49 protein-coding genes and 1 other RNA gene (2 of these 50 running past the window's edge) are annotated in these 57,671 nt (G+C 43.4%); 17 read left to right on the forward strand and 33 right to left on the reverse strand.

Annotated elements, in window-relative coordinates; genetic code table 11:
* The 7 genes from AC58QG_RS11910 to AC58QG_RS11940 form a co-directional block, all read right to left on the reverse strand.
* A protein-coding gene (locus tag AC58QG_RS11910) for a glycosyltransferase (RefSeq protein WP_497362257.1) crosses the window boundary here: on the reverse strand, positions 1-1,399 show its 5' portion. The gene continues 41 nt to the left of window position 1, outside the view; the window shows 1,399 of its 1,440 coding nt (coding positions 1-1,399); it begins with the start codon at positions 1,397-1,399; its stop codon lies beyond the left edge, outside the window.
* Entirely contained in the window at positions 1,386-3,251 is a 1,866-nt protein-coding gene (locus AC58QG_RS11915) for a hypothetical protein (RefSeq protein WP_497362258.1), read from the reverse strand. Before AC58QG_RS11915 ends, AC58QG_RS11910 begins: the two co-directional genes overlap by 14 nt.
* Positions 3,252-3,363: 112 nt before the next feature.
* Positions 3,364-4,167: a Cof-type HAD-IIB family hydrolase gene (locus tag AC58QG_RS11920; protein ID WP_497362259.1), complete on the reverse strand. Its 804-nt coding sequence runs from the start codon at positions 4,165-4,167 to the stop codon at positions 3,364-3,366.
* 106 nt (positions 4,168-4,273) lie between these two features.
* A complete protein-coding gene (locus AC58QG_RS11925) occupies positions 4,274-10,426 on the reverse strand; it encodes a glycoside hydrolase family 78 protein (RefSeq protein ID WP_497362260.1) in 6,153 nt (2,050 codons plus the stop codon).
* A 365-nt stretch (positions 10,427-10,791) separates the two neighbouring features.
* Positions 10,792-11,868 carry an S-layer homology domain-containing protein gene (locus AC58QG_RS11930; protein WP_497362261.1) on the reverse strand — a complete coding sequence of 359 codons (1,077 nt, stop codon included), beginning with the start codon at positions 11,866-11,868 and terminating at the stop codon, positions 10,792-10,794.
* A gap of 209 nt (positions 11,869-12,077) precedes the next feature.
* On the reverse strand, positions 12,078-12,830 hold the full coding sequence (locus AC58QG_RS11935; RefSeq protein ID WP_497362262.1) for a pseudouridine synthase: 753 nt from the start codon (positions 12,828-12,830) through the stop codon (positions 12,078-12,080).
* A gap of 6 nt (positions 12,831-12,836) precedes the next feature.
* Complete coding sequence (locus AC58QG_RS11940; protein WP_497362263.1) at positions 12,837-14,432, reverse strand: RsmB/NOP family class I SAM-dependent RNA methyltransferase; 1,596 nt, start codon at positions 14,430-14,432, stop codon at positions 12,837-12,839.
* 184 nt (positions 14,433-14,616) lie between these two features.
* On the opposite strand from AC58QG_RS11940, the gene AC58QG_RS11945 reads away from it, so the two are divergent.
* Complete coding sequence (locus AC58QG_RS11945; protein ID WP_497362264.1) at positions 14,617-15,126, forward strand: thioredoxin family protein; 510 nt, start codon at positions 14,617-14,619, stop codon at positions 15,124-15,126.
* A gap of 67 nt (positions 15,127-15,193) precedes the next feature.
* Here AC58QG_RS11945 and AC58QG_RS11950 read toward each other — a convergent pair whose 3' ends face one another.
* The 8 genes from AC58QG_RS11950 to AC58QG_RS11985 all read right to left on the reverse strand — a co-directional run bounded on the left by AC58QG_RS11950 (position 15,194) and on the right by AC58QG_RS11985 (position 23,364).
* A complete protein-coding gene (locus tag AC58QG_RS11950; RefSeq protein ID WP_497362265.1) occupies positions 15,194-15,613 on the reverse strand; it encodes a DUF309 domain-containing protein in 420 nt (139 codons plus the stop codon).
* Positions 15,614-15,616: 3 nt separating this feature from the next.
* A complete protein-coding gene (gene yjbM, locus AC58QG_RS11955; protein WP_497362840.1) occupies positions 15,617-16,414 on the reverse strand; it encodes a GTP diphosphokinase in 798 nt (265 codons plus the stop codon).
* Between the two features lie 26 nt (positions 16,415-16,440).
* On the reverse strand, positions 16,441-17,538 hold the full coding sequence (locus AC58QG_RS11960) for a quinone-dependent dihydroorotate dehydrogenase (RefSeq protein ID WP_497362266.1): 1,098 nt from the start codon (positions 17,536-17,538) through the stop codon (positions 16,441-16,443).
* Positions 17,539-17,695: 157 nt separating this feature from the next.
* Positions 17,696-18,529 carry a PRD domain-containing protein gene (locus AC58QG_RS11965; RefSeq protein WP_497362267.1) on the reverse strand — a complete coding sequence of 278 codons (834 nt, stop codon included), beginning with the start codon at positions 18,527-18,529 and terminating at the stop codon, positions 17,696-17,698.
* 39 nt (positions 18,530-18,568) lie between these two features.
* Positions 18,569-19,987, reverse strand: a complete 1,419-nt coding sequence (locus AC58QG_RS11970) for a PTS transporter subunit EIIC (RefSeq protein WP_497362841.1) — start codon at positions 19,985-19,987, stop codon at positions 18,569-18,571.
* Positions 19,988-20,133: 146 nt separating this feature from the next.
* Positions 20,134-20,973 (reverse strand): carbohydrate ABC transporter permease, encoded by an 840-nt coding sequence (locus tag AC58QG_RS11975; RefSeq protein ID WP_236285801.1) that lies wholly within the window; start codon positions 20,971-20,973, stop codon positions 20,134-20,136.
* 41 nt (positions 20,974-21,014) lie between these two features.
* Positions 21,015-21,920 (reverse strand): carbohydrate ABC transporter permease, encoded by a 906-nt coding sequence (locus AC58QG_RS11980; RefSeq protein WP_057310671.1) that lies wholly within the window; start codon positions 21,918-21,920, stop codon positions 21,015-21,017.
* An 88-nt stretch (positions 21,921-22,008) separates the two neighbouring features.
* Complete coding sequence (locus tag AC58QG_RS11985) at positions 22,009-23,364, reverse strand: ABC transporter substrate-binding protein (protein ID WP_497362268.1); 1,356 nt, start codon at positions 23,362-23,364, stop codon at positions 22,009-22,011.
* A gap of 367 nt (positions 23,365-23,731) precedes the next feature.
* Between AC58QG_RS11985 and AC58QG_RS11990 the strand changes: the two genes are divergently transcribed.
* Complete coding sequence (locus AC58QG_RS11990; protein ID WP_497362269.1) at positions 23,732-23,866, forward strand: hypothetical protein; 135 nt, start codon at positions 23,732-23,734, stop codon at positions 23,864-23,866.
* 183 nt (positions 23,867-24,049) lie between these two features.
* On the opposite strand, the gene AC58QG_RS11995 is transcribed toward AC58QG_RS11990, so the two are convergent.
* The 7 genes from AC58QG_RS11995 to AC58QG_RS12025 all read right to left on the reverse strand — a co-directional run bounded on the left by AC58QG_RS11995 (position 24,050) and on the right by AC58QG_RS12025 (position 33,383).
* Complete coding sequence (locus AC58QG_RS11995) at positions 24,050-25,579, reverse strand: L,D-transpeptidase (RefSeq protein ID WP_497362270.1); 1,530 nt, start codon at positions 25,577-25,579, stop codon at positions 24,050-24,052.
* Between the two features lie 123 nt (positions 25,580-25,702).
* Positions 25,703-27,331: an NHL domain-containing protein gene (locus tag AC58QG_RS12000; RefSeq protein WP_497362271.1), complete on the reverse strand. Its 1,629-nt coding sequence runs from the start codon at positions 27,329-27,331 to the stop codon at positions 25,703-25,705.
* 29 nt (positions 27,332-27,360) lie between these two features.
* Positions 27,361-29,229: a FecR family protein gene (locus AC58QG_RS12005; RefSeq protein ID WP_497362842.1), complete on the reverse strand. Its 1,869-nt coding sequence runs from the start codon at positions 29,227-29,229 to the stop codon at positions 27,361-27,363.
* 27 nt (positions 29,230-29,256) lie between these two features.
* Entirely contained in the window at positions 29,257-31,104 is a 1,848-nt protein-coding gene (locus AC58QG_RS12010) for a CHASE2 domain-containing protein (protein ID WP_497362272.1), read from the reverse strand.
* Between the two features lie 167 nt (positions 31,105-31,271).
* Entirely contained in the window at positions 31,272-31,505 is a 234-nt protein-coding gene (locus tag AC58QG_RS12015) for a ferredoxin (protein WP_028556576.1), read from the reverse strand.
* 67 nt (positions 31,506-31,572) lie between these two features.
* Positions 31,573-32,076: a molybdopterin-guanine dinucleotide biosynthesis protein B gene (gene mobB / locus AC58QG_RS12020; RefSeq protein WP_497362273.1), complete on the reverse strand. Its 504-nt coding sequence runs from the start codon at positions 32,074-32,076 to the stop codon at positions 31,573-31,575.
* Between the two features lie 5 nt (positions 32,077-32,081).
* On the reverse strand, positions 32,082-33,383 hold the full coding sequence (locus AC58QG_RS12025) for a DNA polymerase IV (RefSeq protein ID WP_497362274.1): 1,302 nt from the start codon (positions 33,381-33,383) through the stop codon (positions 32,082-32,084).
* 238 nt (positions 33,384-33,621) lie between these two features.
* On the opposite strand from AC58QG_RS12025, the gene cimA reads away from it, so the two are divergent.
* A complete protein-coding gene (gene cimA / locus AC58QG_RS12030; protein WP_497362275.1) occupies positions 33,622-35,241 on the forward strand; it encodes a citramalate synthase in 1,620 nt (539 codons plus the stop codon).
* 57 nt (positions 35,242-35,298) lie between these two features.
* Here the strand turns inward: cimA and AC58QG_RS12035 are convergent, their stop codons facing one another.
* Positions 35,299-35,835: a TlpA disulfide reductase family protein gene (locus tag AC58QG_RS12035; RefSeq protein ID WP_497362276.1), complete on the reverse strand. Its 537-nt coding sequence runs from the start codon at positions 35,833-35,835 to the stop codon at positions 35,299-35,301.
* Positions 35,836-36,012: 177 nt separating this feature from the next.
* On the opposite strand from AC58QG_RS12035, the gene AC58QG_RS12040 reads away from it, so the two are divergent.
* Together AC58QG_RS12040 and AC58QG_RS12045 are read left to right on the forward strand one after the other, a co-directional pair.
* Positions 36,013-37,269 carry an MFS transporter gene (locus AC58QG_RS12040; protein WP_497362277.1) on the forward strand — a complete coding sequence of 419 codons (1,257 nt, stop codon included), beginning with the start codon at positions 36,013-36,015 and terminating at the stop codon, positions 37,267-37,269.
* Between the two features lie 42 nt (positions 37,270-37,311).
* Positions 37,312-37,740: a M67 family metallopeptidase gene (locus AC58QG_RS12045; RefSeq protein WP_497362278.1), complete on the forward strand. Its 429-nt coding sequence runs from the start codon at positions 37,312-37,314 to the stop codon at positions 37,738-37,740.
* Here AC58QG_RS12045 and AC58QG_RS12050 read toward each other — a convergent pair.
* The 3 genes from AC58QG_RS12050 to AC58QG_RS12060 are packed head-to-tail and all read right to left on the reverse strand — an operon-like array spanning position 37,734 to position 41,029.
* Positions 37,734-38,468 carry an exonuclease domain-containing protein gene (locus tag AC58QG_RS12050; RefSeq protein WP_497362843.1) on the reverse strand — a complete coding sequence of 245 codons (735 nt, stop codon included), beginning with the start codon at positions 38,466-38,468 and terminating at the stop codon, positions 37,734-37,736. The genes AC58QG_RS12045 and AC58QG_RS12050 overlap by 7 nt on opposite strands.
* Before the next feature lie 53 nt (positions 38,469-38,521).
* Positions 38,522-39,589 (reverse strand): DUF294 nucleotidyltransferase-like domain-containing protein, encoded by a 1,068-nt coding sequence (locus AC58QG_RS12055; protein ID WP_497362279.1) that lies wholly within the window; start codon positions 39,587-39,589, stop codon positions 38,522-38,524.
* 54 nt (positions 39,590-39,643) lie between these two features.
* Entirely contained in the window at positions 39,644-41,029 is a 1,386-nt protein-coding gene (locus tag AC58QG_RS12060; RefSeq protein ID WP_497362280.1) for an ammonium transporter, read from the reverse strand.
* A 304-nt stretch (positions 41,030-41,333) separates the two neighbouring features.
* Between AC58QG_RS12060 and AC58QG_RS12065 the strand changes: the two genes are divergently transcribed.
* Together AC58QG_RS12065 and AC58QG_RS12070 are read left to right on the forward strand one after the other, a co-directional pair.
* Complete coding sequence (locus AC58QG_RS12065) at positions 41,334-41,774, forward strand: MerR family transcriptional regulator (RefSeq protein WP_497362281.1); 441 nt, start codon at positions 41,334-41,336, stop codon at positions 41,772-41,774.
* 22 nt (positions 41,775-41,796) lie between these two features.
* A complete protein-coding gene (locus tag AC58QG_RS12070; protein ID WP_497362282.1) occupies positions 41,797-42,486 on the forward strand; it encodes a zinc metallopeptidase in 690 nt (229 codons plus the stop codon).
* A 52-nt stretch (positions 42,487-42,538) separates the two neighbouring features.
* Here the strand turns inward: AC58QG_RS12070 and gltC are convergent, their stop codons facing one another.
* Complete coding sequence (gene gltC / locus AC58QG_RS12075) at positions 42,539-43,423, reverse strand: glutamate biosynthesis transcriptional regulator GltC (RefSeq protein WP_497362283.1); 885 nt, start codon at positions 43,421-43,423, stop codon at positions 42,539-42,541.
* Positions 43,424-43,590: 167 nt separating this feature from the next.
* Here gltC and tpx point away from each other — a divergent pair, with 167 nt between their 5' ends.
* Positions 43,591-44,109, forward strand: a complete 519-nt coding sequence (gene tpx, locus AC58QG_RS12080) for a thiol peroxidase (RefSeq protein WP_497362284.1) — start codon at positions 43,591-43,593, stop codon at positions 44,107-44,109.
* 48 nt (positions 44,110-44,157) lie between these two features.
* Here tpx and AC58QG_RS12085 read toward each other — a convergent pair whose 3' ends face one another.
* Both AC58QG_RS12085 and AC58QG_RS12090 read right to left on the reverse strand, forming a co-directional pair.
* Entirely contained in the window at positions 44,158-44,547 is a 390-nt protein-coding gene (locus AC58QG_RS12085; protein WP_497362285.1) for a DUF1499 domain-containing protein, read from the reverse strand.
* Between the two features lie 147 nt (positions 44,548-44,694).
* On the reverse strand, positions 44,695-46,041 hold the full coding sequence (locus tag AC58QG_RS12090) for an Nramp family divalent metal transporter (protein ID WP_497362286.1): 1,347 nt from the start codon (positions 46,039-46,041) through the stop codon (positions 44,695-44,697).
* A gap of 302 nt (positions 46,042-46,343) precedes the next feature.
* Between AC58QG_RS12090 and xylB the strand changes: the two genes are divergently transcribed.
* Entirely contained in the window at positions 46,344-47,876 is a 1,533-nt protein-coding gene (xylB, locus tag AC58QG_RS12095; protein ID WP_497362287.1) for a xylulokinase, read from the forward strand.
* A gap of 90 nt (positions 47,877-47,966) precedes the next feature.
* Here the strand turns inward: xylB and ssrS are convergent.
* Together ssrS and AC58QG_RS12105 are read right to left on the reverse strand one after the other, a co-directional pair.
* Positions 47,967-48,148: non-coding RNA, 6S RNA (gene ssrS / locus AC58QG_RS12100), on the reverse strand.
* 49 nt (positions 48,149-48,197) lie between these two features.
* On the reverse strand, positions 48,198-49,034 hold the full coding sequence (locus AC58QG_RS12105; RefSeq protein WP_497362288.1) for a YesL family protein: 837 nt from the start codon (positions 49,032-49,034) through the stop codon (positions 48,198-48,200).
* Between the two features lie 208 nt (positions 49,035-49,242).
* Here AC58QG_RS12105 and AC58QG_RS12110 point away from each other — a divergent pair, with 208 nt between their 5' ends.
* Positions 49,243-49,329, forward strand: a complete 87-nt coding sequence (locus AC58QG_RS12110; RefSeq protein ID WP_246320394.1) for a YjcZ family sporulation protein — start codon at positions 49,243-49,245, stop codon at positions 49,327-49,329.
* A 61-nt stretch (positions 49,330-49,390) separates the two neighbouring features.
* Here AC58QG_RS12110 and cshA read toward each other — a convergent pair whose 3' ends face one another.
* Complete coding sequence (gene cshA, locus AC58QG_RS12115; RefSeq protein ID WP_497362289.1) at positions 49,391-51,013, reverse strand: degradosome RNA helicase CshA; 1,623 nt, start codon at positions 51,011-51,013, stop codon at positions 49,391-49,393.
* Between the two features lie 285 nt (positions 51,014-51,298).
* On the opposite strand from cshA, the gene AC58QG_RS12120 reads away from it, so the two are divergent.
* The 7 genes from AC58QG_RS12120 to AC58QG_RS12150 all read left to right on the forward strand — a co-directional run bounded on the left by AC58QG_RS12120 (position 51,299) and on the right by AC58QG_RS12150 (position 56,710).
* On the forward strand, positions 51,299-51,835 hold the full coding sequence (locus tag AC58QG_RS12120; RefSeq protein ID WP_497362290.1) for a DUF4178 domain-containing protein: 537 nt from the start codon (positions 51,299-51,301) through the stop codon (positions 51,833-51,835).
* 60 nt (positions 51,836-51,895) lie between these two features.
* On the forward strand, positions 51,896-52,573 hold the full coding sequence (locus AC58QG_RS12125) for a DUF4247 domain-containing protein (protein WP_497362291.1): 678 nt from the start codon (positions 51,896-51,898) through the stop codon (positions 52,571-52,573).
* Positions 52,574-52,724: 151 nt separating this feature from the next.
* Positions 52,725-53,546: a YitT family protein gene (locus AC58QG_RS12130; RefSeq protein WP_497362292.1), complete on the forward strand. Its 822-nt coding sequence runs from the start codon at positions 52,725-52,727 to the stop codon at positions 53,544-53,546.
* A 130-nt stretch (positions 53,547-53,676) separates the two neighbouring features.
* Complete coding sequence (locus AC58QG_RS12135) at positions 53,677-53,871, forward strand: hypothetical protein (protein ID WP_056616326.1); 195 nt, start codon at positions 53,677-53,679, stop codon at positions 53,869-53,871.
* A gap of 125 nt (positions 53,872-53,996) precedes the next feature.
* Complete coding sequence (locus AC58QG_RS12140) at positions 53,997-54,230, forward strand: Sec-independent protein translocase subunit TatA/TatB (protein ID WP_497362293.1); 234 nt, start codon at positions 53,997-53,999, stop codon at positions 54,228-54,230.
* 183 nt (positions 54,231-54,413) lie between these two features.
* Positions 54,414-55,607, forward strand: coding sequence for a putative glycoside hydrolase (locus AC58QG_RS12145; RefSeq protein WP_497362294.1), 1,194 nt, complete (start codon positions 54,414-54,416; stop codon positions 55,605-55,607).
* A gap of 146 nt (positions 55,608-55,753) precedes the next feature.
* On the forward strand, positions 55,754-56,710 hold the full coding sequence (locus tag AC58QG_RS12150; protein ID WP_497362295.1) for a D-2-hydroxyacid dehydrogenase: 957 nt from the start codon (positions 55,754-55,756) through the stop codon (positions 56,708-56,710).
* A 57-nt stretch (positions 56,711-56,767) separates the two neighbouring features.
* Here AC58QG_RS12150 and serS read toward each other — a convergent pair whose 3' ends face one another.
* On the reverse strand, positions 56,768-57,671 hold the 3' portion of the coding sequence (gene serS, locus AC58QG_RS12155; RefSeq protein ID WP_497362296.1) for a serine--tRNA ligase. Its footprint extends 380 nt past the window's final position; only the last 904 of its 1,284 coding nucleotides appear in the window; the start codon falls outside the window, past its right edge; the stop codon is at positions 56,768-56,770.

Here is a 57,671-nt window from a genome sequence, read left to right on the forward strand (position 1 = left end):
CTGTTTCAATGGAATTGAGCTTGGCTGTAAGTATCTCTGCAGCCCCTGGCTTCGTCTTATGACGCGAGAAGATTTCTCTAGCTCTAGACAACTTCCCAGATCGCATGGCTAATTCACCTAGCGACGTTGCCGCTTTCCACTCGCCAATGTGGTAATCTGCGCTCACGCCGCCGCGGTAATTGGGCAAGCTCGTCAGCGATTGCTTAATACTCACTTCCGCTAATTGCAGCAGCTCGTCCGCTTGCCTCATACGCACTTGCGCGAGTAAATAGTGCGCGTCAGGGAAATCCGGCGATTGCTCCAACGCTTTGTGGCAATAAGCTTCTGCTTCTGTATAACTTTTGCGCTGCAGCATGACCTGAATCAAGAGTCGGTAAATCTCAGGCATACGGCCAAATAAGGGAGTCTGGAGGCCTAAGCGTTCAGCTTCAAGTAAAGCAGTAACCGCTTGATCCTCAAGCCCGAGTCCGAGGGATTCACGGCCGTAGTACAACCAATGTCCTGGATCTTGAGGCTCTTCTTCAATCATAAGCTTCAGTAAACGGAGATTACGTTCCAACTTTCCTTTGCTTTGTAAAACTGACGGCTCATAGCCAATATGATCCAATCGAATTTTGACAGCTCTTCGGTACTTATCTAACTGATAAACACCTTTTTCCGTGGCGATTTGTTCATGTATACGCCCATAGTAACGAAGTCCTCGTTGCGCAGGAAACATCCGCACTTGAGAGAAATCATGCTGAATGGTTTCATTTATTCGATTCAAGTGCCAAATAATCAGTACTGGTATGATGTCCAAATGATTATAAATGCCTGCAACTTCCCTGATCGAATTAACATCATCTGGAATGAGAACTTCATCAGCATCGATCCATATGACCCAATCCGTTCGCACATGTTGTAGACCAATGTTACGAGCTGCGGCGAAGCTTTCCTCCCATTCAATTGGGACAACTTTTACCTTTGGATATTGTAAGGCGATCTGACGTGTATCATCTGTCGAAGAATCAACTAGTAAGATTTCGTCTACAGCCCCCTGTAATGCAACGATACATTTCACAATGTTCTCTGCTTCGTTTTGCGATAAAATTGCAGCAGTTACGGTCACCTTTGGGACAAATAAGAGTTCCTCGATGTCCTCCCGCGACTCACCTAGAGGGCTATTCTGCATAGACTTGTAAATGTTATTGACCCATTTAGCTTGCGGATCTAGATGCCACGCCCGGTCAAATACCCGTTTAGCAGCGCCCACCTGTTTTTGAAGGAGCAGCACTTCACCGAGCATCACCCAAAGCTGCCCGTCAAGGGGCGACTGTTTAATGGTTTGGAACAGCTCTGCCTCGGCTTCTTGAAGCTTGTTAGTTTGGATGAGCGAGATAATATGGTTATAATGGGACATTTTCTAGCCTAATGAATGGAATCTTGAAAATACGACTACCCCTCATCACTTCGCTTGAGTCTGGAATAATCGTTAATACAGTTCCATTGGGATTCACATTATCAAGAGTCAAAGCATACGCCCCACAGAAGTAAGGGCCATATGTTGCTGTTGCAACAGTTGTCATTGAAACATGATCCTCGAAATGATTCGTGAAATTATCCCAATTGTATTCGTAATCGGAGAAGAGGGAACTTAGGTTAATGGACTGAGACGAGCCCAAACGTTTAGGCTCAATCACGTCAACTACAATATCGTTTTGAAACCAGACTGTATTATTAATATCTTCATTAAGTACAGAATATAATTTCAATCTGGATTTGGTATTCGCTGTATTTCCAGCAGCAAATTTAATATATTCCCGTTCGTTTTCTTCATACTTGCTTGGTATTACAGCGTGAGTAATCTCTGATTGAGGTTGTTGAATATCTAATAAATACAGATCATCGTCAAACCAATCTTGTGTTTCGGTATCTACAGTGAAACTACTTTCACCAGCACTATTTGAAGCATAAAGCTCCATATTCTGCGGAATATTTTCATTAAATCCTTCGTATTCACTATAATGAAGATAAATAGTAGAAGGCAAAGATGGTGATAGCTGATTCAAATTGTCTTTTGCTTTCAAATGAGTTACATTGATGTCGCCGTTTACATCTGGAAAGATTGCATTAAGCCTAGATCTGACATTTTCGTATGACAAGATGTTCGTTGGTTGAGTAAAGGTAATTGGGTAGTTGTTTATTGTTTGACTATTACAACCAAACCCATTTTTAAAACTTACCTCAGCCGAATATTGAAGATTTTGAAAAGGTGCATCATAGAAAATTTCATTCAAATCAATTTCTGAATTTGATGCTAAGTTTAGTTCATTACCTTCCGTGGTTAAGTGTGATGCTAATGGATTATCTTTTATCGTGGGCACTAAGTTGTCTTTCACCTCAAGCGTGAAAGGTTGTGTTCCCATTACGCCACCACGACCATCAAGGGCAACAGCCGTGAACGTGCCTCTTCCTACACGAATACTCTCAACAATCCAACTATTATATTCTTGCTTGTAGACAAACTTAGCAACTGGTGGATTTTGTGGGTCATCACTATTTTCAAATACAATAACAGAGATAGCATCCCCATCTACATCTCTAAAAAATGAGCTTAATTCCAGCGTAGATAAATAAAAAAAGGAACCTAGTTCCAAACTACCATTCTGAAACGGAGTGTATAAATTTTGAGGATTCATGGTAGGCGAATGATTGCCTGCCACATTACCAGTGGAGTCTACTGGTCCAATTCCGCTAAGTAAACCTGCAGCTTCGCTTTCGGATGTACTATATTTAACATTTTTAACAACATCACTGATATCCAAATTTCTTTCTACTGTAGTCGTTGCATCATTAACAACCGTCACATTAAAGGTGTCGTGAAAAGTGTTATTATTCCATGAAACGGTGAAAGTCGCTGTTCCTACTCCATTTGGGTGAATTTTTAATAAGCCTTCCGCACTGTAACCTGGTTCGTTATAAGCAAATAAACCTGCATTAACATTACTATCAGAACTATTCACACTCGTTACTTTAAAGTCTTTGGCAATAGCACCATAAATAGCTTTCAAATCACGAATCGGAGTTGTTCCATTTAATGGGACGACTAGATCCCCAATTTTATCTATGGGGTAAGTTGTTGGTGGTGAAGAAGGATCGGCATAGGAAACACTTGGCACATTTAACAAAAATGGTGCAGTTATTAAAGCAGTACCAACCATAATCGCTGCAGTCTTCTCTTTTTTTGAATAAAGCTTCGCTTGCTTCGTCATAAATTCACATCCATCGCCTATTATTCTTTCTCTCATTCTACCATAGGCAAATTCTACTAAAAACCCCTTAAACGACAAAAAACCTCAAAAATCGAGGTATTTTGTCTAAATTCTATTGAAAACAATACTTTTGAATCGCTTCATGTACACCTTCATTATTATTGGAAGAAGTCACTGCATCCGCGGCCTCTTTCACATCGTTAGGTGAGTTCTCTACTGCGATCCCTAACCCTGCAAAATCCATCATTTCCAGATCATTATAGTAGTTACCAATGGCCATAATTTCTTGTGGTTCAACCTCTAAAGTAGCAGCCAATGCCTTTAATGCGTTCCCCTTATTGGCCAGTGGATTCATGACATCAATGAACAAATCACCACTGCGAATCATCCTCAAATTCCCATAGAGCTTCTGAGCCTCCCACTCTTGTTGAACACGATCCAACACTTTAGGTTGAGCAAAAAGTGTAAATTTAACGATCGGCACACCAAGCTCTGAGACCGAGGTAACAAGTTTAGGGTTGATGAGGAACTTTTTGTACATCATCTTCTCATATTCGCCGACTCGTTCGATATACATATTGAAAGCTGTACACACATCGAAATGAATCCCTTCGCGGCGAGCGTAAGCCAACATCGTTTCTATTTCACTAATGTCAAAAGAAAACTCATTCACCAACGACTGCCCTCGCTCATCGGCATGCACAGTTACCGCTCCATTGTGCGTGATCATCGTTCCTTCCAAGCCCAATTGCTCTAGTATTGGCAATGTACTTACTGGAGCTCGTCCCGTACATAACACAATATGACAACCTTGATCATGAACTTCTTGAATCGTTTCAATCGTTTGATCCGTTAATTCGTGATCATCATTTAGCAGTGTTCCATCTACATCCAGTGCGATTAATCGATAGTTCAAGGTATTCGCTCTCCCTCGCTTTTTATCGACTAATTGTACCATAGGTGCAAGTCCAGTTCACCGCTTTTACAAGAAATATACCCTTATGCGAAAATGACTACTCCACTTATTGCACCCGATGTACGCCAACTGATTGTTGAGCATTCCCTATGATTTCGATTGGAATATCTTCTTTTTTTACAGTACCATTCCCATATGTAATCTGAAAATGAACCATTTGTGCCCCCCGCGGCAGCCCTTCCGTGAAGGATTGGAACCGACTATCGAATAACTCGCCACTATACATCGTGTCATCACCTAACTGGGGTAATAGTTCCTGTGAAATATACAGGGACTGACCGTCCAAACCAATCGTGTCGATCCAAGCGATAACCTCCTCAACCGAGGTGGATGCGCTCTGACTTTTCACCACAAATATCTCCCCAGAATAAAATTGTTTCGGAATTACTTGTGTTTGGTGCCCTTTCTGATTATGCAAAATCAACCAATTATCCGTGTACGTCACATCAGAGTTTATGGTCAAGGGCAATGCTGTGATCATTTTGACTACCGTTGTGGCAAGGATCCCATCCGTAGCGGTGAGTGTCACTTTGTAATTACCTGGCTCAATGAACTTTTGTGTGAAATTCATCGTTGTAAAAGTCCTTATAACCCCCTCTGGCCCCTCAACGGTCCATAAATAAGATAGCTCATCGCCATCAGGATCGGTCGAAGTATTAGTGGTCCACACCTCATCACCTTCCCATACAGGCTTAGGACTCCAATCAAAATCAGCCACAGGAGGTCGATTAATATATAACCAAGTTTGCGGAGAATAGTCTGACCAGATCACGCCATCAAATGTTCTCACCCGCACTCTTAACTTTTGTCCAGCAGGCAAATTGGCATTCACTTGCCAACTCCCCGTTGTTGAAGTCGTCCCTTGCCAATATGGACCAGAATCCAAGATCATGACGTTATTTGCTTCATTTGTTATTTGAATTTGAAAATAATGAAATGTCGTACCTGGATCAGGGTCAATCTGACGCCATTGTATAGCCGGAGTCAGTGTGTTAAGTATCGTTGGAGAAGCTTGCGTACCGTTTGGATCCAACATAGTTGCTACCGGCGGGCGATTGGTAACCATCCACCCCGTATTGGACCATGCGGAAGATTTGCCTCCTTCATCCCATACTCTAACCTGTACTTGATACAGCTCACCTGGAGTTAACGATGTATCAAGCGTCCAAGACCATGTAGTATTGACGGTATTTATAGATTCAACAATACATTCCACACAATTTCCCCACTGATCTTTCACCGAAATTTCAAATTGTGTAAAAAAGCTGCCCACATCTGAATCCGTCTGGTTCCATGATAAGGTGGGACTTAGCGAAACATAAGAAGGTGCACTCGCTGTTCCTGTAGGAAACGTTAGTGTGGCAGTAGGAGGATTATTAGGCAATGGAACGGTAATATTTATCTTAGCTTCGACAAAATCGCTCCAGGCACCATACTCGTCTTTCACTGCCAAATAGGCATAATACCAACCTGATTCTATAGGCCTCGATGGGAGGGTGGCTGTTGACATGCCCGAAGGTGAAACAAAATACGATATTCTTTCATAAATCCCTTTGTTTGCTGTATATCCGCTCTGACAACTCAAATCTGCATAGCAACGATCCGGATCGTATGAATTGTCTGTATGTCCGATCGTACCATCTCCATTTAAATACAGTGACAATCTCGCAATTGGCTTTCGGTGAACCGTCATGTCTGCATAAAATATCGGACTCCATTTACGATAAGCATGAAAGATATTGGATGGGTACAGGTAGTCTTGCTGGGGATCATCTATAACTTTGTAACCTATGTGATACTTTCCTACCTTCGTAAACACAGGTTTGGCAGTCGAACTCGTGTAATTCACTTCCAAGCCGGACTTATCATCGCCTGCATCCAAAAACATCGTGCTATCCGTCTGCTGAGTATTCCATTCTGTCAATGGAACAGCAAGGGGATCGTTCTCAGTGTCGGACACAACGGTATCATACTCAGCCGACTCATCTACAAGAACAACACCTAGGGTGGCGTCATCAGAAGCACTATCTGGATACTTTTCCGTAATAAGTGACTTAAATTCTGTGAATGCCACTTCTGTAAAAAGTCCAACATCCCCCTCTGTTAAAAAAGTGTTGTCGTTTAAGATGATGTATGGAACACCATTGACATAGACTTTAATTTGATTACCAATCGCACGTATTTTCAAGCTAACCCATGATGTTCCGACCGGGGTAATAGACTTGGTATCCAAATACGTCTTGTTTCCATGGACTATTTTTAATAGGGATACACGATTTGCGTCCACTTCCACTCGGTACATATTTTGATTATCTTGGATTCGGAAGGAGAGGCCAGCGGGCACATTTTGATAGGAACCGTTATAAAATCTAAACGAAGTGCTTAATCCCACATTTTTCATTAGCTTGTTATTTTGGAGTTGACCAATATTTCTAGAGACACCGTTCCCCATAATTACTTCTTTATAGGTTCCTGAGCCAGCGCCCTTGATGAAGCCCACTTGCGTAATTTTCCCACCACTATACACTAAATTTCCAGGAAATAACCTAGTACCTGGATACAGTGTAGTGTTAAGGGGAGTGTCCGTTCCTGAAAGAGAAATGCTCGTAACAGCAACCGCGTCAGCGGGTAAGGAAGTACCTATACTTACGCAACTGACATTTGAACTACTATCAAAAGTAAGCTTTAACACTTCCGTAAACCAGTTATCCGATACCATCCAATAAGCGTTGCTGCTATTCCAAACTTGTTTACGATACGTTGTTGCGTAATACACAATATCTGCATTATGTGTGTCTATAAACGTTCGCTTATGATACCCAGCCCCTCTAGTAATAGCTGTAAATGGTGTGGATGGTGCTGGACAGGACAAGGCGGTTATCGCCCCATCTTTCAGCATTTCTAATTTTGGAAGTGTGCCGTACGGTATACTTATCCCATTTTGATTATCATATACGAAGGCACTGCCAAGAGATGCTATTGGTGTAGGAACCGTGTTAGGGGAGGTAGAGTAAAATCCAGATGAAGTAGTTAACATCTTAGACGAGTAGTCTTGAAAGTTTATCCCGACATCAAATGTATAAGAGCCACTCCAACCTGTCATCGTATAAAATGGCGTTGAAGCATCATAGGACAATGATTTTGATTGTCTCACCGAGGGGTCCACATAATCTAAAACAATCGGAAAAACGGCAACTGATCCATCATTGTTTCCGATAACTCCCCGCCTCAACGAATGACCGTCCATAGCAAAGGTTACGCAAGCAACAGTCTTGTTACAAGTATAACTACCCGTTTTGACATGAGAGCTGTTGTAGCTATCGTAAAAGGTAGACCAAGTGTGAATATCATCATCATTGTCATCGTATGTTGTTAACGTTTCTATCGTATAATTGCCTGTTAACGGGTTGACATATATCCAAGTAGTACCCGTGTCCGTACCGTAGTGCGCTCCGCTACCTTCGCTGTCATTATTGTCATAATACTGTGTGTAACCGCCAGCTACTCGGGTAGTGGGTGTGATTATCTCCCAGTATCGGTAGTTGCCCGTGTCCTCATCACTACCATCATCCCACATGGTAGGGGACACTTTCAGTAGTAGATCTTTTAATAGGGGAATATTAGCGTAAGAACCAACGGATGGGACCGAAATTGAGCTTAGCGTGGTATAAGTAGGAGAAACCTCTTCAATCGTCTGATACGAGTACTTGTAAGCATTGTTTACGTCACACTCATTCAGAAATCCAACCTGTGCGAAAGTACACCGATTTGCTGGGGTAGCCAATAAATTCCCAACTGAGTTTAATCGGTAAAAATTAGGTACACTCACTTGGTCCAGTGTTGAAGCTGCGCTACGTATGAGGTCTGATGGTTTTAGTACCGAAACCTGTGGGACTGCAGGAACCGTATTTGTCCCCTTAACAGTAAAGGAAGCATCAGGTGCGTCATTCATCACTTGCACAGTAAATAAGGAGATGGCATTTTTTCCATAATCCTCTTCCGCGTATACCTGAAAGCAATAGGTTCCCACTTTAGTTGGGGTGAAAGTGAAAACTTGATCATTATTGGACACTTGAGTAAACCCGGTACAGTTACTATTGTTCAATTCATCGTATCCTTGCAAAACGCTATACGTAACAACATGATCTCCGTCAGGAGAATAGGATGTGTTCTTCAAAGTGTAGTCGACATTTCGTACAGCTGCTAGGGGCTTGTCAATCGTTGGTACCGGAGGATAGTCAGGGGTTACGGTGAGATGGTGGTTAGCAGGTTGGAGTGATTTTAGACCTGTATTATCGAAAACATGGAGGGATAAATAGTATTCACCAGGAGTACTATAGCTGGCTTGCCAAATGCCTGTTTTTTCATCCTTACTATGATCGATCGTTCTCCCTTGAACCGGGGAATAGGAACTACCAACCTCCAAGGCAGGCGCTAAAGTTCTATTTTCTTTCACCGTGTGACCACCCGTTATAACAGGTATTGGATTGGGAGGTACTACCGTTAAGTCACGACAATAGGTTGCACTTCGTTGGCTGTTGCTCGCTTTAATGCAGACTGTGTGCTTCCCCACCTCGTCTGTCAATATGCCGCTTAGTTGGTTGAATCTTATTGGTGATACAAGACTCTTTCTACCAGGTATGCCTGCTATCCAAGGCGTATCTCCAGTAAAGTCCCACTCATAACTAAAGCTGTAGTTTTGAACATCCTCGGCTTTGGTTATCTTTAATGCAACATTATCGCCTACGATTGCCCTAGTGATCTCAGTGCTGTAGTCATTTTCGAACCAAGAAAACTCAATATAAGGTGGTTCAACCGGTGGTGGGTTACCAATTGTGAAGTTGGTATTACCAATAGAACTCCAATTGCCACAAGTGTCTAGGACAGCTGCAAAAACTGAGATATTCCCCGATCCAATACCACCAAGATAATCCGGTCCCACATAAAAGAACATGGTCGTACCTTGCAGTTTTCCACTGACAACGCCATCGAATGATAAGTCAGGAGTTTTGTAACGATTACTGCTGCTGTCTTCAAAAGATATATAAAATCTTGAAGCCTTACAGCTTGGATCAGTGTCATTAACTTTGACATATGCAAGGTTGTTTGACTTCCAAGGAATGTATGCTTGATCCATGGTAACTGTTCCTGTTAGTGTGCCACCTCCAGTAGGTACGCAGCTAGCGACAGGGGTGATTGTTTTGTTGCCGATGTTATTGGTTGTTGGGGGTTCAGAGATTGTGTCATTGGAGTCGACATGTAAAGTTATAGTTTTGCTTGAGTTGAAGGTGTAGGGCACAGTTTCGGTAATTGGGGAGTTTGTAGATAAACCGGATGAGTAGGTGAAAGTCTTGAATACTACGCCATCCGCTGACAGATTCACGTTAAAGGAGGTACCACTGGGGATGCTCACGCCAATGTTCTGGAACTTAATCGTGATGTTTGTGCTGACACCGGTTTGGACGCACGAGGCAGTATCGATGGACATGAAAGCTAGGTCTGGTTGAACTGGAGGGGTGTAGGTGACCGTTATGTAGGTTTGATATTTGTATGTGTCCCCTTTCCAGAGACCAATGGCGTACATTTGATAGTTGCGTAGAAGACCATAGGGGCCAGCGGACGCAATTTCTTTAATTTGCTCGTCTGGTACATTACCACCATTGGATTCGCTGTCACCGAGCTTCATCATGGTGCGTATCATTCCCTGACCGTCGCTATTTCCTTTACCAACAGAAAAAGGCTCTGCACCGTAGTTGGATTTGTACTTCTCATAGTTATATATTTCAATGGAGCTTTGATTGAGCTTATCACCATCTTTGATATTTGCGCCAGTTCCCAGGATATTTGCATCATTTGCAATGATAAACCAGCTATTTGGTCTATCCACCTCATAAGCAGTAGTTACTGCGTAACCATCTTTATTACAATCATAAACCATATCCCCACTAGCAAGATGACCTGGTTGATCATCTATTAAATATAGGGGTGAGTTACATGAATAACGTAAATCTGGTCCAAAATTATCTGGATCACTGTAATCATAGTCTGGACCTGCATATCGTTTCTTCCCCCAGAGTGGGATAATACCCGGATACTCGGAGGGTGAACCACTAACTCCGCTAAACTCCACTGGGAAAGGACTTTTCTCTCCGTTATGCTCCCATATATTTCCTAATGGTTGTCGATAGATTTGATGCATAGGTTTCGTTTCGGATTTACCGTAAACGGTCGTTTTTGCACCACTTAATGCAGTAACTTTGATCGTACTTCCAGAAAAAGTAGCAGTAGAAAAACGATCTACTCCATTATTGTTTAATTTTACATCCTTAATAGTTCCAGATACAAAAGTGCTTATATCCCTGTCAAAACTTTTTGTATCAGATGCTGAGTACTGTGCATCAACAGATGATTCAGAATAAGTTCCCAATTCAAAATTGTAATATAGTTTTTTTGTACTTGAAGCTTGTGCACCACTTTGATCAAAAAAAGGTAACAATAGCTCAAGAAATAGCAATGAGAGCATTGTACGACTGATAAGATATTTCATAAAAACAACAAGCCCCCTTATTTGGTCGCGAGCTTGATATGCTTACCAAGTATATCAAAACCGAATTCCTGTAATACTAGACTCTTCTTCCCGGTATAAGCCACAAACCCTGATTGAACTTGTGGTATATCAAAGAAAAACCATCTGTTAAGTTGATTCTCTTTTTTCAATAATAAGTAGTCGGTCGAATCAAGTAATGTTAATAATTGATCTGGCTGGAAATCTCTATTCTTATTAACCCCAGAGTCATCGACAGTAACTGTGAAGTTCGCCAATACAACAACATTTTTTGTTGCGTCCAATGTTTTATCAAAAGTTTTCATATCGACTAACAGCATATAAGGATCTTCTGGATCTGCTGGGTCGGCAATAATCAACTGATTCAACTTCACCGTCACGCCAGTTCCATAGGTCCACACAGTGCCAATTTCCTTCGGATTCAAACCCAACATCGTCCCAACATTACTACCCGTTTCACCGATCTCAGCAGCACTTACAGCATACTTATCAACAGGCAACTTCTCCCCACGTTTAGCAGCTAGAATACGCTCAATCACAGTCACCGCTTGCGCTCGTGTCGTCTTCCCTTCAGGTGCCAATTCACCGCCACTCAAACCGTGAATAAGTCCTAACTTGGTAGCATCCATAAAATTACCATTGGAGGTTTTGTCCACGGACTTCGTTGCAATGACAGCCATTTCTCCTCTTGCAATTGGGACCTTGATATCGTCCGAATAAAAAGCTGAGCTAAGCACACCTTGATCTTGCAGCTCTTTTATATATACTTTGTACCAATTATCACCTTCAACTGTAACAAGAGGCTTGCTTTTTGTTGCAGCAGCAACAAGCTTCACAAACTCCGCTCTCGTTATCTCATTGTCCGGTTTAAAACTTCCATCCTCGTACCCATCCACATATCCGCTCTTCACAGCGCCTTCTATTGAAGCTTTAGCCCAGTGAGTTGAAATGTCCTTTAAACTAGTCACAGCCACAATGTTTGAAGTGGTTATCGGTGAATCCGCAGCTGTTGTCATTGATTGAAAAACGGTAATTACTAAAGCAATTGAAACTAAAATTAAAGATTTTTTCAACATATTTCTCCCCTTTTTCTAAATCATCTCTGAAATTTCGACAAACCAATTATTGGTAGTATCTCATCTCATATTTGTAAATGTCTACCTTTTTTTACTTTAAAACAGCAAAAACCGCCCATACATCGCTCAAACGAGCAAGTTCTGGACGGTTCTTCCGCACAAATAAATTCATTAAAAAGAAAATACCATATTTTAGTATTTTTGTATAGTTAATTTTGATTCTCGTTAGCTTTTCGTAAGGCTGCAAGCTCTTCGGGGCTCAATTCTCTGACTTGACCCAAGGCCAAATTGGGATCCAGCGCCAGTGGGCCCATCGAAATTCTTTTCAGAAAAACAACTTGCTTGCCAACGGCTTGAAACATACGTTTCACCTGATGGAATTTGCCTTCCATAATTGTTAGTTCAATTTCAGAAGGGATTCCCGCAGCTTCATTGCCAGTCTGTAAAATTTTTAAATCACCTGGCAACGTTTCGTAGCCATCATCCAAGGTCACACCTTGACTAAATGCTTCACGATCAGCTTCGGTCACTGCCCACTCTACTTTGGCGAAGTAGGTTTTCGGAACGTGCTTACGCGGTGATAGCAGGTTGTGGGCTAATTTCCCATCATTTGTGAGCAAAAGAAACCCCTCTGTATCCTTATCTAATCGGCCCACAGGGAATACTTCGAACGGATCATATGCCTCGTCCAAAAGATCAACTACCGTGCGATCCCGATTATCTTCGGTTGCCGAAACAACCCCTTGCGGTTTGTTCATCATAAGATAAACGAACTCGCGGTAAGTGACGACTTCTCCATTCACGGTAATGTTGTCCTTATCTGGATTCACCTGCATACCGCTGTCTTTGACCTTCACACCATTGACATGAATGGCGCCTTCTTTGGCGAGCCGCTTAATCTCAGAGCGTGTGCCAACGCCCACATGGGCTAATATTTTATCTAGTCTTTGTGTTTGTTTCATGACCTTTTAGGTCCACCTCCAACCGGGCGGATATTCGTTCTTCAGCATCCCGTCGAGCCATTTGCCCCAGCCGACGGGATGGCCGTCAATGCAGACCAGGCAGTAGCCTTTGGCTGCCTTGGTCTCTTCCGGATCGCGGAGAATCTCGCTCTCCGCGACTTCGAGCGTCTCGCCCTTCAGGTACCGAAGGGCTCGCTCGTCGCTCGAAGCCAAGCTCAGCGCTCGCTTGGCTTCGCGCAAACGCAGTCCCATGGCTAGCGCATGGGACGGTTCAAATCGGCCGCGGTGCAGCGCGCCGATGTACCAGCCAGGCCGCACGACTTTCAGTCCGTGCAGCTCGGGCAAGCCCGCCGGCGACGCGTACGCGTGCTCGCCGTAACAGACAAGCCGCCTCAGGGCGAAAGGCTCGCTGCGCAGCAGCTCACCAGAGAACGCCTCCAGCGGCTCCAAGCTCACCCCCGTGCTAGGCGGCGCCTCAGCACGGCCCTTCCCGCGTAGCGCCTGACGGCCGCTACGCTTTCCTGCTGCCGCCACAAAGTCGGCAGCCCCCGCACTCGCTTCTGCACTTGCACTTTCACTTGCACTTGCACTCGCACTCACACTTGCACTTGCACCCGCACTTACACTCGAACTTTCCCCTACACCTTCCCCCGCACTTCCCCCAACACTCCCCAAAACCGCCAAAAAATGTCCCTCACCACGCAATTTATGCGGCCACAGCCTCGCCGTCCCAGCCACAGCAGCCTTTGCCCTTGAACTGTAGGCATCCGCCTCACACCACGGTTCTCTTAACCAATCTGGCCGTCCAGAACTGAATCCCTCAATCGGCACGACATCAAACGCAGGATGCTTGTCCAAAAACTCCGCAATCTGCGCCTCATTCTCCTCTGGTGAGAACGTACAGGTCGAATACACAATCCTGCCTCCAGGAGCCAACATCACCGCAGCTTGTGCCAACAATTCTCGCTGCATCGCAGCAAATTCCTGAACAGAATGACGTTCCCATTGTCCCATCATTTCTTCTTCCTTGCGGAACATCCCTTCACCTGAACAAGGCGCATCAATCAAAATTTTATCAAAATACCCTTGGAAAGCAGTCAACATCCGCTCCGGTTTTTCATTCAAAACAACAGCATTACGCACGCCGAGCAGCTCTAGATTTTTAACCAAAGATTTGACTCGATCTGAATGGATATCGTTGACAACTAGCACACCTTCGCCTTGCAGCTTCGCGGCTATCTGCGTCGATTTCCCGCCTGGTGCTGCGCACAAATCAAGAACCCGCTCCCCTGGTTTTATCCCAAGCAGCTCCACCGGTGCCATCGCACTCGGCTCTTGGATGTAATAAAGACCAGCATGGTAATACGGATGCTTACCTGGACGTTCTCCTTCTTCATAATAAAACCCCTCAGGAACCCAAGGTACAGCCATCAGATGAAATGGACTTATCTCCAAAAAATCCGCGCGCTCCACCTTCCCCGTGTTTACCCTTAATCCGAATACTCGTGGTTCATCATAGGAAGCAAGAAACTGCTCGAATTCCTCTTTCCCCAGTAAATCAATCATTTTCTCCCTAAAAAGGGGAGGTAGCTGCTTCGCCATTCATCATCTTCGCTTTCTATATAAAATCCCATATGATCAGACAGTTTGTTATTTCCATGTTACGGTGTAACGGTATTATAGCTGAGTTGTCACGAAACAGCCAATATTTTTACGAAATCCTACAGGATATGCTATACTTTTTATAGAAGATAGTAGAAAGTAGACATTATAAAGAGGTGCATACATGAAGAAGCTGCTTATTTATTTAGGCATTGTAGTTATTTTATTCGGTGGTTTATACTTCGTTAATCAGCAATCTACTAAATCCTCGGACAAAGCGAATGCTGGAAATCCTTACGGTGTTGCCGCATCTAAGTTAAATCCGGAGACCGTGAAGCAGCTGAATGATCCGAACTATCAGAACTTAATTTTACCAACTGATTTGGATGCAAGATTGAAGAACAAAGAGACTTTCTTCCAATACTATTATGCGTCAACTTGCCCACATTGCAAAGTGACCACACCCGTTCTAGTTCCTCTACAGAAAGAACTAGGTCTAGACGTGAAGCAGTTTAATTTAGAAGAGTTCAAAGATGGCTGGAATAAGTACAAGATTGAATCCACACCTACGATTGTCTATTACAAAAATGGTGTAGAAGTAGATCGCATTGTTGGCGGAGTACCAGAAGCTGGATCTACAGTCGGCAATACCCCTGAAATATTCAAAGCCTTTTTCCAAAAGTATAAAGGTTAATGCCATTAATTAATGTAACCTACAAAAGGACTTCTTCACCCAGTGGTGAGAAGCCCTTTTTTTCTTTTCAATCATGCTCTGTACTTGCCGGTGGGTCCAACCTCAAATCATCCAGAAGATCCAATAGTTCTTCGTCCATAATCACAATATCCAAATCATAAGGAAGAAATGGCTCCTCTTTCAATCTCAACAGCTTCCCCAGATAAACCTCACTATCCTTCACTAATAGACCAAGATCGATGCCTAACGTATGATCAGGATAGGGAGCCAGCTTGTCTAACCCCGCACTAAACAGTTTAATAGAACCGCTCGGATTGCCATTCAAATGATGATAAAGGCCTACTGCAATTTGCAGCAGACCTTGATATAACGGATTTCGGCCTTCCTCTAGCCAAAGCTCCTCCATCACTTCATGACATTCGAAATAATCCCGCTGATCGTTAAAATAATACAGAAAAGCGACATACAATCGGTCATATTCGCTCATGGGTTAGCTATTATCTCCTTTTTTAGCTCTCGATATAGCAGCCTCGACATCAGCAGATAAATCACTAAGTCCTTCTTCTGTTTCCCAAATCTCATTGAATCTCAATTGGAACTGCGCAGCTTCTCTTACGCGATGATAGAAATACAATTCTTGTATATTGCTCAGAACACGGTTGATTAGATTAGAATTATCTTCAAACATCCGTTGGGAGGCCATAATTTCGCCTCGAATACTAGACATTTCCTGATCCAATAGATAAGCTGCTTCAGCCGCTTTGCTCAATCGTGCCCGAACCTCAACAGGTAATTGCTCTTTATATTTATAATTCAAAGAATGTTCAATCGTCGCCCAGAAATTCATAGCTAGCGTCCGGATCTGAACTTCAGCCAGAATTTTCTTCATGCCTAATGCGGTTTGAACAGGATATTCAATGATTATATGAAAGCTTCGATAGCCGCTTGGCTTTTTATTCGTAATATAATCCTTCTCATAGACAACACTCATATCTTGTCTGCTGCGGATGAGTTCAGCAAGTGTTTCGGTATCTTCTACGAATTGGCACATAATACGAATACCGGCGATATCTTCAATGCCTGACTCTAATTGATCCATGGGTACGCTCAAACGCTTCGCTTTCTCTAGCACGCTTGATATTTTTTTGACACGTCCCGTTACAAATTCAATCGGTGCGTACTCTTCACGACTTTTGAGCTCGCCACGTAATGTTTTGAACTTTACTTTCAACTCTTCCACTGCTTGCTCATAAGGCAGTAGAAACTTCTTCCAGTCTCGTCCATCCATCCATGTATCCTCCATCCTGAATGAAGTTAGTGCGAATCTACCCCTATTGCCTGGGAAATATGTGTGAAGCCATCTTTCTTCAACAATTCTTGTAGCCCTTTATTTATGCTTCCTAACAGACCTGGTCCCTCGTAAATTAATGCCGTATATACTTCAACTAGGCTTGCTCCTGCGCGGATTTTATCATACGCATCCTGCGCGGTAAAAATCCCGCCAGCCCCAATAATCGGCAGCTTGCCATCCGTTAATTGATACACACGTCGAATGACATCTGTTGAGCGTTGTGTTAGTGGCAACCCACTCAGTCCGCCCGCTTGTTCACGATTAGCATGGCGTAAGCCTTCTCTACTTAGCGTGGTATTCGTTGCGATGATCCCAGATATTCCGCTTTCCTTAATGATCTGTACAGTAAGAACAAGCTCATCATCCGTTAGATCTGGTGCAATTTTGACAAGCACAGGCTTCGCGGCCCCACCATGCTTCTTATGCTGAACTTGCATTTCATCGCGCACAGTAGACAACAGGCGTTTCAAATCATCGCCATGTTGTAAATTACGCAAATCAGGTGTATTTGGTGAGCTAATGTTAACAACAAAGAAATCACCATATGTATATAACGCTCCAATACAAGCCCGATAATCTTCTTCGGCTTGTTCGTTTGGCGTTGATTTATTTTTACCTATGTTTACTGCTACTGGAATCGCTCGTTTACCTGTTTTCTCAAGATTATGTGCCATCTCAGCTGTACCTACATTGTTGAAACCCATGCGGTTAATGAGTGCTTTGTCTTCGGGAAGACGGAACAAACGAGGCAGCTCATTACCTGATTGTGGTTTAGGTGTAATCGTACCTACTTCCATAAATCCAAAACCCAATTGTGAAAAACCTTTAACTGCTTTCGCATTTTTATCAAGCCCTGCAGCAAGGCCGACTGGATTACCGAAGTGTAATCCCCATAATTCCTGAGTTAATTGCGGTGATTCTGGGACCCCATACATGGATTTAAGCAGTTGCTTGCCCCCTGGTAAATTCCCTACAACACTAAGGCCGTCAATCGTTAAATGATGCGCTTTTTCCGGATCCATTCGGAACAAAACGGGCTTGGCTAACTTCTTATACAGCATGTCCTATGCACTCCGTTCTCTAAGTACTCTAACAGTCAGTTTAGCTGACAATGTAGAAATATGCAATCCACTCGAGGCCTTAAACCTCGTATTCACACAAAAAATCCCTGCTCCGCGAAGGTTGCAAGGGAATGCGCTCTAGCTTATTAATTTCTTCTTACACTTCAGTACGCTGCAGCAAGCGCTCCAAATGCATCGTTAAGTATCCTGTCTCATCGTCAGGCACTTCTAATTGCAGAGAGTCACTTAGCATTAATGATAAAACCTTTGCCTTGACGTACGTGTCGCCGTATTCTTCTTTGATTTTGGAAAGGAGTGAGTTTTGAAGAGTTTTCTTTTGCTTAACACGTTCAATTACACCTTTTAAATGGCTGATAAAACGAAGTGTTGAGAACGAATCATCGAAATTAAAGCCTAGTTCCTTCGCAGATTCGATCGTTTGAGAGACCACTCTGACAACCGCTAGAGAATCCGATGCTTGCTCTTTCTTACGTGCACTGTTGAAATGCATCGTTAAGAAAGCAACCTCATCCTCAGGCAATTTCACGTCCAAATGTTCATTCAAGAATTCGACAGCTTTCTTTGCAACCTTATATTCCTCAGGGTACATGTAACCAATTTCATAGGCAAATGGATTCGTAATGAAGATCCCGCGTTTCTGCCGCTCCACCGCAAAGTTAATATGATCTACGAGCGAAGCATGGATCGTTTCTGAGAAATCGCCTTCCAGCATGCTTTGTGCGTAGGCAATGACTTCTTCAGTGATCCCGATAATTTTCACATCTACGGCATTTAGAATTTGTTCATAGTTCTTCAGAACTTCCGATGTATGTAAGAGAAATTCTTGTGTGATTTCACCCTCAGCAATCATCATTCCCGGTGTTTTCTTGAATCCGATTCCCTTGCCAAATGCAATAGAGTTTTTCCCTGAGCTTAAATGCGCCATCACCACGTTATGGGATAGAACATGTATGATCGTCCGATCAATCATAAGACACCTCCGCGTTCTTAGGCTTGTCCTGATTACTTCTCATTTTGTACCTAGCAAAGGTTTAATGCTTTCACGAATTTGTTCCGACTCTGTCCCAAATACAACATGAACGTTGCCTTTTCCTAGACGAATGACACCAATGGCACCCAATTCCTTAAGCTCGTTATCTTTCACAAGTACCTCATCTTTCACGAGAAGGCGCAGTCGTGTAATACAAGCATCAATGGATATAATATTAGAAGCTCCGCCAATATGGTTGAGAATACTTGTTGGGCGATCCTCCGTGGAAGGCTTCTCATCCGAAGTTTCTACTTCGACATTGTGCTCAACGTCATCCTTACTTGATACTTTCATCGGAAAGAAATGTAGATAGGCTCTAAAGGTTATAAAATATAGAATGAAGTACACGGCTCCAATGAGTAATATCCAATATGGATTCGTCGCTAAGTGCCAGTTCAGCACGAAATCAATAAAGCCTGCCGAGAAGCCAAAACCCATTTTCACTTGAAGCATATTCATGATCAGCATCGAGAAGCCCGTAAGTACCGCATGAATCACATAAAGACCAGGGGCTACGAACATAAAGGCAAATTCAATCGGTTCTGTAATTCCTGTTAGAAAGCTTGTTAGTGCTGCTGTTAGCATCACTGGTGCTACAAACTTCCTTGTGGTTGAAGAGGTGCTTCGCACAACAGCAAGGGCTGCTGCTGGCAGTCCGAACATGATGACCGGATAGAATCCTGTCATAAACATCCCTGCTGTGGGATCCCCCGCGAAGAAGCGTGAGATATCCCCATGTACCATTTTGCCTGCCGGCGTAACGAAATCACCTATTTGAAACCAAGCGATATTATTAATGACATGATGGAGACCCGTAGGAATAAGTAGTCGATTCATTAAACCGTAAATGAAAACCCCTACGTTTCCGTTATCTACAATCCATAATCCAATTTCGCTTATCCCTCGCTGCACGGGAGGCCAGATTAGCCCAACCAATACACCAAGAAAAACCATAACTAGAGATGTCACAAGTGGAACAAACCGTTTTCCGCCAAAAAAACCAAGCGATTTAGGTAATTGAATATGACTAAATCGATTGAAGAATGTGGCAGAAAGCATCCCCACCAGCATACCGCCAAGCACGCCTGTGTCCAGTGGCTCTGAGCTGCCTGAAACCATTTGAAAATGTTTAAGGACGTTATCAAAAACCAGATATCCAACGGCTGCCGCTAACGCAGCAATGCCATCTCCTGAAGTTAATCCAATCGCTATCCCTATTGCAAAAATAAGTGGCAAATTATCAAAAATTGCACTTCCACCTAGCTCGAAAATTTGAGCTACATGAACGAGGAATGGATCATTAAAAGACATTTTACCTATTCGAAGAAGAATGGATGCTGCCGGCAGCACCGCAATAGGGATCATAAGTGATCTCCCCATCTTCTGAAATGCATACATTACACTCATCAGATTCACCTTTAGCCCACAAGTTTGGCCGTTCCTTGTTTGCTTTTACCTATCCCCATTATAGTAGAAAGAACACCCTCCCGAAAGGATAAATTCCTCTTGGTTAAGGTGTTTTTTCTATGCATTGCCATATACAGTTATTTCACAGCTCCTGCCGTAATCCCACTTGCAATTTGGCGTTGATATATCATATACACGATCAAAGTCGGCAATGTTGTGATTAGCAATCCTGCGAATAATGGACCCCATTCAACACGGTATTGCATCTCAGCTTGCATAACAGCCAAACCAATTGGAAGCGTGTACTTGGTAGGCTCGTTCGTTAGAACAACCCCTAGGAAGTATTCATTCCAGTTATTCAGCATGTTAGTTATCATAACCGTGATAAGACCTGGCTGTGACAATGGTAACATAACCCGGAAGAACGTGCCATAGTGAGAAGTTCCATCAATAATCGCAGCTTCTTCAATTTCTTTCGGCAGCGATTTGTAGAACCCAACAAGCAAGAAGATCCCGAAAGGCAAGTTGAGTGCCGCGTAGACGAGGATTAACCCCAGCCAAGTATTAATGAGGTGCAAATCATTCAACAAGAAGAACAATGGAATCAAAGCAAGCGCGAACGGAATCATCATGGAAGAGATATAGATCGTTAGAAGAACTTTATTCCCTTTAAAATCGTACCTCGCCAAAATATAAGCCGTCATCGCTGCAAGGATCATACCCAGCAGCGTACTTCCTACCGTCACCACAATGGAGTTCAGGAAGTATGTACTGAAATTGTATTTGCTCCAAACATAAGAGAAATTGGACCAGAGTAACGGGAATTTAGGCAATGCCCACGGGGCATTTAAGAAAAATTGTTCATTATTTTTGAGCGCATCGAGCAATGTCCACACAAGTGGATAAAGAACGGCTACACTCCATATGATCAGAATGATCCAAACTAACATTTTCGCTAATGGATTTTTGATAGCCATACGATGGTTTCCCTCCCTCAGTATCTTTGTCTATGATGACTTTAGTGCATTTCGATTGTTTCTTGGCGCATGATACGTTGCAAGATCAGTGTTGTAATAAGTGACACGATCAGAATCATGACTCCAATGGCTGCACCATAACCGAAATGATACTGTTGAAAAGCCATCCGATACAGATAAGAACCCATAACTTGCGTCGTATTATCGGGTTGTCCGCCATTGGTCATTAACTGAACAATAACGAAGGAACCGTTGAGTGTAGTAATAACGATGTTAACGATGGAAACCTTAATCTGCTCCCAGATGAGCGGCATGGTGATATGGCGGAATTGCGACCATTGACCGGCTCCGTCTATATTAGCTGCCTCATAATAAGAAGCAGGAATATTCACGATTGCAGCAATCATTAGGATCATGTAGAAGCCGATACCTGCCCAAATTGTAGGGGGTAGAAGCATCCAGATCGTGTGCTGTGGAAATCCTAGCCAAGTAATATCAACTTTCTTTTCTGTGAAGAGAGACAAGAAAGCATTCAAGAAACCGATTTGCGGATTGTAAATGAAATTCCAAAGTACGCCGATAACAACGACTGAAATGACATTCGGGATAAAGAAGATAGCTCGGAAGAACCCTGAACCCTTCAAGTTAAATCTTGTTAACGCAACGGCGAAGAAAGTCGCCAGGATCATAATCCCAATAACTTTACCCACTACGAGGAAGTAGTCATTTCCAATTGCTCTAAGTACAATCGGATCTTTGAAAAGCTCAACGAAATTGTCAAACCCAATAAACTCGCTATTTTCAGACATTCCTGACCAATCATAAAACGACTTCTGTAACGCCTGTATAACGGGATATATCGTAAATACGCAGAAGAATAGAAAAGTCGGAATGATGAATGAAGCGATGAACAAATTCCGTTTCAGCTTTTTCGCGTTGGTCTTCATTCTATCGTCACCGTCCTATCATTAAAATGGCGGAGAACGCCATAGGCAGCTTTGCCTTTGAAGTTCTCCGCACTGCTTCATTCAGTTCCTATTTCTTTTGTTTTGCCACAACATCAGTTACACGAGTAACCCATTGCTCTGGTGTAATTGTTCCAATTGTCAAAGCAACTGTTGCATCTTGCATTGCTTTATCAACGTCAGCAGCGAAGGAAACTGTTGGTACTACCACAGTGTCAGGTGAGGACAAGAATTTCGCAGCATCCTTAACGAAGTTAGGCGCTTTGGAAGAAGAAATGTCACCTTTAACGTTGGAAGGAGCACCACTTAGCTCAGCCCATTGAGAAGCTTGTGTTTTGGAGAATACGAATTGCATAAATGCTTTTGCAGCATCTTTGTTTTTCGCTTTTTTCGCGATACCGAAAGTAGCTGTGGACGTGTTAGCTACAACTTTTCCACCTTTATCTTGTGTAATGGATGGAATGAAACCAAAGTCAAAGCCGCCAGGAACGTCTTTCGCCATTTCGTTTGGTAACCATAGACCGTTCGGGATGAATGCGTCTTTGTGTTGTAGGAACAAGGATTGGGAATCCGTGTGGTTGATTTGTACGGATGCTTTGTCGATGTAGCCTTTATCACGCATTTGAACGATTTTATTTAGACCTTTGATGATTGCAGGGTTTTTCCAAGCTTCAAGATTGTTTGTGGACATATCTTGCAGCAATTTGTAGTCATTGTTGTTCGCAGATACGATCGCTGGAAGCAATACGCCACCGTTGATGTAGTACGGATATTTACCAGTGTGGATGAATGGATTAATGCCAGCGCCTTTGATTTTCTCACTTACAGCCAAGAATTCTTCGAAGTCTTTTGGCTCAGCCCAACCTTTGTCTTTGAAAAGAGCTTTATCATAGAAAATACCCCATGAGCTCATTACGAAAGGAATGTTGTACGTTTTACCGTCAAACAATTGTGGCTTTTGAGCTAGCAAATCAATGATTTTCTCGCCATCAACGTTTTTAGCGTCTTTAATCCAGTCAGTCAAATCTTCCAGCTGTCCGTCTGTCACCATTTGACGGTCGAACAACTCAGGTCCATCGATGTATACGAAATCAGGTGGGTTACCAGCGATCCAACGGGGTTTCATTTGTTCGTTGATTTTTGGTCCCGCACTTTCTTTAATTTTCAAATCAGGGTTTTTCGCTTGGAAATCAGCAATAACTTTTTTCCACCATTTGTCGCCGTATCCGCCAACAAAGTATTGGATTTCAAAATCACCAGTAAGTTTAGTTGAAGCTGCTGCAGTAGGAGCTGCTGAAGCTGCCGTTGTTGGAGCCACAGATGCTGCTGGTTTTGTTGTTTCTGCTGGCGTGGATTTTCCGCAACCTGCAGCTACGAGTGCCATAGATGTTGCCAAACCAATTGTTGACCATTTTTTCATGTTCATGTGATCATCTTCTCCCTTTTTTAATCATCTAATTATTTATTGGTGAAACGTGTACCCGATAGTTAAACTTCGTCTTAGTTTGCGCTACCAACCCCTTTCATGATTCATATTTTGGGAAAAATAAAAAGGGCATAGTTATAGAAGAAGACTTGCATTTCTTCTAATAACTAATGCCCTTACGGTAACATGTTATTAAAACTGACATATTCAATTGTTATCGGTGTTTCGTGTGATTAAATCTTACAATAAAATGACATGAACGTCAATACTTCTTTTTCAAACCGCTCATTTTTCTTGTTCGATGAATCCGCTTACTTATGATATGATAGAATCATCTCGTTTAATCCTAATGGAAAAGGTGATTCTTATGGCCAAACGCAAACCAGTAGCCGCTTCACGCAGACAGAAAAATGAAGTTAATATGAAAGCCATTTACTGGACAGGATCGATTTTCTTAGTGGTTATCCTAATCATGGCTTTACTGCTCATTTTGAACAATTGATTTCGTTAAAGTGATTGAAAACTTCACATTTCGAATTGTAATCGCTTTCTGTTTTCTTGTCAAGAAGAAAACTTGCAGTATTTTAAATCGTACTGTAAACGCTCTTTTTCTGAACTTACATACAAATTGGTTTCGTGTAAACACAAATAAGGAGAGGCAAGCTTCTTTCTTGCCCCTCCTTTTCTAATCCAACCATCTGTATACTTTACCAGGATTATTATCCTTCGTCTCCAAAGGTAAGCTGATTGCTTGTTGAGGTTTACCACCCCCCGCGCCAATCCCTTCCCCCGTTTCTCCCAAAGGTAACACGCCTTTCCCAATCGTCACTTTCGTTTGTTGAGGGACCATGTTATATAATTCCTCTACATCCTGTTGCAGCATTCGAATGCATCCATGTGATTCATCTTTGCCTATGCTCGCCGGCTTATTCGTCCCATGAATCGCATAAAGCGTATTGGATAACGTCATTCCGCGGCTGCCAAACTCACCATTTGATCTGCCATTCGGGTTACGCACTTTTTCACTGATCACAAATTCACCCTGCGGCGTCTTAACGCCTCCAAGACCTACTGTATAACGCCTCAGAATAAATTCTCCACTCACAACAGCCAGTTGATGCTGATCGGTATCAATGATGATCCTTAACGGCTCTAGCAACGGCTCTGACGAGGCTACGGGCTTATTGTTGCTCACTGCTAATGCCTTCTCTTCGTTTGATTGCGTAGGTTGTTCGCCAGCAGTCCCTCCCGTTAGGTTCGGTACCCCAGATCCTTTCCCACTCGTAAGTTCAGCTACCTTTTGCACTACTGTCGGAAAAGCTTCCTTCATTTGTGGAGTCAGACCTGGCAACAAATTGTCAGGATAAGGCTTTGTCAATTGCTGCGGCTTGTCCGGTAATGCCCCCGTCTTCTTTTGATAAGCTTGAATAGCACTTTGCACAATGATCGCTTCTTCACGGTCATGCATCCAAGCGGCAATAATCGGCACTAACTTTGAGCTATCGGCCACCTGACAAGCGCAAATTTGTGCCTGATAATACTTTAACACGGCTTCATTTGCACCAGCTCCTGGATGCTCCACACTAAGAAGCGGACGAACGGAGCGATGCCACTCCTTCCACAACCCATCTTTACTTGGGGGAACATCCATAATGACAGACTCCCCTGTCGCTCTAGTAGGAGGTTGTAAAATTTGTTGCAGCTTCTTCCCCCAATTGCCATCGGAGACATACAGCTTTATTTCAGGATTATCGTGCTGAATACTAGTGATCGCTGCCGCCGCTTCTTCGCCCACTATCGGCTCTGTCTCCACGATCTCCATACCATCCGATTTAGCTAGATCCATGCCCGCTGGAAGAGCTAACAGCACAAATATGATAATGAACAGCAGCCATTTCCTTCTCCTACGCGATTTGGATTGACGTTCTACTGGCACAACTACTTTGTTCAACATCGATGCTGATGAGCTGGTAGGTATAGGTCCATCCAACACTATTTTTTGCTGCTCAAAAGCTTCATATATTTCACCCGCTTGTGCAAAACAATACGCCGCCTTACCTGCTTTACCCTGCGCAGTGTATTCTCTCCCTAACAGATACCATGCCATTTTATGATCAGGATGCTCTTTGACATATTTCTTGAGATACTGAGGATCCTCGATCGGATTATGTTGGAAAAATTTATCCAATTGATCGTTTCGATTATTCGATTTCAAGCTTGCATGCCCCCAATCCAACTTGCTCTACTCTTCGTTTTATCGGCAATCGGGACACAAAGCTGAAGTCCGAATAGAAAAAGGCTTGGTCAGAGAATTACCCCTGCCAAGCCTTTTCTGATCTCAAGCTTTTTTCGAATAAGATTTCACACGTAAAATGGCTGTTTGATTCGAAGCATCCCATTGAACATCCAAGCCGATCTGTTCAGCGAAGAAGCGAATAGGCACATAGGTACGATCTTGTTTCACATAAGGGGATACATCCGTCTCTTGCTTAAAATCTGGCACGCCAGCTTGCTTACGTACGATCCCCTTTTCACCAATGGTTAACTCAACGCTCAGATCGCCTTTGGATAGCTGCACAACAGACTTACCAGCCCGCTCCACATAAGTAACCTTATAACCAAACGTTTCACTGATCGCACGAACAGGCACCATCGTACGTCCATCTTGAATTTCCGGTTGCGCATCAAATGAGATTAGCTTATTGCCGCTAACCACCTTAACATGCCCATCATTCGAGACATTCTCAGGCAAACGATATGGCGTTATTTTGCGAATTTTGTTATTGGAAGCATCCGCTACAATCAGATTGCCTTGCGTTGTGGCCAGCACATCCGAAGGATTGTAGAACTCAGCGGATTGCTCTACGCCGTCCGTTTCTCCCGTTTGAAGCGTTCCTGAAATTGTCGTGACTTTCCCATTCAACAGATAGCGAATCGAATGATTCAAGCTATCCGCAATGAGAAGGCCACCCTCCGAGGTCACAGCTAGCCCTTTCGGGAAGTCAAACTTCGCTTTCAAGGCATCGCCATCTGCAAAATCACCTTCTGCATATAACTCATTTTTCCCATATATCGTAGAAGCGCTAACCGTAGGAGTTGATCCTGCAATCGTCGATACAAGTCCCGAAGCGAAATCAATATAACGGATACGTTGATTACCCGTGTCGCTTACATAAAGATTCCCTTTGCCATCGAGCGCAAGTCCAGAAGGCTCATTGAAAGTAGCAGTTGAAAGGGGGCCGTCGAAATATTCCCCTGCGAATGAAGCTTCACCAGGACGGACTTGTATTACACGGGAAACCGGTGCTGTAAGAGTTGTTACACGACCATCCACAGCGATTTTACGTATCGTATGATTGAGAGCGTCCGCCACATAAACGGAGCCGTCCGCACCAATGGCGATATCACTTGGGTGATTAAAGCTAGCTTCCGAACCTTTACCGTCTTTATTTCCAGGAACACCGTTCCCGGCAACTGTTGAGACATTCCCATTCACGTCGATCTCACGGATCGCATGATTGCCAGCATCCGCTACATAGACATTACCTTTGGCATCCAAAGCAAGCCCCGTTGGCTCGTTAAAAAAGGCTTCAGTTGCTTTCCCATCAAGGAGCCCCCCTGTCGGGAATCCCTGACTGTTCTTCAAAATGGCGAACTCTGGACCAGCAAACGTGGTGACTTGACCATCCTTCACTTTACGAATCACATGGTTGCGTGTATCGGCAATGAGTAGGCTGCCATCAGCAAGCTGTAGTACACTGCTCGGGGCACGAAATGCCGCTTGTAAAGCATCGCCATCCCGATCTTCAAAATCGCCGATTCCCGCTAAGGTCGATATGTCGGAAAGAATCTGACCATTGCTTGATTTCAACGCATCAGCATCTAAACCTGCAGCCCAAGCCGACGAGCCTCCAAGCAAAGTTGCTACAATCATACTTGAAACAAATATCTGTTGTAATGGTTTCATAGGATCTCCTTTATATCTAGTGAACTTTACTAATCTCGATTCTCAGATCCTTCAACATCCGCCGGCACAATCAGCGGAAGGTCAGCTAAAGTTAATTTCTCGAATGTTTGACCAATCTTCTTAACGATCACGATTTTACCAACACGAATTTGGTCATCATAAATGGAAGCCATAGGAATACTGACTAACATTGATTTCTTGGAAGCAGACACTTGAGTGCCATTCCCAAATTTGGTTACAGCATAAACGAGCTCACTAGTTCCTTCACTATCATACTCTTTGATATAGTCGGCACTCGTTGAAGCGTCTGTTTTGTAGAAAATATCTTTATTTTTTAGAGGTATAAATGGAAGATACCCCGTGTGTGAGCCATACAGTAAATGAACTTCTACGGCATAAATATCATTAATTCCAGTAAGGTCAATATTCAGATAATAAGAATTCGGAGGTGACCCCTCATTTGGTCCTTCCGTATTTAACAGCGTTAGTGGTACAACGATTTCTTCCGGGTCAATTGCCACAGTACTCAAACTAACTGAAGGCGTTAATGGCGGGTCTACGACAGGATCAGGGTCAGTCCCTGGGCTAGTGCCTGGATTGGTGATAGGGTTGTTATTGTTCCCTTTATTAGCTTCCGCCTGCGCTGCTTCAAATGCCTTCTTCTCTTGCTCTGATAAAATGGCTTTTAATTTCGCTTCCGCCTCAGCCTTTGCTTTCTCCTCAGCAGCTTTCTTTGCATCCTCAATCTTTTTCTTTTCTTCTTCTAGTTTCTTCAACGCAGCAGCAAGCTTAAGCTTAGCTTCCTCTGCTTTTTTATCGCTTTCCAGCTTTGCTTTCAACTTCGCTTCTTCAAGCTTTTTCAACTCTTCTTGTTTCTTTTTCTCTAATTCAGAATCCACTCCTGCCGTTTTATCAAGCGGTTTGACTTTAGATAGATCAAGCTTTTTATCTTCTTGTGTGATCTTCTTATTCGTTTCTTCAATAATTTTATCTAATGCCTTTTGATCTAATTTCTTCTCAGCCAATGCTTCTTTAGCAATATTACCAATCAAGTTCTCTAAATTTTGCTTCACTTTATTTAAATCCGAGAGATTCTTAATACTCAGGGTCGTTTGATCACCAAAAACAACGCCTGCTTCAATTTCCTTTTTCTTTTTAGCAATAAACTCTTCGTTTTCTTTATCAATCTCCGCTTTGTTTAACAACAGCTCTGCAATAATTTCTGGAGATGCTTGTTTGATAAAATCTTCTAAATCAAAAAACTCCACTTTCAAATCCAAATCCGATGTTTCATCGCGATTATCCAACGAGATTTCTTGCGTCGGATTTAAGTATGTAATCGTTGTAGTTTGTGTTTCATCCGAATTCGACGTTACTGTCGAAGCCGAAACTCTACCTGACCCTACAGCCATTTTGGTTTTACCAGAAACAGGATCAACCGAAACGAAGAATTGTGTTCCACGTACACCCATTACTGCTGTTGGCGTTTCAATCTCAAATTCATCATCAGCTCCCGCTAACGATTTCACCTTGACCCACATAGAACCTGCCCAAACTTTAAGCTTGGATTTCTTATTTCCATTCGAAGAATTGAGATCTGATACATTTAATTCGGCATTGTCACTTAATGTAACATCTGCATCACCACTAGCTAAGTTCAGAGTTACCGAGGAGCTATCCCCCGTATAAACGGTATCCCCTTGGTTTAAACTCATATTTTCATATGCATCATAAACTTTTGAGCCGCCGCCTTTTTTAATAGTCACGTCTCCAGATAATGCCGTGATAATAGCAACGCGGACCGTTTTGGCATCCACCGGCTTAACTAACAGCACAGATATTAAACTAAATATCAAGCTAAAGCTTAACAAAATTGATATAAATGATTTCTTTGTCATTCCCACTCTGCATGCCTCCCAGCAACTCTATTTATGCCCGATCACTTCATACACAGCAACCGGTTTTTCTTTTCCTTTTACTTTAATCTCACCGATGGATTCGATCTCAAAGAGGCCTTTGACACGCTCATACGTCTGCTCACTAATTAAAATTTGCCCTGGTTTGGCATTGGATTCAAGGCGGGCTGACAAGTTAACGGTATCTCCGATAGCTGTGTAATCCAACCTCAAATCTTCAGAGCCAATGTTCCCAACAACCGCAGGACCACTATTAATCCCCAAGCCAAATTTCACACCGATGCCATAATTCTTAATCAACTTCTGCTCAAGAATATCGGCTTGAGACTTCATCTCGATCGCTGCACGCACAGCCATTTCAGGATGATTCTCATACTCAATTGGAGCGCCAAACATCGCCATAACGCCATCACCAATGAACTTATCTAACGTGCCATTAAACTTAAAGATCGCTTTCGTACATACATCTAAATATTCATTTAACACCTGAATCACCTGCTCAGGCTCTAACCGTTCCGACATCGGTGTAAATCCGCGAATATCAACAAATATCAATGAAATATCTTTGCGGCTTCCACCAAGCTTCACATCTTCACCTGATTGAAGAAGCTCGTCCACAACGGTTTTGGAAACGAAGCGACCGAAAATACCTGTGACCCGATTTCTTTCTTTTCGTTCTTCTAAGTAATGGCTTACTAATGACCATACATAGATGGTAACTAGCGCAAATTGTGGATACACCAGTGGTAAGAACAAAGATCCAATACTATAGAATCCTAACCAAACAAGGCCATAGACCAGGAACAGACCTATGAAAATGAATAGCGCCGTCTTACCATTGAACTTCTCGAACAAGACAATAGCTAGTAAGGAAATAAGTAGAATAATCGCGATACCAGCCGATTTCGAAGCATCATTATAAAAAACACTCTCTAGCAGGGTTTGAATCATATTCGCATGAATTTCAATCCCGAACATCTTCACCGAAGAGATTGGTGTCGGATATTCATCTTGCATGGCCGTTACAAAGGGGCCTACAAGCACAATGCTTCCCTTCAGGGGTAATGGCTTTGTACTATTAAGTACATCAACGAATGAGAGCAATTCATAGCCCGTTGTCGCATCTACCTTCTGTCTTGGCATCGTGAAGAACTCTGTCGTCACTTGATTTCTCTCGTTGGTTGGCACGACTTCATTCCCGCGCAACCATTCTCCAGTTGCTGCATCACGCTTTACTTTTTCACTATCTTCCAAAACTAAATTCGCTAGAGCCACACTGAATGCCGGTATGTATGTACCTTTCTCATCAGGCAAACCGACGGGCAGCTTACGCGCTTTACCATCCTTATCAACAAACACATTGATATGGGCCATTTGATCTCTCTTGGTCGTTAGAGTTGCGGAAGGATAATCAATTCTCTCAGGAACTAGATCGCCTGCGGACTGTTGTTTGGAGGGGTAATTGATTTGTACTGGCAAAATAATATTGTTGTACTTCGCTAGCACATCGGCTAACGCTTTATCATCAGCAGGGTTCTTCGACGGTTCCGCAAGCACAACGTCGATCCCAATCGCCGCTACACCGGATTGCTCCAGCTTTTCAATGACTTGCGCATATGTACTTCGATCCCACGGAAACTTTCCGATGGCAGCAAGCGATTTATCATCAATTTTCACAATCTTGATGCGATCATCCGGCTGACGCTCATCAACGGATTTCGCGCCACGCAAAATATCTTGGAGAGGACCTTCGACAAAGTAAAACAAGCCGCTCGAGTTCACTGTGTAGAAATATGTCGAAAACACCATTAATAGGAGTCCTACTACTAAAGTCTTAATCCATTTCTTCTTACCCATATATTCCTCCCAGAGTTTACTAGTTTCATTGTAAGATGCTATCTACGAATTGGCAATAAATTGTTACAAATTTCACACTTTTTCAGCAAAAAAAGAGCCCGTTCCTTTTCAGGAAACGAGCTCTTTCGACATTTTGTGGGTTTTCACAAAATGATTTTAAATTATGATTAGCTAAAAGGTGAATCCGCAACTTTAATGGAGTCAGTTGGGCAGCCATCTTGAGCATCTTGCAGATCATCAAATAGATCTTCAGGAATTTCTGTAACCCCTTTGTTTCCATCACCATCAAAAATCACTTCTGCCAAACCTTCATCATCGTAATCATAGATATCTGGAGCTGTAGCTCCGCAAGCGCCGCAAGCGATGCAAGTATCTTTATCAACGAATGTATACTTAGCCATGTTTTCTACTCCTCCTCAAATTATCCTCATTGTAAAATATAATATAAATACGGACAAAGTTCAAACCTTAAAATTGACAATCCACAAAATATTGCTCAATAAAGTCCGCAATTCCACGGATATCATTCAAATTGAAGCGTGGATGTGCGAGGTCATCTTCTAGATTAGAGAGATCAGTCGCAACCGCAATGGGAGTTGGCACTGATCCTTTAATCATTTCTCTCTGCTCTATTGTACGATAGACTGCAATCTTTGGATGCTTTTCCCGCTTAAACCCTTCAATAAAAATATAATCAAGATGGGCAAAAGCTAGTAATTGTTCTTCTAAGCTCGGCGTTTCCTTTTTCTCATATACGTGTATGGCATCCGGAGAGAGTGTCACCACAACGTCTGCGCCTGACTCGGCGTAAATCGTTGAGTCGGCTCCTTTCGCTTCTTTATAATGTCCATGCGCATCATGTTTCATAACCGCAATCCGATGGCCGCGTAGCTTCATTTCAATTGTAAGCTTAGCTACCAACGTTGTTTTCCCACTATTGGAAAATCCCGCGAAGCCCACACAATGAGCCATGTTCCTCACTCTCCTATTTCGTTATGTAGCGGATTATTTCGTAAATGATCCATTTGCAAGGATGTCCCTCTCACCTTATGATTACGAATCAAGGAAGATGGATCATCGCTCATCATTCCCGCTGTCAGAATGACACCTTCGCCAAATTTATCCCTTAGTCCATCCATCACTTTATTCAAATTCTCCCTGCGCGGCTGTTTCTCATAATCGAATAAATCTAGCTGGACGTAGGATTCTTCCTTGGCAATTAAATTTTGCAGGGTGATACCCAAGAGTCTTACTGGATTTCCATCCTCCCACTGATGATCATATAGCTGGCAGGAGGTTCGATAAATATCGTCCATATGCTCGGTTGGCGTTGACAGCGTAAGCGATCTAGTAATCGTCCTCATCTCTGGATCACGGATGGTAACTTGAATAGTAGAAGTCATAAGCTCTTGCCTACGCAGCCGCCTCGCTACCTGATCAGCTAGATTCAGTAAGACGCGATGAATTTCGACACGATCCGTATAATCCCGCGGTAATGTCGTCGTATGTCCGATCGACTTGCTCTGCTCCTGTTCCGGATTCACAGGTGAGGGATCAATCCCATTGGCAGAGCGCTTTAAGTGCGCTCCCAACACGCCGAAATGCTTATTCAACAGAGAGTCGTCCCCGACGGCTAACTGCCCTAACGTATGGATACCTAGCCGCGTAAGCTTCTCCGCTGTTTTTTTACCGATTCCATATAAATAATTGCATGGCTTATCCCAAAACACAGACGGCACATCCCGAAGCCGCAAAACCGTAATTCCATTCGGCTTCTTCATATCTGAACCCATCTTAGCCAGCAGCTTATTAGGAGCAACTCCAATGGAGCATGGCAGCTTCAATTCTTGCATAATTCTTTTTTGAATACTATTCGCGATTTCAAGTGGTGTTCCAAACTGCTTAGAACCTGTAATATCTACAAAACACTCATCGATAGACATAGATTCTACCATCGGTGAATATCCATAGACTACCTGCATAAACCGCCTGGAGAAATTACGATAGAGATCAAAATCAGGTCTGATTAAGATGAGATCCGGACATATTTTCAGCGCTTGCCTAACTTGCATCCCTGTCCTGATCCCTAGCTTGCGTGCTGCATATGATGAAGTAACGATAATCCCCTTACGAAGCTCAACACTCCCCGCAACAGCAAGAGGCTTTCCTTTATATAAGTCAGGCTCTACAGCCTCGTGAACCGAACAATAGAAAGCATTCATATCAATATGTAAAATGACTCTGCCTTGCTTGGGATAATGATGCTCTACCGACACCATATTCACGACCTCCCAGTTATAGTGAAACAGAATTCAGAGCCTTCTAACTCGAGTGAAACATATCCAACCTGAGATGTCAAAAAAATAATCATACAAGCATACGCAATTTTACGTTATGATGTCTTTAGCTGTACATTTATGTTATAATCGTAAATTATACATTAACGCTTTAAAGCAAGCGAAACTACACACATCACTTACAACGAAGTCACTTTGCTAGCTTTTGAAGGAGGAACCCATGCCAACATCAGTCAAAATCTTCGACACAACCCTTAGAGACGGAACTCAAGGAGAAGGTATCTCCCTATCCGTCGAGGATAAAATCAAAATTGCCCGTAAGCTCGATGAGCTTGGGGTTCATTATATTGAAGGCGGATGGCCGGGCAGCAACAGCAAAGACATTGAATTCTTTGAGCGCGCCCGCACGATGATTTTCACGAATGCCAAAATCACCGCGTTCGGGAGCACAAGGCGGAAAGACTCGCTTGCCGCGGATGACATTAACCTCAACAGGCTCGTTGAATCAGGTGCGCAAGTCGCCACGATTTTCGGTAAGTCATGGGACTTTCATGTGACGACAGCTATTCAAACAACGCTCGAAGAAAATTTGAATATGATTTATGATTCCGTTCTCTTTTTGAAAAACAGCGGGATGGAAGTCATTTATGATGCCGAGCATTTCTTCGATGGCTACAAAAACAATCCGGATTATGCGCTGCAAACAATCAAAAAGGCTCAGGACGCAGGAGCTGATTGGATTACGTTGTGTGACACGAATGGCGGATCCTTGCCGAACGAGATCACAGCAATCGTAACGACAGTTACGCAGCACGTCTCTACGCCAGTGGGTATTCACGCTCATAATGACTGTGAATTAGGTGTAGCAAACTCGCTAGCTGCCGTACAAGCCGGTGCCAGACAAGTTCAAGGGACCATTAACGGCTACGGAGAGCGTTGTGGTAATGCGAACCTAAGCTCGATTATCCCTAACTTACAATTGAAACTTAATTATGAAGTCATCTCTACCGATCAATTGAAGTCACTTACATCCGTCTCGAGATATATCAGTGAAATCGCCAACATGCATATGCCTGTTAACCAACCGTATGTTGGGAATGCGGCATTTGCTCATAAAGGCGGCATTCATGTTTCTGCCATCCTCAAGGATGCCAGCACGTATGAACATACGAAGCCTGAACTTGTAGGAAATAAACAGCGCGTGCTTGTTTCTGAGCTCGCTGGCCAAAGTAATGTACTTGTTAAGGCACAAGAACTAAACTTGGATTTCAACAGAGAACATCAGAAGACCAAAGATGTCATCGAGAAGATTAAGGACATGGAGCATCAAGGCTACCAATTCGAAGGCGCTGACGCTACACTGGAGCTTCTGCTTCGCGAGGCTTTCGAAGGTCTTGAAGAAATCTTTACGCTAGAATCCTTCAAAATGCTCGTAGAGAAATCAGCCAATCACTCTGTTGTCTCTGAAGCCATCGTCAAAGTGAAGGTTCACGGCGAAACGATCTATACCGCAGCTGAAGGCAATGGCCCGGTAAATGCACTTGATAATGCTTTACGGAAAGCACTCATTCAATACTATCCGGACATCAAGAACGTTCATCTTTCCGATTATAAAGTACGTGTACTTGACGAGAAAGGTGCGACAGCCGGTAAGGTTCGCGTTTTGATGGAATCTACGGATTTCAATTCCACTTGGAACACACTCGGTGTGTCCAGTAACATCATCGAAGCAAGTTGGTATGCACTTGTTGACAGCTTGCGATATGCCCTAATCAGTAGAAAGCGTGTAGAGCCTGCTAATAAAGAGCAACAGGAACGATTAGGTTTAGTGAATCACTAATGGGTACGAAAAAGCTGCAAGAGCATTATGGCTCTTTGCAGCTTTTTTTGCGTTATCTCATTCCTCTTTGAGAAGACTCGCCATCCTCTTGTCGAGTTCTTTCGGGGAAAGCACATGAATAATTTCGCGAATCACACCATTTTTATCAATCAGAAAGCTCGTTGGAATTGCAATAACCTGATAGGTATCCGCATTTGCCCCTTGTTTATCAAGGAGTACAGGGAATGGGTATTGATATGTGTCCACGAATTTTTTGATATTGTCCATTTTATCCCCAGGCGTCACATTGACCGCATAAAGATCAAATTTCCCTTCATATTTCTTATACAAATTCACCAAATCTGGCGCTTCTTCCTCACACGGACCACACCAGGATGCCCAGAAATTCACAAACATCGGCTTCTCGCGCGGCCCGCCAACGGAATACTCTTTTCCATCCAACCCTTGCAAGGTAAAAGGAGGAGCTAAGAAATTCACTTTCGCCGCTTGTTCACTCGGCATCATGGTTTGTTCATTTTCATTCCGTACATTTTGATAAATCGCAAAGCTCGCCAATAAAGCGACGAAAGCAATCACGATGAGATTCTTCTTCACAGCATCAACCTCCACTCCCTCTATATTATCTCCAAATTAGCTAAAATTCCAACATCACGATCCTGAAGTATGCTTTCATTCCATTAGGGAAAAGTAAACCTACTCTTTGCGATGAAAGGAAACGTTATAATGAAACAAGCTTCAATGACAACTAAGGGTAAAACTTCCTTAAATAAAATGAGAATTTACGAACATGAACAGTCGTCCGATAAAAAAGAGAAAGACGCAAGTGAGAAGGGGAGCGTTTGGCAATATCTTGCGATTGCCTCCATCCCTTTGGTGCTTGTACTTGGCAATTCCATGCTGGTTCCAATACTGCCTGACTTGCAGGAGAAAATGAACATCTCCCGTTTCCAAAGCTCTCTGACTATCACCTTGTTTTCACTGACAGCAGGCATCCTTATCCCGGTATCCGGTTATTTATCCGATCGATTCACACGCAAAGCCGTTATTATACCTTCGCTCATCGTATATGGGGCTGCCGGGATTCTTGCCGGGCTCGGAGCCGTTTGGAACTCTTATCCCATCCTTATAGCCTCCCGTGCTATTCAAGGGCTTGGAGCCGCAGGTACAGCCCCAATTGCGATGGCACTAGTTCGTGATATTTATAAAGGTCCCACAGCCAGTAAAGCCCTCGGACTTATCGAAGCCTCCAACGGAATCGGCAAAGTTGTGAGTCCTATTCTAGGTTCCCTACTTGCGTTAATCATCTGGTTTGCACCTTTCTTTGCCTTCCCACTTTTTTGTTTACTTGCGCTGCTCGCAGTTATTTTTATGATCAAAGAACCTGCCAAAGAGAAGGAAGCCGAACCACTTAGCCAATATTTGAAACAGATCAAAACCATCTTGAAGAGCAAAGGTCATTGGCTGCTACCCGCTTTTGTAGCTGGCTCGATCACTTTATTCATTTTATTCGGTGTACTATTCTACCTCTCTCAGATTTTAGAAGAGAAACCTTACAGCATTGAAGGTGTACGCAAAGGGCTTGTTCTCGCAATCCCGTTGCTTTGCCTTGTTATTACCTCCTATACCACGGGAGCTAAAATCAAACAAAACGGCAAGCTCATGCGCTGGCTCATGAATATCGGACTTTTATCCATGGTAGCATCTCTTACATTGGCTACTTTCTTAAATGGGAACCTGTATGTGTTCATTGGCTTATTATCGTTCAGCGGGATAGGGACAGGACTCCTTCTCCCATGCCTAAACACGCTCATAACCGGATCAGTTGAACGTGAGCAGCGCGGTATGATCACTTCCCTTTATAATAGCTTACGATTTATTGGAGTCGCCTTCGGTCCTCCACTCTTTGGTTGGCTTATGAGCATCTCTCATAAAACACTTTTTATCACAGTCGCCTCTCTGTCATTACTTATGCTGGCCATAGTATTTTTCTTCATCAAGCCCGAGGCAGAACTGAAAGAACAAACGTGATATACTAACCTCATGTCATGCAAAGTGAGGGAGGGAGCGCAAGTGAGCCTACATTTAACTAAGCAGTTATATGACGAATTGGTCTCATACAGTAGGCACTCACTCCCGAACGAAGCTTGTGGCATTCTGCTTGGGGAATCCTCATCCTACCCATCCGATGATCTGCATGCACTCACGTTCATACCTCTTCGCAATCACGCCTTGCATCCAACAAAACAATTCGCCATCTATCCCATCGATTTGATTCCCTATCTAACGGATAAAAGTCGCTCTGTCGTCGGTATCTTTCATTCACACCCCACTGCCGCGCCAGTGCCTTCTGCTGAAGATCTCTCAACACTCTGGCACACCATTCCAACTTACTGGATCTTATCGTTACAAAACGAAGCGAATCCGAACCTTCAGGTCTATTCCCTAAAAAAAACCACCACTACCGCATATCACAAACTTTCGTTTGTCATCGGTCAATGATGGCTTAATAAAGCATATAAATCTCCTAGCGTATCTACATCTCTCGCTCTTACTTCGCCCATTAATCGGGACCATAATTGTGCTGTCATCAGGGCATCCTCAAGTGCATGATGCCTCACTGTAACTGGGACGTCGTAAGCATGCAGAAGTGAGTCCAAGCTCAAGTTTTTCCGTTTGGGCATAAGCCATTTCGCAATCATCATAATATCTAAGACACGATGGGATAAACTTACTTTTGACGTGCGCCACAACGCGGAGTTCAAAAAGTTTTTATCATGCCCAATGGCATGCGCGACCAAGATTTTCTGTTGAACGAATTCTAAGAAATCACTTAATACACCGATTAAATCAGGAGCATCGCTAGCCATTTCATTCGTTATGCCAGTTAACTTCACAATCTCATCTGGAATTTTCCGTTTCGGGTTCACCATTTTATAAAAAGTATCATGTGTCTGCACTTCACCGCCAATAACAGAGACAGCGCCGAATGAAATAATTTCATCACCGTTATAAGGAGAGAATCCCGTCGTTTCCAGATCAAACACCACAATTTCCATCGAATGCAAAGGAATTTCAAATAGAGAATCCTTCCGTTGCTCTTTCAACATCGACCGAATAAAAGCCATTTGCTGTGCACTTTGTGCATCAAACATTGAGGTTAAGGCCGGTGTTAAACCACCCATCTTATATAAATGCCACATACGACCTGCTGGACGCATATCCTTCACGCGATTCACCTCTCCCTACATACAATGAAACGTGATTTCCGATTCCGATATATCTAACCTTTTTCTCTCTCTATGTGTGACCCTATGGATTTACTGACGTACTTCTGCAAGGCAATTCCTGTCCGCAGACATCGTTTTAATTGCGATCGAATCTCTTTGTTAAGTTGTTCCGCAGAAAGCTTACCTCTTGTCGTATACTTCTCCTCATCTAACTGAAAGGGAGTACTGTCTCTTAACTGTAAAGCGATAGAAAAAGCTACTTCCCACTCGCTTGCTAACTGATCCGATACAACCCCGTTTACTTTAAGCTGCTTAATTCGCTCAATTGTTGAAGTGGCAAGAATTCCCGCTCTTATGGCAAGCAACCGAATCCCATTAACAATCGGAATATAAGCGCCGTATTTGATATCAAATCCGCCAGCATCTTCGCCATATCTCTCTGTAATCAAATGCCCCAATACACCTACCGAAATTTTGTGATGCAGCGTGTTCGACAACAAATATTTCAAGAGACTAGGATTCTCCTTCACATAAGCAAGAAAAGACTGTTTCAGCTTTATCACCAACGCTTCGGAACCATAGATACAGCGCATATCCGCCATAATGAGTAAATACCGTACATTTTCCCAATCTGGCTCCTTACACCAACCTAGCATCATTTCCGTGTATCCTTGCAGCGACTTACGCCATTGTGGATTACTCGAAATAACATTCCCTTCACAAGGGGGGTACCCTAATACATCCAAACCTTGAAGAATATACGTGGTAAGCTTATCAAAATAAGCATCTAATTCCTCTTGCGAATGCGTTTCACTATTTCCATAAATAAGTCCGTTATCCTGATCACTCCAGAGGGTCTGTTCCCTTCTACCGCCACTGCCCATTAGAATAAAAGCATAGGAAACAGGCGGCTTTCCGTAACCTTCATCCTCCAGTAAATGCTCTGCAATCTGAGCCGTCCGTTGAATCATCGCATCATGTACTTGATTGATGTGCTGCCCTGTCTCTGGAGTATAGGAAAAAAGGAGATGCTCCCGAAACATCTCATGCACCTGATCTCTGGTTATTCGCATCTCATCGAATTGCTCCGATTGATGAACGCGTTCCAGGATCCGTTCCATTGAGAGATGATTCATGTTGCATCCCCTTTGCTCTAGTAGAAAGTATATGTGTTGTTAAACGGACACTCCGTTTTGAGCTGCTTTTTTCATTTGTTCAGGATATCCGTATGAACCATGCTCAGACAGATCCAGACCAATGATTTCTTCTTCTTCTGTAACACGAAGACCGATTGTCGCTTTAAGAATACCTAAGATAATGAAGGAAAGAACAAGTACGAATGCTAGAGCTCCAGCAAGACCTAGTGCTTGAATACCTAATTGGTGGAAGCCACCGCCGTAGAATAAACCTGCACCACCGATACCAACCTTCGCAGATAGCTCAGGAGTTGCGAACAAACCAGTGGAAAGTGTACCCCAGATACCAGCGATACCATGTACGGAGAATGCATAGATCGGATCGTCAATTCCAGCTCTTTCGAACCATTGCGCTGTGAAGAAGGTCACGATACCAGCAACTGCACCGATTACAAGAGCAGCCCAAGTGTCTACGAACGCACACGCTGCAGTGATAGCAACAAGTGCCGCTAGAACACCATTCAACATGCTAGGAATATCTGCTTTACCAAAGTACATCCAAGAAATAATTAGTGCAGCCACGCCACCTGCAGCAGCAGCCATATTCGTAGTCAATGCGATATAACCGAAGAACCCATCACCCATTGCACTTAGCGTACTACCTGGGTTGAAACCGAACCAACCGATCCAAAGGATGATAACACCGAGAACAGACAATACTTGGTTGTGACCAGGAATCAAGTTTGGCGTTTTATCTTTATTATATTTGCCAATACGAGGTTTAAGCAAGATCGTTGCAACCAAAGCTGCTGTTGCACCTTGTAAATGAACTACTGTTGAACCCGCGAAATCTTGCATGCCCAATTTGCTCAACCAGCCGCCGCCCCATACCCAGTGCGCTACGATTGGATAGATAATTACGGTGAACAAAATTCCGAAGATGAAGTAAACAGGAAGTTTCGCTCTTTCTGCGAATCCACCCCATGCGATTGCAAGGGAGACACCAGCGAAAGCAAGTTGGAACAAGAATTTAATACCGATAGGAACATCAGAGAAGGAAAGAGATCCGAAAGCTGCAGCAGCTTGATCTTCTAAACCTGTTACAAAGAAGCCCGTTTCTCCGAAGAATGCATTTCCATCACCGAAGGCAAAACCAAACCCTACAGCCCAGAATGCAATGGCACATAATCCGAAAGTTAAAATCGTTTTACCGGCTACGTGACCGGCATTTTTCATTCTAGTTGACCCCGCTTCTAAAAGTGCAAAACCAGCTTGCATGAAAATGACTAAGATTGCTGCTAACATTACCCACACTGCATCAATTGCACTCTGTAATTGTGGTGCTGTTGCCTCATCCGCTGCAAATGCGAGTGTAGGGAACAATAATGACATAAGACCGAAAGCTAACAACAATTTCTTAACCATACGACCACTTCCTTTAATGTTAGATTAAGTAACATGTAATGAAACTCTTAATGTCATTATATACATGTTATTTGGGTTTGACAATAGGATTTTCGTTAAAAAATTGATAAAAGCGAAAAATAACCTGACATCAAACAGGCATAATTCGTGTTTCGGCTCATAGGCGATCAAAAAACATCCCATTTACACCATTATCCAATGTCAGCTTTGCGAAGCATCACGTTTGACTGTACGGTTTATTATCAGTTATCATGTTTATATAGAAGAAAGAAAATCAAACCATTGGAGTAGAGGTGAATTTAGCATGGGGAATGAGAAGCTTTATAAAATTGGAGAGCTCGCTAAGCTTGCTGATGTAAGCCCTCGAACCATTGATTACTACACCAAGCTGAGCTTAATCGAACCAGAGAAGAGATCCGATACGAACTATCGCCTTTACAGTAGTGAAACCTTGCATCGACTCAAACGTATTGAATCGATGAAGAACGAGAAATATACCTTAGAGGAAATCAAAGTACATTTACAACAATGGAGTAAAGTGACCTCCGATGATACGGTGACAGATAAGCTTACATCACTTCAATTGCATCTTGAACAATTAATGAAGGAAGCCAAAGAGCTTAGCCCACTAGTTCAGCAATTGAAGCCTAAACAACTGAAAAAGCTGTATCACATTCTAACCCAACCTACCGCCGCTTGTATCGAAGCACTTATTGTCCTTCTAGGTAAAAATCCGTTCTCATAATTGAATTACGGAGGAGTGCCCTATGTTTTTTCACCCAATGGATTTTCTAATTATCATTGCATTTGGCCTTTCCATGTGGGCTTCATTCCGAGTGCGTGGTACATTCAACAAATGGTCGAGTGTACCCGTCTACTCTCGCATGACAGGAGCCGAAGCAGCAAGACGAATGTTAGATGCTAACGGCCTATACGATGTACCGGTTGAAGCTGTTCCTGGAACACTGACAGACCACTACGATCCAATGGCTCGAGCTGTACGGTTATCAGAACCCGTCTACTTCCAGAGCTCCATCTCAGCCGTGTCCGTCGCTTGTCACGAAGTAGGTCATGCCATTCAACATCAAGTTCATTATCCAATGCTTGTCGCAAGACACAAGATGTTTCCCGTTGTTAACTTCGCTTCCGGTGTAGCGCCTATCTTGATCCTAGCGGGTTTCTTTTTTCAAAGTATCCCTTGGTTACTGGAACTCGGCATTATCTTCTTCGCCGTAGCCGTAGCTTTTCAATTAGTTACGTTACCCGTTGAATTTAACGCCAGCAACCGAGCACGCAATGAAATGGTTGCTCAAGGCTTCATCTCTAATGAAGAAGAACGTGGCGTAGCTAAGGTATTAAATGCTGCTGCATTAACCTATGTGGCCGCGGCATTAATCTCTGTGCTTGAGCTTCTGAAATATATTATGATCTTCAATGGCCGCAATAACGACGACTAAAGTTAAAAGCTCTCCCATTCGGATGCTAAGGCACCTGATAGGAGAGCTTCTTTTATTTGAAATATTCATATAGAAAACGCCGAAACACCTCAGCCACCAGTGGCAGCTTCACATCCTTACGACAAATCAATCCAACTGTCCTTGTAACTTGCGGATCCGTCACACGAATCTTAACAGGCTGCGTTTGACCACTTTCCAATAAAGCCATTGCTGGGAGCAAGCTGACACCCATACCCGCGGCAACAAGACCTCGAATTGTATCCGTCTCTTCACCCTCGAACTCAATCTTAGGTACGAAGCCCGCCTTGTGACAAGCCTCCATCACAATTGTACGCAGCGTATATTCTTCACTAAACATAACAAAGGGCTCATTCTTCAACTGTTCGAGCCGAATTGACGTGTAGTCTGCAAGAATATGATTGGAAGGAATAATCGCGTACAGCTCTTCCGTCAACAATATCTCACCTGTCACATGCTCGTGTGATTCTGGAAAAGGAGAAATAAAGGCAAGATCGATCTCACCTTTCGATACATCACGAATCAAAGACGTGTATGTACCTTGACGTAATCGAAACTTCACATTGGGATGATTTTTCTTAAAAGCCGCGACAACGGCTGGAAGTAAATTAATGACTAGGCTGTGCGGGAATCCAATACGAATCTCACCTGCTTCTGGATCGAGAAACTCGTGTATTTCACCCACCGCACGCTCTAAGTCCGTGAGAATGCCTTCAACCCTGCTTAGAAACAAATGCCCCACAGAGGTCAAATGTAAATTACGGCCTTTTTGAACAAATAATTCGACCCCAAGCTCCTCTTCCAGCAAATGAATTTGCCGACTAACCGCAGATTGCGCCACATGCAATTCTTCCGCCGCTTGGGTCACATGTTGCTTTCTAGCTACCTTCACAAAATATTGCAATTGTCTTAATTCCACGTGAGTAAATCCCCCGACTTCACTACTTGATGACTAAATTGACCAAACGAAACGCGTTCTTTGACTCCGATTATAGCTCTATAGCAACAATTGGACAACTTATCTGGAAAAAGCTTATAATAAGTGAGTTGTTATTTAGCATGGATAATAAAGGAGGAAAACATTCAATGGCACAAGAACGTACTGGTGTTGCTACCCTGAAAAGCAATCCTATCACTTTGGTAGGTCCCGAAATCAAAGTAGGTGACAAAGCACCTAACTTCACAGTTAACAAAGATTTGATGACACAAGTTACACTTGCTGATTACGCAGGTAAAGTAAAATTGATCTCCGTAGTTCCTTCTTTGGACACAGGCGTTTGTGATGCACAAACACGTCGTTTCAATGAAGAAGCAGCTGGCCTAGGCGACAATGTTGCTGTTCTTACAATCAGCGTTGATCTTCCTTTCGCACAAGCTCGTTGGTGCGGTGCTGCAGGCATCGACAAAGTAATCACATTGTCCGATTACAAAACAAAATCCTTTGGCGAAGCATATGGCGTACTAATTAAAGAAATCCAATTGGATATGCGTGCAATTTTCGTTATCGACGCTAATGACACTGTTCAATACGTTGAATACCTTGGCGAAATGACGGCTCACCCGAACTATGAAGCAGCTGTTGAAGCTGTTAAAAAATTAGTTTAATCCACACAAATAAAACAGCAAGGAGGCCAAGCTTCCCTGCTGTTTTTGTTATCCATCGATTTTATATGAAGCAAGCTTACGGTCTAATTGTCTATAAATATCTAATATTGTACGATAATTGGATCCAAGATCCCCCATAGAACCACGTGAAGCTGAATAAATATCAACAGCTGTTTTCACAGGATTAATGGCAAACAAGGTCAAAGTTACGTCTTGAGTTCTCCCAGTCACCGTTCTGCGCTCAGCAAGAATTTCTCCTACATTCGGGACCTCGTGTAAAAGCTTGTAACCAGGTGTTTTCTTTAATACAGCTGTTACCTCTTCCCAAACTTGCTCCTTCGGCAGCTTAAAATATCTAGTTTTAAGTAAAGGATCTCTAGCTTTTTCCCCTGTCGTTTCATGACTACGTACTAATCCGATTAAAGTTCTCTTTAGCAAAAGCCCTTTCCCCCTTCAATGAAGTGCATGTAGACCACTTGCCATTTCAACACTATTCTCTATAATACCATTGTTTAGGCTTTAGAAAAAGAGGTAAATGAAAAATCGAGGGACAACTCCCCCGATTTTTCATGAATCTATTCATTTTTATCCAAAAAAAGTACTATACAGCAGATACGCGTTTAATCCTGCGATTAAAATGGCTACAAACCAACTCAGAACGGCCATCCACTTCGGTATAACTAGCACACCCATCTTTTTACGATCCGATGTGAACGTAACGAGTGGAATTACTGCAAATGATAGTTGTAAGGATAAAATAACTTGGCTGAGAATAAGCAAATCCGTAGCTCCACTTTCCCCATAAATTCCAATCACAATAACCGCGGGTATGATAGCAATTAATCGTGTAATTAACCGGCGCAACCAAGGCGTTAATCGAATGTTAAGAAAGCCTTCCATAACGATCTGTCCGGCAAGTGTACCAGTAAGCGTCGAGTTCTGACCGGATGCCAAGAGTGCTACTGCAAATAATATACTTGCTGCTCCCGTACCTAACATGGGTCCGAGGAGATGATAAGCATCTTGAATTTCTGCTACTTCTTTTCCTGCCGAATGAAAAGCTGCCGCCGAAAGAATGAGAATCGCCGCGTTAACGAATAATGCGAGCATCAAGGCCACTGTTGTGTCAATGGTTGAGAATTTGATTGCTTCGCGTTTTCCTTCGATCGTAGGTTCAATTTGACGGGTCTGAACAATCGATGAGTGCAAATACAAATTATGCGGCATTACGGTAGCACCCAATATACCAAGTGCAATATATAACATAGCTGGATTCGTAACAATTTCAGTTGTTGGAATGAAACCTGCAGCTACAGCTGCAAATTCAGGTTGGGAGAAAATAAGCTCCATAATAAAACAAACCATAATCAGCGCAATTAAACTAATAACCATCGCTTCAATATAACGAAAGCCTTTCTTTTGAAGCATAAGCACTAAGATAACATCTAACGCAGTCAGAATCACACCATAGATAAGCGGCAACCCGAACAATAACTGCAAAGCAATTGCGGCACCGATGACTTCAGCTAGATCACAAGCAGCAATGGCAAGCTCACATAGAAACCATAGTACATAAGAAACTGGCTTGCTGTAATGATCACGGCACGCTTGCGCCAAATCTCGACCTGTCACGATGCCTAGACGACCAGATAAAGCTTGCAAGAGAATAGCCATTAGATTAGAAATTAAAATGACAGAAAGCAGTGTATAGCCGAATTGTGAACCTCCCGCCAAATCTGTTGCCCAGTTTCCTGGATCCATATAACCGACAGCGACGAGATATCCAGGTCCCACAAAGGCTAGCAGCTTTCGAAAGAAGCCCGCTTTTTTAGGTACTTTCATACTATTATGAACTTCAGGTAAACTTGGCGCGGAGGAATCTTTACGCCATCCACTAGGTTCCTGATCCGGTTTTTTCAATGCAACATCCATAGCTTAACCCTTCTTTCACAAGACCAATAATGTTGTTCTAGGGAAACTTTTAATTGAAGTATACTACATATCCTCAGCTTATGCTACAGGTAAACATTTATGTTCCAATGAAATTATTTTTCCCTGAGGAAAGTTTTTAGACAAGTTTTTACACTACACAAAAATTCAAATAAAAAAGAGCAAAAAAGAAGGATATTTAAAGGCTTGAGCGAATACATTGAATAAGTTATCTTTGTATATTCAATAAACAAACAAAGAATATCGAAGCAATAACCATACTTCATGATAAAAGGGTGATCCTCATGTCTTATTTTATGGGTTTAGATTTAGGTACTTCTGCCATTAAATGCATTCTAGTGGATGAAGCCGGCACTGTCATTGGCTCACATTCCGTTCCATATCCACTGCACCAACCTCATCCAGGTTGGGCTGAGCAGGATCCTGAAGATTGGTGGCAAGCCACCATCGCTGGTATCCGCGGACTTTTAGCGAGCACTGGCGTCGAAGCCGCAACTATCGCGGGAGTTGGCTTCTCCGGCCAGATGCACGGGTCGGTCTTCCTCGACGAGGCGCAGCAGGTCATTCGGCCTGCGCTGCTCTGGTGCGATCAGCGCACCGCGGAGCAGTGCGCTTACATCGAGGCGACCGTCGGCGAAGCCGAGCTCGGCCGCCTCACAGGCAATCGGGCGCTGACCGGCTTCACCGCGCCCAAGCTCATTTGGCTCCGGCAGCATGAGCCGGAGAACTACTCACGAGTTCGGCATCTGCTGCTGCCGAAGGATTACGTCAGGCTGCGCCTGACGGGTGCGTTCGGCATGGACATGGCCGACGCAAGCGGCACGCTGCTGCTTGATGTAGCCAATCGCAGCTGGTCCCAAACCGTCGCGGAACGGTTGGAAATCCCGCTCGAGTGGCTGCCGCCGCTCTATGAGTCCGGCGACATCGCTGGGCACCTGCTGCCTGAGGCAGCAGCGCTTACCGGCCTAGCCCCGGGCACGCCAATCGTTGTTGGCGGCGGCGACCAAGCTTGCGGCGCCGTTGGTGTTGGCGTCGTACGCCAAGGCATCGCCTCGGTGGCGCTCGGCACTTCCGGTGTCGTCTTCGTTCACGACGACACCTACCAGGCAGATGAAGCATTCAGGCTTCATTCCTTCTGTCACGGCGTGCCAGGCAAGTGGCACCGCATGGGTGTGATGCTGGCCGCTGGCGGCTCGTTCCAGTGGTGGCGCAATCACTTTGCTAGTGAAGAGCTTGAACGTGCACAGCAAGAAGGCAAAGATGTGTATGAGATTTTGACAGACGAAGCAGCTACAGCTCCACTTGGAAGCGAAGGTCTATTGTTCCTTCCTTACTTATCTGGTGAGCGGACGCCACACCCTGATCCCAAGGCACGCGGCGCTTTCATTGGACTTAACCTAAGGCACGGGAAAGCACATTTGACCCGGGCTGTACTAGAGGGCATTACCTTCGGTCTTCGCGATTCCATGGAATTAATTCGGGAGTCCGGTATTGAAGTAACAGAGCTTCGTGTTAACGGAGGAGGCGCTAGAAGTCCTTTCTGGCGTCAAATGATTGCCGACATTTTCGGAATCCCAGTGGTAACGGTCAACTCTACCGACGGACCTGCTTACGGTGCAGCGATTATGGCAGCTTCCGGCGTTACGCAAGTTGAAATCACTAAGCTATGTGAAGATTGGATTCAAGTCACAGACCGTGTAGAGCCAAATGCAGCAAACCAACAGAAGTATGAGGCCTATTACCAAGTCTATCGCAGCCTTTATCCAACACTCCAAAGCACATTCCATCAGTTAACAGATCTTGCCGAGCAAAATTAAAAAAGCGAGGTCGTTCGAAGGATATTCTTTCATATGAAATAAAAAAAAGGTTGAGCAGGTAGTACACCTGTTCAACCTCTTTTTTATTCGAAGAAACCCGCCTATGCCGTCCGGTTTTGGTGCTTCAAACCCGCTCTCGCAGGTGGGTGTCCGCAGAGGTGTATTTGAGGTCCCCTTTCGAGGGCATGTCAGCCACACTTCAATATAGGTCTCCCTAGAAACAGTCATTGGTTTAAAACAACTTAAAACCGTTACGAGCATCGCAGATTTCTTCTGTTTTCTTATTATAGATCCAACCACGCTGATAATCAACTGGTAGGATTAATCTCTAGTCTTGTCATTCTCATCTTTTTTATGCAGGCTAATCGGAGAATGGTTTTCATCAGACTCATTTACATCCGCATTTTCTTCTTCAGCCGCTTCTGCTTCAGCAAGTCTCTGCTGTTCCTTCTCTTCCAACTCCTGCTGTTTCGTCTGAAGCTTCGTAAAGCTTCTGTTAAACTGCCAGAACGAGAACGTTGCAACAATGGCTCCCATGAAGAACACAACTAAGAAGAAATTGAACTTCGTTAAACAAATATAAACAATAACACCGTTACAAATAAGTAGAACAATTGAACTGATTGGATTACCAATTGTAATTAAAATTGAATTTTTGACAATTTGAAAAATTTTCATGTGCAAGTGTACGATAATCGAGAAGAAATTAAACAAAGCAATAATCATGATGACGGTGAAGGCAATAAATAGGACCGCTAGTACCCTCAACGAACTGCCTTGCTTCAAATAGAAGAAATAGTTCACCGCAATAATGACGAAGATTAAGACAAAGAATATCCCGCCAAGCATACTTTGCAGGTAGTTATCTTTGTATCCACGGAAAAATGTTTTTAACAATGGAACATCTTCTTCTCCGGTCACCCATTTCCTAGCTACTGCAAACATAGCGGTCGTCGCGGGAAATAAAGTAAACGGTGCCAAAACTGCAAGAATCGGCAACGTAGCTTTCAACGCGTCCGGCGTTTGACTCACTAACCCCATAAAGAGGAAAAAGAATACCGGAATCGAGCAAAGCATCCAAAGCAAATTAATAACGGATAACCGCATAATCCACTCCGATATTCTGTACAGTCCTCCCATAACTCCCTTAAACTCCAAAACTGCTTCCTCCTTAGCGTTTCCTTCAGGAAACTTTCTACGTTGTTTATTACTGGCAAGACAATAAACTTGTCTTATTTGTATATGTACTTAATTATAGCCTATTTTGCATGATATAGGTAGCCGTCTAGACGTTATAGGTACTTTTACATAATATAGTATTGTCTAGTCGCACCACCCCCAAATCTTTATTCAGGAGGTTGATACTATGTCTTATCCAGTTGGAACATCCGCAGGTGCAATTTTGGTCCTCTTTATCTTGTTAGTTATCATCACTAGCTCATTTGTCCTTTAATCTATATATAAGTTGAAAAAAGGCGGAGATCCTGAGGATCTCCGCTTTTTATAGTGTAATTTTATTTGTTAACTAGTGTATCTTCACTTTTGCGCGGCGCTCTGGAGCGATCACGGTTTCCGGAGTTGTTGCTTCCGTATTCACGATTTCTTGAAGTTGAGCTGCTTCCGCCTTCTCTGTTTGAACCATAGTCTCTGCTATCCTTGCGTGGGTAACGTGAGCCACCGCTGGATGAATTGCCTGCAGAACCTGATCCACCGTATCCGCCGCCGCCTTGACGACGATCGCTTGAACCTGATCCTGAACCGTATCCACCGCCAACACGTCTACCTGAGCTGCGAACATCGAATTTTTTCTTTCTTGCACGAATCGGATCTTCTGGTGTCAGTTCGATATTTAGATCTTTCTTATCACCTGTTAGAAGCTTCATCGCTGCTGCAAGCAAGTTAACGGAATCGTATTGCTCAAGCATTTGAATTGCTAAGCCTTTAAATTCGGAATGCTCTTCTTTTTGCAGCATATCCAAAATACGCTCAGCTGTCATTTTTTGTTTACCTTCAACCGCTTCTGCTACGCTTGGCAAAGGTTTTTTGTTGATTTTATGACGTGTAACCTTCTCAATAAAGTGAAGGTGATCAATTTCTCTTGGAGTTACGAAAGTCCAAGCTGTACCTTCTTTACCTGCACGACCTGTACGGCCGATACGGTGAACGTAGCTTTCTGGATCTTGCGGAAGGTCAAAGTTAATTACGTGAGTAACGCCAGATACATCTAGTCCACGTGCAGCAACGTCTGTTGCAACTAGGACATCAATACTGCCATCACGGAATTTTCTCATTACGTTATCACGTTGATTTTGGGACAAGTCACCGTGAAGTCCTTCAGCAGCATACCCTCTTTTTTGAAGAGCTTCTGCCAATTCATCTACCCGACGCTTCGTGCGTCCGAAGATAATTGCTAGGTCTGGTGCTTCCATGTCGATCAAACGGCTAAGCGCTTCAAACTTTTGTTTTTCATGCAATTCAATGTAAGCTTGCTCGATCAAAGGAGCACTAACTTGTTTCGGGATAACCGAAACGTGTTCTGGGTTTGTAAGGAATTGTTGTGCCAATTTTTGAATGTTCGTCGGCATTGTTGCAGAGAACAACATCGTGTGGCGTTCTGCTGGAACTAGTTTGAGAATAGATTGGATATCATCCATGAAGCCCATGTCAAGCATTTCATCCGCTTCATCCAAGATAACCGTTTGAACATCATCAAGCTTGATTGTTTTGCGGTTAATATGGTCTAGAAGACGTCCAGGCGTTCCGATAATGATTTGTGGCTTCTTTTTCAAAGCGCGGATTTGTTTCACGATATCCTGTCCACCGTAAATTGGCAAAGAACGAATGCCTTTGAAACGACCGAGTTTTTCAATCTCTTCCGCAACCTGAATGGCAAGTTCCCGTGTTGGACACATGATTAAAGCCGAAATGCGCTCTTCTTTTACATTGATTTTGTTAACTAGTGGAATACCGAATGCTGCTGTTTTCCCAGTTCCTGTTTGTGCTTGCCCGATCAAATCACGGCCATCCATGGCCAATGGTATTGTTTTCTCTTGAATTGGTGTGGACTCTTCGAAGCCCATTTCCGTAATCGCACGTAGTACCGATGCGTCTAAACCAAACTCCTGAAATGTTTTCAAATAAATTCAATCTCCTTTTGTACAGGGCAGGCTAATGCCTTGTATCTTTTTTACCCTTAAGTACGACTTCCTATCCGTCTCTATAGTTTCTTGGTGGAATACACTTTCGATTCGTCATCTTCCATGATCCAACTGGCCGCCCTTAAGAACATCTAAAATATTATAGCACAGGTGATGCATACATTGCCAGTGGCTACTTTTAACGATTCGAACGAAACCGAATGAATAAGCAACTCGTATTAAAGGGGAGAACAATAAAACGGAAACGTACAGAGGAGAGTTCTTATGTCCATATTTAAACGTGTTAGCAACATTCTTCGTAGTCAAAAGCAACCACCTACAACGGCATCCCTCGGTAATCCACTTGAAGATGCGCGTGTTGGCGACATTGTCAATGTAGACTTAGAGGAATATGTGATCTCCGGTAAAGTCATTTACTTTGACCGCGGCTTTGCTCCACATCGTTATGCTTATTATCTACAAAGCGGTAAAAATATTCAGTGTTTGATTGTGGAAAAAGGCAGAACCTATGACTGCTTCCTCTGCAGCTTTATAGAAGGAGCTCTAGATGATCCAAATGACGTACCTACTCGATTAGAGCTGGACGGAGATGTCACTTTCGATCTGGAATTTCATCGCAACGATGTTTCCCGAACAGAAGGCAACACGGATTTCCGAAGCGGCGATGATATTATTTTCTGGCGATATTTCGGACCAGACCAGCGCTTCTTCTTCCTTCAATGGCAGGATGGTAAATTTGTAGCCTTAGAAGGAGAACGTACACCAGGGAATCAAATTAAATTTTTGAAATCGACGCCTTAGACAAAGCTATGTTATCATTGAATCAGTTTCGGAAGTATCGGAAAGGAGGACTACCAGACAATGAAGAGATGGACTTCATGGCTTTCCTTCATACTAATTATCGCTCTTCTTACCGCATGTGGTGCTGATGCCGGACGTTATATCAAAGATGAATATCCGTTAGTAAGCGTTGATGGCAAGGGAAGCAATATGTCCAAGGTTTATGCTGTTGAAGGCAAGAATGTGCCTACAGTTGCGAATGAACTAGCTGCCAAAGAAACCCCCAAAGAGAAGAGTAAGGAATCTGAGGACCAGATGTTCCTTGTTTATAAGGACAAGGTTATCAACATCCAGAAGGATCCCAGCGATAATAAAAATACATTAGTTCAACTCGATAGTATAGAATATGCCAAGAGCCATTATGATTCCTCATTCCTACAAGGTTATTTAACAGCCACGCTGCTGCAATCCATATTTGGTGGGGGTTGGAATAACAGAGGATATGACTACCGCGGCTACACCAAGACACCGAATTACACGTCGGGAACAGGAACAACACCGACGACAGGTTCCTCCAAGGAGACGAAGCCAACTACCTCTGATCGAACGGGAGGCTTCACGAGTGGTGCAGCGAATCCAAGCTCAGGAAGCTCCTCCTCGACGCGTAAAAATGATGGTTCGACACCGAATAAAGTAACGAAGCCAACAACGAGCAAACCAAGTACGACCAAAAAAACGGGCTCCTTTAAACGCCGATAAATAATGTCTTATGAAGCTGTTGTCCATAACTTGGACACAGCTTTTTTCATGCTCTCATCATTAATTATCCACTGGTTAAATAATGATTGCAGTTTTATAAGAATGAATTATACTTGCAATATGCTGCATACTATTCTAGAGGTGATTTGTTTTGAAAAAGGCGCTAGATGTTCTAATCATTCTAGTTGGCGCACTGCTTGTCGCAGTCGGCTTCAATATGTTCCTTATTCCCCATCAACTGCTTAGCGGGGGCGTTTCAGGAATTGCCATGATTATTGGTTATTTCACAGACTACAATATCGGATTTCTTTATTTATTATTTAACATGCCTTTAATGATCTGGGGTCTCGTTTCCATTGGAAAACGTTTTATCATGATCAGCGTGGCATCCGTTGTTCTCACAACATGGATGATGCAAATTATTCCCATGAGCTTCGTTGCTAAAGATTCGATGTTAGGCGCTGTTTTTGGCGGTGTACTTATCGGTATCGGGAGTGGGATCACACTCCGAATTGGCGGTTCCAGCGGTGGATTTGACATTGTCGGCTTGATTTTAACCCGCAAATACGACTTCCCTCTGGGCACCATCCTCTCTTCGATGAATGGTATCGTCATCGTCGCGCTCGGCTATTTTAAAGATAATTGGGACCTCGCCTTATTTTCAATGTTAGCCATTTTCATAAGCGGGAAAACTGTCGATATGATACATATCCGCCATATTAAAGTAACCGCGTTCATTGTCACGAAGCACAAGGATGCCATTATTAATAAGCTGCTCATGATCCCCAGAGGAGTGACTTTAATAAAAACGGAAGGCGCCTATACGAAACAACAGCATGATATGCTTATGACGGTTACTACGCGATATGAGCTCGTAGAATTAAAGCGAATTATTAAAGAAATTGACCCAAAAGCGTTCGTAAATATTGTGGAAACAGTAGGTGTTGTAGGGGAATTTCGAAAGCCCAAGTGATAAATCAGCCAAGTGCCCCTTTATTCCAGTTTGAATTGTGTTATAATGAATGTAATTTCATATAGTTCTGGTTTTCATCGATGGTAGGTTCAGGCGTAGTTCTTATTCTAATCTTCTGATTGGAAGGGTGATGCTTGTGGAGACAGTCAAATTATCCAGGATTGTAATGAAATTAACGCCCGAGTTGTATCCCTCTTTAACCAGCAATGAGTTGGAATCCGAGATCGTACTCCGGTTCGGTATAGAGGCACTCGCAGCGGAAGATGTCATGGAAATTATTCAATTCAGCATTTCGGAACATCATAAGGACACCCTGTACCACTGAGGGTGTCTTTTTTTGCATGCAATTTCATTGTCAATATTATTAAAATTGTAATAAATAGGCTATATGGGTTATGATAAGTCCATGATATAATGAAGCTAACCTAAATTTTACTGGAGGTGTCTGGAATGGGAGCTTTATCTCCTTGGCACATCATTCTAATTGCGATTGTTGCCCTACTTTTGTTTGGGCCGAATAAACTGCCTGAGCTTGGTCGAGGTTTTGGCAAAATGTTCCGCGAGTTCAAAGATGCAACAAATGGAAACGGCAGCAACTCATCCACGGATGATCAACCTACGATCGCACGGAAAGAAATTAACCCTGAAGTATCCAAAAGTGAATCAGGACAAGTAAATAAGTAAGTCCAAGCACCTGGAGGCCTAGCTTCTGGGTGTTTTTCATTTTGTCCTACTCAAGACTGTGTTCCTCATATGCCAAATTACTCATACAAGCTTCTACAAAAGCCTACAAATTTCCTCTGTGCGTAGTTTCCCGCTTGCCTTATAATGAAGCTAGAAACATGGATTGGAGTGGACTTATACATCATGGAAATATTACTTGCTTCACTTGCCCTCATCATGGGCAATATTACGGCCGCTAACCCGGATGCCAGCTTTGAACAGCTTGTGCAGGCATCACTCGATGCGAAGAATGCAGTAGCTATCGTTCAACCAGCAACGCCTACTACACCAACGGACGTAACGGATCCACTCGCACCTATCAACAAGCAAGATCCACAGAAGGATGCCCCTGTTGTGAAAGGAATCTACTCCACTGCTCATAGTGCAGGCGGCGCACGACTCAATACGCTTGTAAAGCTACTTGATGATACCGATTTGAATGCCATGGTTATCGATGTAAAAGATGATTGGGGCTATATCACATGGGAAACAGGTAATCCTGAGCTTGATGCGATGGGAACTACACAGAAAATTATTGGCAATATGCCAGGCTTGATGACAACACTTCAAGAACATAACATTTATCCAATTGCACGTATCGTCGTCTTCAAAGACACGGTTCTTGCCAAGAAGAAACCGGAATTATCTTTCATTAATCCAGATGGCACATTGTGGGGGAATGGAAAGAACCCTCCTGATAGCTTCGTTAATCCTTACAACAAAGAAGTATGGGACTACAATATTGCTGTTGCCAAAGAAGCTGTCAAAGCAGGCTTCAAAGAAATTCAATTCGATTATGTCCGATTCCCAGAAGGCTTCGAGAAAAGAGCAGACATTCTGAAGTATACCAAGGATGAGCGTTCACGGATTGATGCTGTCTCCTCTTTCGTGAAATATGCGAGAGAACAATTAACACCGTTAGGTGTTCGCGTGTCTGTTGATATATTTGGTTATGCGGCTTCTGTTCCAGCTGCCGAAGGTATTGGTCAAGATTTCGAGAAAATCTCACAGAATGTTGACGTTATTGCTCCGATGATTTATCCGAGTCATTACAGCACGGGCTGGTTCGGTTCCAAAGTGCCTGATGCAGCACCTTACGCCACCATCAATGGCGCCTCCAAGGATACGATTAAGAAGCTTGAAGAGATTGATAAGAAGGGCTGGAAGCCGGTTGTCCGTCCTTGGATACAGGACTTCACCGCATCATGGGTGCCAGGCTATATCAAATACGGCAAGCATGAGTTAGACGAACAAATTCGCGCTTTGAAAGATAATGGCATTAACGAGTATCTGCTGTGGAATGCCAACAATAACTATACGGCTAACGTAAGCTATTAAAAGCTTTTAAAAGTCGAAAATGTAAATACCCTGAGGGCTAATGAGCTCTCAGGGTATTTTGACTTAGCATAGGAGTTTACTTTCGCTTTCCATTTCATTTATCATTGTAGGTATTCATTTCGAAAAATTAGTAAGGATGTGATGACGTGCTGAAAATAGTAGCCGTAACAGGTATGAATTTAACTTCTATGCAAGAGCAAATGCCGCAAGACTTGAAGGAACGCTCCGAGTTTCATTGGTTTTCTTCTTCAAAGGATGCCGGCGACCTAATTCCTGATGCTGATGTGATCATCTCAGCAGGTCGATTGCACCCTGACATTGTCAGTCGAGCCAAGAGGTTGAAATGGGTGCAAACTTTATCCGCTGGCGTCGATAAGTTGCCTCTTACAGAGCTCGATCAACGTCAAGTGATTGTCACGAATGCCAGGGGTGTTCACACCATTCAAATGAGTGAATTCGCGCTGAGTCTTATGCTGCAATGGGTTCGGAAAGCTAATTTACTCCATGATAATCAGCAGCAACACGTGTGGGACAATCAAGTTCGCTTTGGTGAATTGCACGGTAAAACGATTGGCATTATCGGGGCTGGGGCCATCGGCGAAGCCGTTGCTCGCAAAGCCAAAGCGTTCGATATGTCGGTCATCGGCCTCAATCGTTCAGGGACACCACAAGCTGCCTTCGATACGACTGTTCACGGTGAAGATGGGCTTCAGCTGCTGCTTTCACAAAGCGATTTCATCGTTGTACTGCTTCCAAGTACGGTGAAAACGCGAGGCTTCTTGCAAAAAGAGCACCTAGCGCTTATGAAGCCGAATGCCTTTTTCATTAATTTGGCTCGCGGGGATGTCCTCGATGAAGAAGCATTGATCCAAGCTTTGCAAGAAGGTAAGCTTGCTGGTGCAGCGTTGGATGTTTTTGCACAAGAGCCGTTACCTGCCACTTCACAACTATGGGACATGAAGAATGTGATCCTCACCCCTCATATCGCAGGGTCATCCGAGCATTATACGGATCGTGTATCCTCGATCTTCTATCACAATTTGCGCGCGATGCTCGATGGTGGGGATATGATCAATGTCGTGGACTTAGCAGAAGGTTATTAGAACGAATGAGAAAAGCACCTTATCCGACTGTACTACTTAGGATAAGGTGCTTTTCATTTATGGAGCCGTAATTGCATCGATTCCCCGCATATACGGTCGAAGTGCAGGAGGTAGATAAATCGAGCCATCCGCCTGTTGATGATTTTCAAGCAAAGGAATTAGGATACGCGGCGATGCAACGGCTGTATTGTTAAGCGTGTAGCAATAGCGCAACTCGCCTTCTTTATCCCGATAACGCAGATTGCTCCGTCTTGCTTGAAAATCAAGCAGGCTCGACGACGAATGTGTTTCGCCATAAGCTCCGCGGCTTGGCATCCAAGTTTCAATATCGAATTGCTTGTAGTTTTTGGCACCCATATCACCCGAACATACCGCGACAACTCGATACGGTAGTTCCAGAAGAGCAAGTAAATCTTCGGCATTTTGTGTAATCTGCTGCAGCATGCGATCAGCCACCTCTGCGCTATTCTCGCAAAGGATCACTTGTTCCACTTTCGCGAATTGGTGAACGCGATATAGTCCCCTTACGTCTCTGCCTGCCGAACCCGCTTCTTTCCGAAAGCAATTCGACACCGCGGCTAACTGAATCGGTCCCTCCGCTAGATCGACAATCTCTCCAGCATAATACGAAATCAATGGACCTTCCGAAGTTCCTACTAACCAGGCATTGTCATCATGAAGCTCGTAGGTCTGATCTTTGCCTGCCGGAAAGAAGGCAGCGTTCAGCAGAGTTTCCTCCCGCACCATTAGCGGTACATCCATCACAGTGAAACCGCGATCTGTTAACAAGTCTATGGCGAGCTGCTGAACAGCTCTGTGCAAATATAGCCCCATCCCTTTGAGATAGTAATTTCGGCTGCCAGCAACCTTGACGCCCCGAGCGACATCGATCATGTTTAGCGCCTCACCCAACTGCAAATGATCTTTCATCTCGAATTCAAAAGTGGGCTTTTCCCCAACG

It is taken from the genome of Paenibacillus sp. J22P169 (genome assembly GCF_059691995.1).

Coding starts and splice junctions, on each gene's coding strand:
- yjbM (WP_497362840.1), bottom strand. CDS start 16,414: ATGGATGGACGAGACTGGAAGAAGTTTCTACTGCCTTATGAGCAAGCA.
- AC58QG_RS11950 (WP_497362265.1), bottom strand. CDS start 15,613: ATGAGCGAATATGACCGATTGTATGTCGCTTTTCTGTATTATTTTAAC.
- AC58QG_RS12010 (WP_497362272.1), bottom strand. CDS start 31,104: ATGGGTAAGAAGAAATGGATTAAGACTTTAGTAGTAGGACTCCTATTA.
- AC58QG_RS11940 (WP_497362263.1), bottom strand. CDS start 14,432: ATGGCGAAGCAGCTACCTCCCCTTTTTAGGGAGAAAATGATTGATTTA.
- AC58QG_RS12060 (WP_497362280.1), bottom strand. CDS start 41,029: ATGGTTAAGAAATTGTTGTTAGCTTTCGGTCTTATGTCATTATTGTTC.
- AC58QG_RS11960 (WP_497362266.1), bottom strand. CDS start 17,538: ATGCTGTATAAGAAGTTAGCCAAGCCCGTTTTGTTCCGAATGGATCCG.
- AC58QG_RS11965 (WP_497362267.1), bottom strand. CDS start 18,529: ATGATTGATCGGACGATCATACATGTTCTATCCCATAACGTGGTGATG.
- AC58QG_RS11990 (WP_497362269.1), top strand. CDS start 23,732: ATGGCCAAACGCAAACCAGTAGCCGCTTCACGCAGACAGAAAAATGAA.
- AC58QG_RS12070 (WP_497362282.1), top strand. CDS start 41,797: ATGTTTTTTCACCCAATGGATTTTCTAATTATCATTGCATTTGGCCTT.
- AC58QG_RS11985 (WP_497362268.1), bottom strand. CDS start 23,364: ATGAACATGAAAAAATGGTCAACAATTGGTTTGGCAACATCTATGGCA.
- AC58QG_RS12055 (WP_497362279.1), bottom strand. CDS start 39,589: ATGGAACGGATCCTGGAACGCGTTCATCAATCGGAGCAATTCGATGAG.
- AC58QG_RS12125 (WP_497362291.1), top strand. CDS start 51,896: ATGAAGAGATGGACTTCATGGCTTTCCTTCATACTAATTATCGCTCTT.
- AC58QG_RS11935 (WP_497362262.1), bottom strand. CDS start 12,830: ATGAAACAAACACAAAGACTAGATAAAATATTAGCCCATGTGGGCGTT.
- AC58QG_RS12140 (WP_497362293.1), top strand. CDS start 53,997: ATGGGAGCTTTATCTCCTTGGCACATCATTCTAATTGCGATTGTTGCC.
- AC58QG_RS12015 (WP_028556576.1), bottom strand. CDS start 31,505: ATGGCTAAGTATACATTCGTTGATAAAGATACTTGCATCGCTTGCGGC.
- AC58QG_RS11980 (WP_057310671.1), bottom strand. CDS start 21,920: ATGAAGACCAACGCGAAAAAGCTGAAACGGAATTTGTTCATCGCTTCA.
- AC58QG_RS12065 (WP_497362281.1), top strand. CDS start 41,334: ATGGGGAATGAGAAGCTTTATAAAATTGGAGAGCTCGCTAAGCTTGCT.
- mobB (WP_497362273.1), bottom strand. CDS start 32,076: ATGGCTCATTGTGTGGGCTTCGCGGGATTTTCCAATAGTGGGAAAACA.
- AC58QG_RS12135 (WP_056616326.1), top strand. CDS start 53,677: ATGCTTGTGGAGACAGTCAAATTATCCAGGATTGTAATGAAATTAACG.
- tpx (WP_497362284.1), top strand. CDS start 43,591: ATGGCACAAGAACGTACTGGTGTTGCTACCCTGAAAAGCAATCCTATC.
- AC58QG_RS11915 (WP_497362258.1), bottom strand. CDS start 3,251: ATGACGAAGCAAGCGAAGCTTTATTCAAAAAAAGAGAAGACTGCAGCG.
- AC58QG_RS12090 (WP_497362286.1), bottom strand. CDS start 46,041: ATGGATGTTGCATTGAAAAAACCGGATCAGGAACCTAGTGGATGGCGT.
- AC58QG_RS12120 (WP_497362290.1), top strand. CDS start 51,299: ATGTCCATATTTAAACGTGTTAGCAACATTCTTCGTAGTCAAAAGCAA.
- AC58QG_RS12025 (WP_497362274.1), bottom strand. CDS start 33,383: ATGGTGTCGGTAGAGCATCATTATCCCAAGCAAGGCAGAGTCATTTTA.
- AC58QG_RS12040 (WP_497362277.1), top strand. CDS start 36,013: ATGAGAATTTACGAACATGAACAGTCGTCCGATAAAAAAGAGAAAGAC.
- AC58QG_RS12000 (WP_497362271.1), bottom strand. CDS start 27,331: ATGAAACCATTACAACAGATATTTGTTTCAAGTATGATTGTAGCAACT.
- xylB (WP_497362287.1), top strand. CDS start 46,344: ATGTCTTATTTTATGGGTTTAGATTTAGGTACTTCTGCCATTAAATGC.
- AC58QG_RS12145 (WP_497362294.1), top strand. CDS start 54,414: ATGGAAATATTACTTGCTTCACTTGCCCTCATCATGGGCAATATTACG.
- AC58QG_RS11925 (WP_497362260.1), bottom strand. CDS start 10,426: ATGCATCAAATCTATCGACAACCATTAGGAAATATATGGGAGCATAAC.
- AC58QG_RS11945 (WP_497362264.1), top strand. CDS start 14,617: ATGAAGAAGCTGCTTATTTATTTAGGCATTGTAGTTATTTTATTCGGT.
- AC58QG_RS11975 (WP_236285801.1), bottom strand. CDS start 20,973: ATGGCTATCAAAAATCCATTAGCGAAAATGTTAGTTTGGATCATTCTG.
- AC58QG_RS11970 (WP_497362841.1), bottom strand. CDS start 19,987: ATGTATGCATTTCAGAAGATGGGGAGATCACTTATGATCCCTATTGCG.
- AC58QG_RS11930 (WP_497362261.1), bottom strand. CDS start 11,868: ATGTTGAAAAAATCTTTAATTTTAGTTTCAATTGCTTTAGTAATTACC.
- cimA (WP_497362275.1), top strand. CDS start 33,622: ATGCCAACATCAGTCAAAATCTTCGACACAACCCTTAGAGACGGAACT.
- AC58QG_RS12005 (WP_497362842.1), bottom strand. CDS start 29,229: ATGACAAAGAAATCATTTATATCAATTTTGTTAAGCTTTAGCTTGATA.
- AC58QG_RS12110 (WP_246320394.1), top strand. CDS start 49,243: ATGTCTTATCCAGTTGGAACATCCGCAGGTGCAATTTTGGTCCTCTTT.